General features: G+C 66.7%; 27 protein-coding genes and 1 pseudogene (1 of these 28 running past the window's edge). 6 read left to right on the plus strand and 22 right to left on the minus strand.

The window, feature by feature from the left end:
* Positions 1-44 precede the first annotated feature (44 nt).
* The 7 genes and pseudogenes from CP958_RS02410 to CP958_RS02440 form a co-directional block, all read right to left on the minus strand.
* A pseudogene (locus CP958_RS02410) lies at positions 45-798 on the minus strand (IS5 family transposase).
* Positions 799-1199: 401 nt separating this feature from the next.
* Positions 1200-2009 carry a universal stress protein gene (locus CP958_RS02415; RefSeq protein WP_096700424.1) on the minus strand — a complete coding sequence of 270 codons (810 nt, stop codon included), beginning with the start codon at positions 2007-2009 and terminating at the stop codon, positions 1200-1202.
* 108 nt (positions 2010-2117) lie between these two features.
* The gene (locus tag CP958_RS02420) at positions 2118-2801 is read right to left on the minus strand and encodes an RNA pseudouridine synthase (RefSeq protein WP_096700425.1); all 684 of its coding nucleotides are present in this window, start codon (positions 2799-2801) and stop codon (positions 2118-2120) included.
* Complete coding sequence (locus CP958_RS02425; protein ID WP_096700426.1) at positions 2798-5860, minus strand: efflux RND transporter permease subunit; 3063 nt, start codon at positions 5858-5860, stop codon at positions 2798-2800. The genes CP958_RS02420 and CP958_RS02425 overlap by 4 nt, the downstream gene beginning before the upstream one ends.
* Positions 5860-6984 carry an efflux RND transporter periplasmic adaptor subunit gene (locus CP958_RS02430; protein WP_096700427.1) on the minus strand — a complete coding sequence of 375 codons (1125 nt, stop codon included), beginning with the start codon at positions 6982-6984 and terminating at the stop codon, positions 5860-5862. The genes CP958_RS02425 and CP958_RS02430 overlap by 1 nt, the downstream gene beginning before the upstream one ends.
* A gap of 13 nt (positions 6985-6997) precedes the next feature.
* The gene (locus tag CP958_RS02435; protein WP_096700428.1) at positions 6998-7525 is read right to left on the minus strand and encodes a TetR/AcrR family transcriptional regulator; all 528 of its coding nucleotides are present in this window, start codon (positions 7523-7525) and stop codon (positions 6998-7000) included.
* A gap of 132 nt (positions 7526-7657) precedes the next feature.
* Positions 7658-10021 (minus strand): Tex family protein, encoded by a 2364-nt coding sequence (locus CP958_RS02440; protein ID WP_096700429.1) that lies wholly within the window; start codon positions 10019-10021, stop codon positions 7658-7660.
* A gap of 259 nt (positions 10022-10280) precedes the next feature.
* Between CP958_RS02440 and CP958_RS02445 the strand changes: the two genes are divergently transcribed.
* Positions 10281-10709, plus strand: a complete 429-nt coding sequence (locus tag CP958_RS02445) for a hypothetical protein (protein WP_096700501.1) — start codon at positions 10281-10283, stop codon at positions 10707-10709.
* Here the strand turns inward: CP958_RS02445 and CP958_RS02450 are convergent.
* The 5 genes from CP958_RS02450 to CP958_RS02470 form a co-directional block, all read right to left on the minus strand.
* Positions 10693-11253 (minus strand): PilZ domain-containing protein, encoded by a 561-nt coding sequence (locus CP958_RS02450; protein WP_096700502.1) that lies wholly within the window; start codon positions 11251-11253, stop codon positions 10693-10695. The genes CP958_RS02445 and CP958_RS02450 overlap by 17 nt on opposite strands.
* A gap of 159 nt (positions 11254-11412) precedes the next feature.
* A complete protein-coding gene (locus tag CP958_RS02455; RefSeq protein ID WP_096700430.1) occupies positions 11413-11790 on the minus strand; it encodes a PilZ domain-containing protein in 378 nt (125 codons plus the stop codon).
* Positions 11791-11919: 129 nt separating this feature from the next.
* A complete protein-coding gene (locus CP958_RS02460; RefSeq protein WP_096700431.1) occupies positions 11920-13479 on the minus strand; it encodes an alginate export family protein in 1560 nt (519 codons plus the stop codon).
* Positions 13480-13781: 302 nt separating this feature from the next.
* Complete coding sequence (locus CP958_RS02465; RefSeq protein WP_170958806.1) at positions 13782-32300, minus strand: LamG-like jellyroll fold domain-containing protein; 18519 nt, start codon at positions 32298-32300, stop codon at positions 13782-13784.
* A gap of 439 nt (positions 32301-32739) precedes the next feature.
* Positions 32740-35193: a PAS domain S-box protein gene (locus tag CP958_RS02470; RefSeq protein WP_096700433.1), complete on the minus strand. Its 2454-nt coding sequence runs from the start codon at positions 35191-35193 to the stop codon at positions 32740-32742.
* A 172-nt stretch (positions 35194-35365) separates the two neighbouring features.
* Between CP958_RS02470 and CP958_RS02475 the strand changes: the two genes are divergently transcribed.
* Both CP958_RS02475 and CP958_RS02480 read left to right on the plus strand, forming a co-directional pair.
* Positions 35366-36526 carry an efflux RND transporter periplasmic adaptor subunit gene (locus CP958_RS02475; RefSeq protein ID WP_096700434.1) on the plus strand — a complete coding sequence of 387 codons (1161 nt, stop codon included), beginning with the start codon at positions 35366-35368 and terminating at the stop codon, positions 36524-36526.
* Between the two features lie 10 nt (positions 36527-36536).
* Complete coding sequence (locus tag CP958_RS02480; RefSeq protein ID WP_096700435.1) at positions 36537-39716, plus strand: multidrug efflux RND transporter permease subunit; 3180 nt, start codon at positions 36537-36539, stop codon at positions 39714-39716.
* A gap of 51 nt (positions 39717-39767) precedes the next feature.
* On the opposite strand, the gene CP958_RS02485 is transcribed toward CP958_RS02480, so the two are convergent.
* From CP958_RS02485 to CP958_RS02510, 6 genes are all read right to left on the minus strand, one after another.
* Positions 39768-40124: a c-type cytochrome gene (locus CP958_RS02485; RefSeq protein WP_096700436.1), complete on the minus strand. Its 357-nt coding sequence runs from the start codon at positions 40122-40124 to the stop codon at positions 39768-39770.
* A gap of 96 nt (positions 40125-40220) precedes the next feature.
* Positions 40221-41384 carry an FAD-dependent oxidoreductase gene (locus CP958_RS02490; protein WP_096700437.1) on the minus strand — a complete coding sequence of 388 codons (1164 nt, stop codon included), beginning with the start codon at positions 41382-41384 and terminating at the stop codon, positions 40221-40223.
* A gap of 2 nt (positions 41385-41386) precedes the next feature.
* Positions 41387-41551, minus strand: a complete 165-nt coding sequence (rd, locus tag CP958_RS02495) for a rubredoxin (protein WP_096700438.1) — start codon at positions 41549-41551, stop codon at positions 41387-41389.
* Between the two features lie 28 nt (positions 41552-41579).
* A complete protein-coding gene (locus tag CP958_RS02500) occupies positions 41580-41783 on the minus strand; it encodes a rubredoxin (protein WP_096700439.1) in 204 nt (67 codons plus the stop codon).
* 24 nt (positions 41784-41807) lie between these two features.
* Complete coding sequence (locus CP958_RS02505) at positions 41808-42284, minus strand: rubrerythrin family protein (RefSeq protein WP_096700440.1); 477 nt, start codon at positions 42282-42284, stop codon at positions 41808-41810.
* A 99-nt stretch (positions 42285-42383) separates the two neighbouring features.
* Entirely contained in the window at positions 42384-43775 is a 1392-nt protein-coding gene (locus CP958_RS02510; protein WP_096700441.1) for an efflux transporter outer membrane subunit, read from the minus strand.
* A gap of 549 nt (positions 43776-44324) precedes the next feature.
* Here CP958_RS02510 and CP958_RS02515 point away from each other — a divergent pair.
* Positions 44325-44873, plus strand: coding sequence for a recombinase family protein (locus CP958_RS02515; protein WP_096700442.1), 549 nt, complete (start codon positions 44325-44327; stop codon positions 44871-44873).
* A gap of 11 nt (positions 44874-44884) precedes the next feature.
* On the opposite strand, the gene CP958_RS02520 is transcribed toward CP958_RS02515, so the two are convergent.
* The 3 genes from CP958_RS02520 to CP958_RS02530 are packed head-to-tail and all read right to left on the minus strand — an operon-like array spanning position 44885 to position 52297.
* Positions 44885-47980, minus strand: a complete 3096-nt coding sequence (locus CP958_RS02520) for an efflux RND transporter permease subunit (protein WP_096700443.1) — start codon at positions 47978-47980, stop codon at positions 44885-44887.
* 5 nt (positions 47981-47985) lie between these two features.
* Positions 47986-51054 carry a multidrug efflux RND transporter permease subunit gene (locus tag CP958_RS02525; RefSeq protein WP_096700444.1) on the minus strand — a complete coding sequence of 1023 codons (3069 nt, stop codon included), beginning with the start codon at positions 51052-51054 and terminating at the stop codon, positions 47986-47988.
* Between the two features lie 25 nt (positions 51055-51079).
* Complete coding sequence (locus CP958_RS02530; RefSeq protein ID WP_096700445.1) at positions 51080-52297, minus strand: efflux RND transporter periplasmic adaptor subunit; 1218 nt, start codon at positions 52295-52297, stop codon at positions 51080-51082.
* A gap of 188 nt (positions 52298-52485) precedes the next feature.
* Between CP958_RS02530 and CP958_RS02535 the strand changes: the two genes are divergently transcribed.
* The gene (locus tag CP958_RS02535) at positions 52486-53616 is read left to right on the plus strand and encodes an FIST N-terminal domain-containing protein (protein WP_096700446.1); all 1131 of its coding nucleotides are present in this window, start codon (positions 52486-52488) and stop codon (positions 53614-53616) included.
* Complete coding sequence (locus tag CP958_RS02540) at positions 53617-56922, plus strand: PAS domain S-box protein (RefSeq protein ID WP_197706336.1); 3306 nt, start codon at positions 53617-53619, stop codon at positions 56920-56922. It abuts the gene before it with no gap.
* An 18-nt stretch (positions 56923-56940) separates the two neighbouring features.
* On the opposite strand, the gene CP958_RS02545 is transcribed toward CP958_RS02540, so the two are convergent.
* Positions 56941-57671, minus strand: the final stretch of a protein-coding gene (locus tag CP958_RS02545; RefSeq protein WP_197706337.1) for an HD-GYP domain-containing protein. Its footprint extends 853 nt past the window's final position; 731 of the gene's 1584 nt are visible here — the last part of the coding sequence; its start codon lies off the right edge, out of view — the gene reads right to left on this strand; the stop codon is at positions 56941-56943.

The following is a 57671-nucleotide window of genomic DNA, read 5'->3' on the forward strand; positions in this document are numbered from 1 at the left end:
GTATCTTTATTCTACGGCTTCGTTAGGTTGGACAAATTTAAACCTTATCTGAGCCAGAACATGATGCTGGCGAGCTTGATGAAGCCCAAGAAGTTGGCGGCGATCTTGTCGTAGCGAGTTGCGATGCGCTTTTGATGCNCGTATTGTGNGCTTGCCCGCTCGGGTGGGCGATGGCGAGATCTTCCCGAGCGGTTCGGGCCGTATGNACACGGTTGCGATGGCGGCGGGGTGGAATAACCGGCTCGCCACCTTGGTCGAGGATGAGGTCATGGAGGCTGTCCGCGTCATAGGCGCGGTCGGCGAGGACTTGGCCCGCCTTCAATCCTCGGATCAGGTCGCAGGCAGGGGCCATGTCGTTTTGCTGGCCGGGGCCAAGCTCGAAGCGCACAGGCAGTCCGAGCGCATCGACTACGGCGTGGAGCTTTGTTCCGAATCCGCCTCGGGAGCGCCCGAGAGCCTGGGCCCCCTTTTTTGCCGCGCCCCGGCTGCTTGCGCGTTGGCTCGGATGACCGTCGCATCGATCATCAGCCATTCAAGGTCCGGATTGACCGAAACAGCCTCAAATATCCGGTCGAACACCCCTTGCTCGATCCAACGGTAATAGCGCCGCTTTACCGTGTCATACGGCCCGAACCGCTCGGGAAGATCTCGCCATCGCCCACCCGAGCGGGCAAGCCACAATACGGCATCAAAAAAGCGCCGACCGTCGCTACGAGGGCCACGCTTGCCCTTGCGCCCGCCGGGGACAAAGGGCTTCAGACGCTCCCACTGGTCGTCTCGCAGAATCTCGCCTTCCAAAGCTGACCTCCAAAATCAGCTTTGAATCACAATTCCGGATTCAGGGAAATCCTAAATTGTCACTACAGCCTAGAGCATCAAGCCATAAATCTGCGCCACCTCCGCTCTCGTCATGCCCGGACTTGTTCCGGGCATCCACGTGGCTCCGTCTAGGATAGTGCCGAACGCCCCCACGTGGATGGCCGGGTCGAGCCCGGCCATGACGCAGAGAGGTGGTTCTGATTTGAGGCGCGCCGCTCTAAGAAAACCACAAGACACGGATGTGCCTATCCATCCGCCCGAAGCGGCAATATGGAATTCCTACTGTCCCTGTTGATCCGTGACCGCGAAGCGGCATCGGCGTCCATCCGTGTCCATGAACGACCGGAGGACGCGCGACATGGATATCCGCCCCGGCAATCTCAGCAGCTGAACAGCACCGGGATGCTGGAATGGGCCAGGATGTGGCGGGTGCCGGCGCCAGCCTTGCCGGAAAACGACAGGCTGCGGCCGGGGTGGCCGCCGATGACCAGCAGGTCGGCGTCGATGTCGTAGGCGCGCGACAGCAGGGAATCCATGACCCCCAGGCCTTCGGTGTTGACCCGCTCGCCGGTGACCGGCAGGCCGTGGGTGCGCAGGTGGTCGATGATGTCCACCTGGGGCAGGGTCTTGTCCATGGGGGAGAAGCCGCGTACCGAGGCGACCAGCACCTGTTCGGCGCCTTCCACCAGGGGCAGGCAGTCGTGCAGGGCGCGGGCCGCCTGCTTGGCGGAACGCCAGCCGATCACCACGTGCTTGCCCACCGGGCGGTCCTTGTAATCGACGGGCACCACCAGGACGGGGCGACCGGAATTGAGGATGATCTGCTCGACCATGGTCTCGGGGACATGGTTGCCGTAGGCGGCGGGCTGGGAAACGATCACCAGATCCACATAATGGCTGCAGAACACCGTCTCGCTCAGCAGATCGGTTTCGGCGCCGTGGACGACCTGCCACCAGCGGGTCTGGAGACCGGCGGTGGCGGTCTCGAACGCCTTGCGGGCAGCCTCGGCCTGGGCCAGCAGGGTGTTGCTGGGCTGGCGGGCGACCATGGCGGTGGGGCTGATCTCCTTGCGGGCGAACAGGCCGGTCAGCCGGGCGCCGAAGCGCTTGGCCTGGGCCACCGCCAGGGTCAGAGTGCCGCTATCGACGCTGTCGCCGTCCAAATGGACGAGAATGTCCTTGATGTTCATAGCCCCCACCCTGTTTGTCCGGTCCGTTGATGTTGCCGGTCAGAGTAGTTCACCCTCAGCCGGGGCGCGCGTCAAGCGAAATGAGTAAATCGGTATTGGTTTGCGTCTTTACGGTGAGACCCATCCGCACCCCTCCAGGGCGGTCCGCATATGCTCGGGCACCGGGGCTTCGGCGCCGATAGGCGGCTTTCCGGGATCGAGCGGCAGGACGATGCTCCGCGAATGCAGCATCAGCCGGTCGCCGGCCAGGGTGCCGGTGCCGCGCCCATAGATGGCGTCGCCCACCAGGGGATGGCCGATGGCGGCGCAGTGGGCGCGAATCTGGTGGGTGCGGCCGGTCAGCGGCCGGCATTCCAGCCAGGACAGCCGCCCGTCACTGCCCAACAGCCGCCACTCGGTGACCGAGGCCAGCCCGGTGCGGTCCACCTCCATGCGCCAGCCGAACTTCTTTTCCCGCTTCTTCAGGGCGTAGTCGATGACGCCCTGCGCCTCGCGCGGCTTGCCCACCACCACCGCCCAATAGGTCTTGCCGGCGAGGCCCTTGGCGAACAGTTCGCCCAGCGCCGCCAGAGCCTTGCGGTCGCGACCCAGCACCAGACAGCCCGAGGTCTCGCGGTCCAGACGGTGGGCCAGTTCCGGCCGCCGGTTCAGGCCGAAGCGCAGGGCGTCGAGATAGAGCATCAGATGCTCGCCCCCCTTCGGCCCGGCATGCACGGCCAACCCGGCCGGCTTGTCGATAATCAGCACGGCCGGGTCGCGGTACAGAACACGGGAGACGAGATCGGGGCTCACTCGGCCGGCGCCCCTTCCGCCACCGCCCCGACCGTCGCCCGGCGCTCGGCGGCGACGAAGGTATAGATCACCGGCAACACGAACAGGGTGAACAGCGTGCCGATGGTCATGCCGGCGACGATCACCACGGCGATGGAGAAGCGCGACGCCGCTCCCGCCCCGTGGGCGAACAGCAGGGGGATCAGGCCGGCGACCATGGCCGCCGTGGTCATCAGGATGGGACGCAGGCGCAGGCCGGCCGCCACCATCACCGCCTGGGCGCGGCTGAGGCCCTCGGCTTCCTGGCGCTCGCGCGCCACCTCGCAGATCAGGATGCCGTGCTTGGTGATCAGGCCGATCAGGGTGACGAGGCCCACCTGAGTATAGATGTTCATGCTGGCCACGCCCAGCGCCAGCGGGATCAGGGCGCCGCAGATGGACAGCGGCACCGAGACCAGGATCACCAGCGGATCGCGGAAGCTTTCGAACTGGGCTGACAGCACCAGGAAGATGATCACCAGGGCGAAGACGAAGGTCATTGCCAGGGCGTTGCCCTCCTGCACGTACTGCCGCGACTGGCCGGCATAGTCCACCGTGGTGCCCTGGGGCAGCAGCTCGGTGGCGAGATTGCGCAGCAATTCCAGCGCCTGTCCCAGGGTCACCCCGGGCATGGGGAAGGCCTGGATGGTCACCGAGTTGAGCTGGTTGAACTGGTTGAGCGACACCGGGCGCACCGACGAGCCCAGGCTGACCAGCGACGACAGCGGCACCGCCGCCCCCGACGAGGCGCGCACGTGATAGCGGCCCAACTGGGCGGGGTCGAGGCGGAACTCGCGCGGCACCTGGGGAATCACCTGATAGGAGCGGCCCTGCAGATTAACCAGATTGACGTAATTGCCGCCGGTCATGGTGCCCAGCGCGTCGCCGATCTGCTGCATGGAGATGCCGTAGGCCGCCGCCTTGTCGCGGTCGATGACCACCTGGGTCTGCGGGCTTTCGATCTTCAGGTCGGCGTCGATGAAGGCGAACATGCCCGATCCCTGCGCCCGCTTCATCAACTCGCCCTGAATCTCGTTGAGCTGCGGGTAATCGGCGATGGAGGACAGCACGAACTGCACCGGCAGACCGTCGACGCCGGGCAGGGGCGGCGGCGGGAACACCGAGGCCTTGACCCCCGACACTTCGTTGAGGGCCTGCTGGATGGCGGCGGTCAGCGTCTTGGCCGAGCGCTTGCGGTCCTCCCAGGGCGTCAGCACCGCACCGCCGAAACCCTGGCTGATGGCGCCCATACCGTTGATCAGGAAGGTTTCGTTGGTCTCGGGGAACGCCTTCAGCTTGGCGGCGATCTGGTGCGAGAAAGCCTCCATGAAGTCGGTATTGGCCGAGGCCGGGCCGTTGAAGGCGGTGAACACCACGCCCTGGTCCTCTTCCGGCGCCAGCTCGGTGGGCACCGCCAGGAACAGGAAAGGCAGCGAGCCCAGGACGATCATGGCGAAGATCAGGGTGGTGGGACGGTCGGCCAGCGAGGCGCCCAGCCATGTCTCGTACTTGGCGCGCACCCGGTCGAAGGTACGGTCGATCAGGGCGGTCAGGCCCTTCTTGTCGTCCTCGTGCCGGAGAATCTTCGAGCACATCATGGGCGACAGCGTCAGGGCGATGACCCCCGAGACCACCACCGAACCGGCGAGCGTCAGGGCGAACTCCTTGAACAGCGATCCGGTCAGCCCGCCCATGAAGGCGATGGGGGCGTAGACGGCGGCGAGCGTGATGGTCATGGAGATGACCGGCCCGCTGATCTCGCGCGTGCCCACCAGGGCGGCGCGGAACGGCGGCAGCCCCTCCTCGATGTGGCGATGCACGTTCTCCACCACCACGATGGCGTCGTCGACCACCAGTCCGATGGCCAGCACCATGGCCAGCAGGGTCAGCAGATTGATGGAGAAGCCGAGGGAGAGCAGCAGCACCGCCACGCCGATCAGCGACAGCGGCACGGTGACCACCGGAATGACCACCGAACGCACCGATCCCATGAAGAAGAAGATCACCACCATGACGATGATCGCCGCCTCGGCGATGGTCTTGGCCACCTCGGTGACGGCGGCATCGATGAACAGGGTGGAATCATAGGCGATCTTGGCGGTCAGGCCGGGGGGCAACTGGGCCTGCAGGGCCGGCAGCGCCTCTTCGCGCACCTCGCGGATCACCGACAGCGGGTTGGCTTCCGGCGTGGTGTAGATGCCGACGAAGATGGCCCGCTCGTTGCCGGCGAACACGCTCATGTCGTCGTTTTCCGGCCCCAGTTCCACATTGGCCACGTCGCCCAGGCGCACCAGCCGCGAACCGTCGTGCTTGATCACCAGCTGGCGGAATTCCTCGACACTCTTCAGATCGGTGGAGGCCTGGGTGTTGACCACGTCATAGGCGCCCTTGGTGGACCCCGAGGCCGAGGTGAAGTTGTTGCTGGTCAGAGCGTTCTTCAGATCGTCGGGCCCCATATCGTGCTGGGCCAGCTTTTCCGGGTCCAGCCAGACGCGCATGGAGAACTTCTGGCCGCCGTAAAGCTCGGGGTTGGCGACGCCGGGCACGGCGGCCAGCTTGGGCTGCACCACCCGCATGACGTAATCGGTGATCTGCTGCTGGCTTAGGCGGTCGGACGAAAAGGCGAGATAGGCCGAGGCGAAGCTTTGCCCCGTCTCCTTCTTGATCACGGAATCGTTGATGCCCTTGGGCAACAGGCTCTTGACCTCGGCCACCTTGCTCATCACCCCGGTCATGGCGGTTTCCGGGTCGTCGTTGAGGCGGATGAAGGCCTTGATCTCGCTTAAGCCCTGGATGGAGCGCGATGTCAGGTAGTTGATGCCCTCGGACGTCGCCACCGCCTTCTGGATCGGCTGGGTGACGAAGCCCTGGATCATGTCGGCATCGGCGCCGGGAAAGGTGGTGGTGATGGTGATGACCGTGTTGGTCATCTCGGGATACTGGCGCACCGGCAGGCTCATCAGGGCCCGGAGGCCGATGAACAGGATCAGCAGGCTGACCACCGCGGCCAGTACCGGCCGCTTGATGAAGATGTCGAACATCACTGCACCGTCCCGTTGGACGCCGTCTTCAGCGGATCACTGGCCGCCACCTGGACCAGCGAGCCGTGTTCCAGCTTGACCTGGCCCGAGGTCACCACCACGTCGCCGGGCGCAACGCCCGACTTGACGACCACCATGCCGTCCTTGCGCTCGCCCAATTGGACCACCGCCCGTTCGGCCTTGGATACCGTCTTGCCGTCGGCGCCGGCCTCCTCCTTGACCACGAACACCGCGTCGCCGTGCAGGTTGTAGGCCACCGCCGAGGCGGGCACCGTCACCACCGGGGCACCGGAGGGGCGCTCGATCTCGATGCGGGCGAACATGCCGGGACGCAGACGGCCCTCGGCATTGGAGAAGCTGGCGCGCACCGAAACCATGCCGGTCTTGACGTCGACCAGCGGCTCGATGGCGGCCACGGCGCCCTCGAACACCACGCCGGGCCAGGCATCGGTGGTCATGGAGACCTTCTGGCCGACGCCCAGCAGGGCGAGGTCCTTCTGCGACACGGTGAAGTCGCACAGCATCAGCGACAGGTCCTGCATGTTGACCACCATCTGGCCCGGCTGGACGTACTGGCCCAGATCGACCTTGCGCACGCCGAGACGCCCGTCGAAGGGTGCCGTGATGGTCTTCTTGGCGATCTGGGCCTGCAGCCCGGCCACCTTGGCCTGCTTGACCTTCAGTTCCGCATCGGTCTTTTCCAGGGCCGCGACGCTGACCGTATCGGACCGCACCAGCTTGACGTTGCGGTCGTGGTTGGTCCTGGCCAGGGCCAGCTCGGCCTGGGCGCTGCGCAGGTCGCCCATCTCGACATCGGTGTCGAGTTGCACCAGCACGCTGCCCTTCCTCACCTCCTGGCCGGATTCGAAGGCGATGGACTTGACCAGCCCGGCCATGGAGCCGGAAATGTCGACGCCGTTGACCGCCTGCAGCGTTCCCACCGCCGGCACCACGGTGCGCCAGTCGGTCAGCACCGCCTTGGCGGTGGTCACCGCGATCACCGGCTTGGGCATGGTGGCGAAGAACTGCTTGATCATGTGATTGCGGAAGGCGACGAAACCGAACACCCCGCCGAACACGATGGCGCTGCCCGCCAGCATGATGATCATCCGTTTGGCTTTCATGGCGCAGGCTCCGTTACTTCAGAAGGTCGAGGGCGTGCCGCTTGAGGCGCTCGGCCCCCTCGGCATCGCTGAGGTTGATACCCATCAGGCGCTGGAAATAGACGCCGTCCATGGCGGTGCAGATCAGTCCGGCCCGCTCCAGGTCGGGGCTGTCGCTCTTGATGCGCTCCATCCAGCGGTCGTACATGGACTGGATGGGGGCGACCAGATCGGGATTGACGGTGACGGCGGCCAGCAAGGCGCCTCCCACCGGATCGAAGGCCGGACCGTTGGGGTCGAAGCAGGCGTGCACCAGGGTCCTGGCCCAGCGATAGGGGCCTTCCGGCTGATGCTCGTAATGTTCGCGGTTGAGCTGGTCGCACTGTTCGATCAGCCGCTGGACCATGCCGCGGATCAGGTCGTCCTTGCTCTTGAAGTGATAGAGCACGCCGCCCTTGCTGACGCCCGCCTCCTTGGCGGCCGCGTCCAGGGTCAGCCTGGTCACGCCCTGGTCACGAACGATGGTCATGGCGGAATCGATGATGCGCTCGCGCGTACTCATACCGTACCGGTCCCTTTTACTGTACCGGCTGGACGGTATAGGAAACTGAACCGACGAGTCTAGTCAGACGGACGCATAGGGGAAATGCGCTACGACTATTCCGTTTGGGAAGTGGGGAATTGGAGACGCCCCCTACCGCTTCTGCTTGGCCTTGGCGAAGGCGGCGGCGAAGGCTCCCCCCCCCTCGTCCGCCTTGGGAGCGGCCTGCCGCTGGGGCTGGGGCGCCGGGCGGCGATCATCGCGGCGGGGCGCGGGACCGTCGTCCTTGCGGGCCGGGACCGGCTGGGCGTCCATGCGCATGGACAGCGCGATGCGGTTCCGCTTCATGTCCACTTCCAGCACCTTGACCTTGACCAGATCGCCGGGCTTGACCACCTCGTGGGGGTCCTTGACGAAGCGGTCGGCCAGCACCGAGATGTGGACCAGGCCATCCTGGTGGACGCCGATATCCACGAAGGCGCCGAAATTGGTGACGTTGGTCACCACGCCTTCGAGGATCATGCCGGGGGTCAGGTCCTTCAGGGTCTCGACCCCCTCCTTGAAGGCGGCGGTCTTGAACTCGGGGCGCGGGTCGCGGCCGGGCTTTTCCAGTTCCTTCAGGATGTCCTTGACCGTCGGCTCGCCGAAGCGCTCGTCGGTGAACTCCTTGGGATCGAGGCTGCGGACGAAGGCGGAATCGCCGATCAGCGCCTTCACCGGGCGGCCGGTGGCCTTGACGATGCGCTCGACCACCGGATAGGCCTCGGGGTGCACGGCGGAGGCGTCCAGCGGATTGACGCCGCCCACCACCCGCAGGAAGCCCGCCGCCTGCTCGAAGGCCTTGGCGCCCAGGCGCTCCACCTGCTTCAGCGCATCGCGGGACGCGAAGGGGCCGAAGCGGTCGCGGAACTCCACCACATTGCGGGCCACGGTGGGGCTCAAGCCCGCGACACGGGACAGCAGCGGGGCGGAAGCGGTGTTGACCTCGACGCCCACGGCGTTCACGCAGTCTTCCACCACCGCGTCCAGCGAGCGGCCCAGCTTCACCTGGTCCACGTCGTGCTGGTACTGGCCGACGCCGATGGCCTTGGGGTCGATCTTGACCAATTCGGCCAGCGGGTCCTGCAGGCGGCGGGCAATGGAGACCGCGCCACGCAAGGATACGTCCAGATCGGGGAATTCCTTGGCGGCCAGTTCGGACGCCGAATAGACCGAGGCGCCGGCCTCGCTGACCACCAGCTTTTCCAGCCCCAGGTCCGGGTGGCACTTCATCAGGTCGATGACCAGCCGGTCGGTCTCACGCGATGCGGTGCCGTTGCCGATGGCCACCAGCTTGATGCCGTGCTTGCGGGCCAGATGGGCCAGGGCGGCAAGGGAACCCTGCCAGTCGTTCCTGGGCTGGTGGGGATAGATGGTGGCGCATTCCACCACCTTGCCGGTGGCGTCGGTCACCGCCACCTTGACGCCGGTGCGGATACCGGGGTCGAGACCGATGCAGTTCCTGGCTCCGGCCGGCGCCTGGAGCAGCAGGGCGCGCAGGTTGCGGGCGAAGACGCGGATGGCCTCTTCCTCCGCCGCCTCGCGCAGGCGGCTCATCAGCTCCAACTCCAAATGCAGATGAATCTTGATACGCCACGCCCAGCGCACCGTCTCGGACAGCCAGGAATCGGCGGGGCGCTTCAGGTCGCGGATGGAAAAACGCCGGGCGATGCGGGCCTCGAACTCGCCGGGGCCTTGGGAAACCGCGCCTTCCGGCCGCGCCGCCTCGTCGGGAGTCAGCAGTTTCAGGTTCAGAACGTTTTCGTTGCGCCCCCGGAACAGCGCCAGGGCGCGGTGGGACGGAATGGCCTTGATGGCCTCGCGGTAGTCGAAATAGTCGGAGAACTTGGCCCCGGCCTCGGTCTTGCCCTCGGCCACGGTGGAGATCAGCACGCCGCCGTCCCACAGGGCATCGCGCAGGTTGCCCAGCAGTTCAGCATCCTCGGCGAAGCGCTCCATCAGGATCTGCCGCGCCCCATCCAGGGCGGCCTTGACGTCGGCCACGCCCTTTTCCGCGTCCACATAGGGTTCGGCCGCCTGTTCCGGCACCTTGGCCGGATCGGCCAGCAAGGCGTCGGCCAGGGGCTCGAGGCCGGCCTCGCGGGCGATCTGGGCCTTGGTACGGCGCTTGGGCTTGTAGGGCAGGTAAAGGTCTTCCAGCCGCGCCTTGCTGTCGGCCTCGGCGATCTGGCCTGTCAGCTCCGGAGTCAGCTTGCCCTGCTCCTCGATGGAGCGAAGGATGGCGGCGCGGCGATCTTCCAGCTCGCGCAGGTAGCCCAGACGCTCCTCCAGATTGCGCAGCTGGGTATCGTCCAGTCCGCCGGTAGCCTCCTTGCGGTAGCGGGCGATGAACGGCACCGTGGCGCCTTCGTCCAGCATCTGTACCGTCGAGGCGACCTGGGAGGCCTGCACGCCCAGTTCGCGGGCGATGCGATTGGTGATGGCGGCCAGGGTAGCGACGGGAAGAGTGGAGGTCATGCTCGCTCGCGTTCAGTGACGACGGGAAGATGGGGTTTAGCCAAATTTCCGACCGCTGTCACGGCCGGAGATGGCGGGCAACCCCTACGTGACGCAAGCTACGTCGGCAGCGCATTTTAAGAGACTACGGTGACGGATCATGACGCCGGGATGACCATGTGTAAGAAGAAAAAACGAGTTGTTTCAGTCCTTTGACATAGACAGGAAGCACTACCATCTTTGAAAAGACAGCGATGTGGCGTCTTTGGTGGAGGCCCCCATGTTCCTTTGGAACATGTCCCTGGAAACCGGCATCGCCGAGGTGGACCTCGGCCGCAAGCGCATGCTTGGGGCCATGGCCGATTTCTTTCAGGGCATGGACGACCCCGGCCTCAACCAGCACACGCTGGCCGCCCATACCGGGGCGATCTTCAACGCCATGAAGGCGGCTTTCGCCACCGAGGACGCCTTCCTCAAAACCCATGACGGCGAAGCCAGCGAAAAGCACCAGATGACCCATGCCGCGCTGTCGGCAGCCTTCATCGATCTTTGCCGCAAGCTGATCCCCAAGATCAGGACCCACAAGCAGGCACAGCAATGCTGCCTGGAAATCTACCAGTTGGTGGACGACGCCCTGTTCCACCACGTCACCAAGGAAGTGGCGGGCTATCGCGAGCTGGGACGGACACCGGTCAAGAAGGTGGGATAGCCTCGACCTCGACACTCGCCGCGGCCACGATTGCGCACGCGGCCTGGGCCTCGATGTCGGCGTCGATCATGGCCTTGATCCTGGCCTCCAGCTCGGCTTCGAGCCGGAAAGCGGCTTGGGCGTCGCTATCGCGCTCGGCCGGCGATACGGCATCTCTCCGGGGTTGGGCAACGGCCTCCACCCCGAAGGTCTGGTCGCAAGACCGGGGAACCTCCAGACGGAAGTGGCCGGTCATCATCCGCGCCACCTCGTCCAACGACAGGTGCTGATGGAACTGACAGCCGGCAAACGCACCGCCCGCCCACATCACCGTCGCGGGCATGACGGAATGCTCGTCGGAGATGATGATATCGCAGGGGACGGGCAGCAGCGCCGCCATGGCGATTTCGGCCTCGTCGAACCGTAATTTGGCGCCGCCGCAGGAGGCGTCCACCAGGACGGCCCGGCTTTCCCGCCCGCCAAAGACACAGGTGCACTCGGCACCACCCCGCTGGCGGCGAAATTCGCGCCGATTGTCATGGATCACTTCGTCATCTGATGCCAAGGCTTTGCTCCGCACCGCCCCCCTGCATACAGACTATGTTATGAATTAAATATTGAATACCCTCCCAAAAGCTGTGCCCATCCCCCCTCCTGGAGGTGGGGGGTCAGGCGATGTCGGCGGGAAATTCCGTGGTGGCTTTCGCGGCCTTGGGACCGTCGATCAGGAGGCCGGCGCGGCGTCGGCCGGCTGAGCCAGGGGAGCCAGTTCCAGACGGAAATGGCCGGTCATCATCCGCACCACGTCGTCCAGCGACAGATGCTGATAGAAGCGGCAGCCGGCCAACCCGCCGCTGGCCCACATGACGGTGGCGCGCATCTTGGCGAACTGGTCGACGATGATCATGTCGCGCGGCAGTGGCGCTATGGCGGCCATGGCGGCCTCGGCTTGATCGAAGCGCAGCTTGAAGCCGCCGCGCGATGCGTCCAGCAGAGTGGCACGGCTTTCCATGCGATCGAGGACGAAGGTGCATTCAGCACCGGCACGCTGCCTGGGAAACGCGCGCTTGTTGTCGCTGGCTATGCCATTGTCCAGTGCCATGGCTGTCCTCCCACACCATATCTCATAGAGATATAATATGGCCCAAGGATTAAGAAGTTTCCATAGCCCGGAATGGAAAAGGCCCCCGCCCCTTCCTGAGAAGGAGGCGGAGGCCTCTTGCCTGAAGTCCTAGAACTTGACGACCAGCGATGTCTCGCCCAACAGCCAGGTCTTGTCCATGGGCAGACCGGCCGGGTTGGAGTTGGCATTGATGTTCTGCTTGTAGCCACTGCCGGCCTTGGCGGCACCGAAGGCGGCCGACAGGGCGACGTTGTCGCTGATGGCCCATTCGGCGGCGAAGTCGATTTCGCGGGCCAGATCGTCGGAGGTGACGTTGGCGAGCTGGCTCTTGGCGTCATACTTGTAGTTGAAGGCCAGGACGCTCAGCTTGAGGTCGTCGCGCGGATTCACGCTGAAGGTCAGCTGGTGAATGTTCACGTTGGAGTTGGAGATCACGTAATTGCCGACGATCTCGCCGATGAACCAGGTGCCGAAGCCACGGGTGATGGCGTTGTAGAAGAAGGGATCATAGGCCTCCTTCTTGTCGTCGTTGGGGTTCTTGTCGCCCGAGAAGTGGGCGTAGCGGTAAGACAGCTTGGGCGTCCACAGCACGTCGGACAGTTGGTAGCCCGGCTCGATGTAGTAGGCGTTGGCGTCCACCTTGGCGCTGTGGCTGTTGTTGTTTTCCTTCACCGCGTTGCCGTACAGGGAGAAGTCCGGCAGGAACGGCAGCGGATTGCCGCCGATGTGGAAGGAGAACACGGTCATGCCGTCGCGGGCCGACGACAGGGTGTTGGTGACCGTCGAGTTGGCGATGCCGTTGTTGAAGCCGTAGACACCACGGCTGTCGGCCGACGCCACCCGGAAGACGGTCATGCCGCCGTACCACTTGCGGTCGGCGTAGTTGGAAGCGCCGTCCGGAGCCGGCTTGCCCTCGACCTGATCGGCATTGCCGAACAGTTCGATATTGCCGCCGACGACCGAGGTCTGGGCATTCTCGTACAGGCCGGGCAGCATGACCGAGTTGGAGGCGTTGTTCTTCAGGTAGAACACGTCGCCGCGCACGTTGCCCGACGACACCTTGGCGACACCGGTCTGGGCGAAGGCGGTCCGGGACTGGGTCCAGAACATGCCGCGCTTGCCGATGTTGTTGGTGCCGTTGCTGATCAGGAAGCCGTCGGCGACGCGGAAGCTCTGGCGACCGCCCGACAGGTCCAGGCCGTTCTCGTCCAGGCCCAGGCCGACCAGGGTCTTGCCCGACTTCCAGCCGCCATACAGGTTCTCCAGCTCGACCAGCCAGGGATGGCCGTAGGTGGTGGAGATCAGCGAGGGCTCGCCCGAACCGCCGGTCATGGTGAACTGGCCGCTGACGTCGCCGTAGAAGCTGCCGTAATTCTCGGTCTCGTAGGAGGCCTTCAGCTCGGGATGCAGGAAGGTCTCGGACCAGTTGCCGCGGCCGGTGATCCGCTTGCCGGGAGCGCCGCCGTTATTGGTCCACGAGCCGGCGCCGAACTGGGCACCCGGGCTGGTGAACAGGGTGACGCCGCCGGTAGCGGCGCCGTCAATCTTCAGGCCGCCCTGCTCATACAGCGAAAAATCGGCGGAGGCCGGCGTCGCCGCCAGACCCAGAACCGCCGAGAGAATCGCGCCCGAAATCAGGGAACGGCTGCGAAGATCGTGTCCAAACATCTTTGACCCCCTTGATGAACTGTCAGGTTGCCGGGAACAAAGCAACCCTCGTGCCAAATTGGTTTTGCCCGAACCGTCCAGCCTTCGCGCCTATCCGCGCCGACCGAGTGCCAAATTCATAAGCAACCCCGTCATACATGAGTGATTATTAGGCAGGCAACCCAGATTCGAACCATTGCAGCCTGGGGAATGTGCAATGCGCGCCACCGTTGCCAAAAAGCAACGCTTGTCAGCTTTGCGACAGGCAAAAGAAAACCGCCGCCCGGTCAGGCCGGGCGGCGGTGTGACGGAGGGCCCAAGGCTCAGCCCACGTGGGTGTGGTTCTCCACGTAGACGTGGGTGTCGCCGTTGGAATACTGGGTATAGCTGTCGTGCTGGCCGTTCACCGTCAGTTCGGCGGCGCCGGTAGCCTGCCACCCGCTATCGGCCAGGGTGACGTTGCTGCCGCCGATCACCACCAGGGCGTTGGTGGTGCCGGTGACGGCATTGGTGCCGTTCAGCATGGAATGCAGGTGGGCCAGATCCAGAACGGCGTTGTTGTTGCTGGCATGGCTGAGGTCCAGGACGTCGAAGTTCTGGATAGCGTTCTTCCACAGGGCCGACAGGTCGAAGGACTGGCCGCAGGCGTTCTCCCACTGCAGGGTGTTGCCGCCGCCCGAGCCGCCATCCAGGAAGTGGAAGGCGAGGTCGGAAACGCCGATGGTGTTGTAGCTGCCATGGCCGGCATAGACGTCGGCGCCGCCATTCAGGTGCACCACCTCGTTGCTGCCGTAGCCCACCACGTAATCGGTGCCGCCCGATCCGCTGTAATAGCCGTTGCCGTTCACGTAGCTGGCGGAATGAGAGGTCACCGACAGGCTGTTGCCGCTGACGGTGGGGTCCCAGATCCAGCCGGTGCCGCTGTCGATGCCGTGAATGACGTCGAACGAGCCGGCCTGGCTGGTCCAGGTCAGCAGGGTCGCCGACATCTGTGTGTTGATGGTGCCGTGGGTATAGAGGTCCAGGGTGCCATCCAGGGTCAGGACGCCGTTGACGTTCAGGCGGTCGAAGCTGCTGCCCCAGAAATCCATCACCACATGGGAATCGTTGGCCAAGGTCAGGCCGCCCGTAACGTTCAGCGTTCCGGCCGAAGTGGAATCGCCGGGATTGATGTAGCCGTGGTTGACGAAATCGGCATCGACGACGTCGATGCCGCCGCTGCCGCCGATCTTGCCGTGATTGTCGAAGTGGGCGTGGGTCATGGCGCCACTGTCACCGACCGTCAGCGAGTTGCCCCCGCTCAGCGACAGCGTGGCGTGGTTGTCGAAGGTGCCCACCGTCAGGTTCAGGGCGTGGCTGACACCGACCACTCCGTAATTATCGAAGCTAGTGGCGGTGATGGTGTCGGCGTCATTGGAACCACCGATCACCATGCTGCCGTGATTGGTCAGCACGCCGTCAACGATCAGCGAGGTCCCGCCGAAATCGCCGCCGCCGCTCATCTCGATACGGCCGAGATTATCGAGGGCATGGGCCAGGGTCAGGGTGGAACTGATCAGATCATTGCCACCGGACACCAGACTGGAATCAATACACAATATGGCGGCGGCGGCAACCTCCAGATAGGAGCCGATATAATTCGCCCCCATCATGACGAGGCCGCCGCCCTGGGCCTGAAGGGTTCCGGAACCGCTGAGCGACGTCGACGTGATCGTGCCGCCATTGCCGATAGAGACGGTGTTGCCGCCGATTCCCACCGTGCCGGACAGCACGGCGGCTCCGTAGATGCCCAGCGAGCCGCTGCCGCTCAGGCTGCCGCCTCCATTGAGGTGGAAGCCGCCCATATCGGTCAGCACCGAGTTGGCCGCCATGGACAGCACGCCGCCGCTGATATCGAGGCTCGACGTCCCGTCCAGGCTGGCCGCCACGCCAAGGACGACGGTGCCGCCGCTGATGTTGATGGTGGCGCCGGTCAATGACAGCCCCCCCACGGCATCGTTGCCCGACGCGTGATTGACCGTGACATTGGCAATGGCCGCCATCGTCTTGGAATCCGGAACGGCGCCGCCCGACCAGTTTCCTGCCGTGCCCCAGGCCCCGGACACCCCGACGGTCCAGATGCCGAGATGCTCGTAGACCGCCACGTGCTGGGTGCCGCTGGCGACGTTGTTGCCGGTGTCGGTCGCCGAATAGGTAAAGCTGTCCCACCCGGTGAAGCCAGCGGACGCCGTGTAGGTATAGCCGCCGCTGCCGCTCACCGTGACGAAGCCATGGGACGCGTCGCCGGTCTTGGCGAAGGTCAGGGGGCCGCTCTCGGGATCGATGGCGCCCAATTGGCCGGTCCCGATTCCGCCGGCATAATCGGCCACCGGCGAGACAAAGCCGGCCTCATAGGTGATGGGCGCCAGATTGGACCCCGAGATGGTGACGTTCATGGTCCCCGAGGAGACCAGCGAGGTCCCGTTGGAGGAATCCCAGACGTTGAGGGTAATGGCGTCGCTGCCGGTCCCCAGGGGCTGGGTCGCATAGGTCGCCCCCGACAGCGCGGCGTTGATGCGGTCCAGCGTGCCGGTGAAGATAAGATGCGAGCTCCCGTTGACCGTGCTCGACACGAAGGAGAGGCCGCCGGTGGTGCGCAGCGAAATGCTGCCATGGCCGGCCACCATGTCGACCGTGAACTGGTCGCCGCCGATGGCTCCCACATCGTCGGCCACCTGGATATTCAGGGCATGGCTGCCGTTCTCGGCGACGCTGAAGTTGGAGAGACCGGACAGGGTCGGCTCGTCGCGCACCGAGCGCACCCCGATGGCCACCGTGCCGTAGGTCAGGTTGCCGCTGCCGTCATTGATGGCGACCACGAAATAGTCGGAGCCGAAGTAATTGGCGTCCGGCTTATAGCTGTAACCGCCGGCCCCGGCGCTCAGCGAGCCGCCGGTCAGGAACACCGAATCCGCCGCCAGGGTGGTGGTGCCCAGGACCGAGGTACCGGTCAGGGACAGGGTGCCGTGCTGCGGCCCCTGGGCGATGGTGGCCCAGGTGGGCTGAGTCATGTTGACGTGATCCACGTCGAACAGCCCGGCCCGCAATTCGGTGTCCTCGCGGGTGGTGACCACGTCGTCGAACAGAGCCGCCTTGGCTCCGACCAGAGAGGTCAAGGTGGCGGTGCCGGCGCCATGGCCGGTGCTGTCGGGCGTCGTGCCGGCGGAGGTGGTTTCCAGCCGCCAGTTGCCGGCCAGATGGTCCTCCTGGCCGCTCAGCCGGATGCCCTGGTATGTGTTGATGTCGCTCGCCGACCGCGCCGTATCCCACACCCGGACGTCGGACATCAGGCCGTCGTAGAAGGCGGTGGTCCCGTTGCCGTAGCTGCCGATATCGAAGGAGCTGATGCTGCCGAGACGGCTACCGACGAAGGCCGAGGACGAGACGATGGGCTGGCCGTTGACGTAAAGGGTCGCCACGTCGTTGTGCACCGTCACCGCCACATGGCTCCAGACGCCGATGCCGACGGCCGGGCCGAGAAGGGTCAGGCCGGCGGACGGCGTATTGGACCCGCCATCCCCCACCATGAAGAAGACCAACTGGCCGTTGGCGATCTCCAGATTGAACAGGTCGACGGTGTTGCCGCCCAACTGCGAGGTGACCGACAGGATGGACTGGTCGGCGGACACCGTATCGGGCCGAATCCAGGTCTCCACGGTGAAGTCGTGGCCGAAATCCAGCTTGGAGGTATCGGCCACATGGACATGGCTGGAAGAGCCGTCGAAATCCGATACCTTGCCGCTGGTATTGACGTAGACCGCCTTCTCGACGGCGCTCATGGTCCAGTCGGCCAGCAGGTTGGAAGCCGACACCGCCGCCGCGCCCTGGGACATCACGCCCTGCAATTGGGTGCCGTCCAGGGACGTGTTCCACACCGCCACCTCGGAGAGGTGGCCGCTGAAGGGCTGGGCCGGAGTAAAGAGATTTCCGCCGACCATGGCCGTGCTGGTCCCGGTGGTCGGAAGGTTCAGGTTCACATGGGTGGCGGGCGTCATGAAATCGGTGGTATAGCCGCCGCCGGCAGCCAGTCCATCGATATAAAAGGAGATGTAACCCTGACCGCCATGGCTGGTGGTGTCGTAGGTCATCGCCACCTGATGCCAGCCGGTATCGGGCAACGCCGTGCCGGTGATCGAAGTGAGTCCCACGCCCTCGAAGCACAGACTGCCGTTCTGGATCAGGAACTGCGCGGAGCTATACATGCCGCCGACATCGCCGATGCCGACGATATCCTGACGCCCGGAGCTCGCCGCACTTACCCAGGCACTATAGGTGAAGGCACCGGTACCGGTGGCCAGAGTGGAGGCATTGGCCGCCACCAGCCCCTGGCTGCCGACCGCCAGCACCGCATGCCCGTCGAGCGTCGAGAGCGAGGTCCCCGTTCCCATGGCCAGACCATGGTTGCCGACCATGTCGGCGACGGTGGAGGCCAGCACCAGATTGGCGTTGTGGCCCGAGCTGTCCAGCACCATGCCGGTGGTGGAAGTGGATGTGGAACTGATGCGGTCCATGCTCCACTCGGCGATCAGATGATCGGTCGAGACGGATTCCGTCCGGTGCCAGTTGTTCCAGATTTCGGTCGGCGTGCGGACGTCGTCGAACAGGCGCACCTGATCCAACTGGCCCACATAGCTGCCGCCGGCGGCGGGCGTGCCGCCCACGTAGAGGTTAGTATTGGTGTTGGTGTAATCCCAACTAGTCACCACGCTTTGGACCGCCACGCCGTCGCGGTAGAGGGTCAGCGTGTTGGTGGTGGCGTCGTAGGTTCCGGCCCAGTGATGCCAGGCCCCCGCATCGGCGGCGGCATTGCAGGTCACGGCCGTTCCGCCGCTGCTGCCGTCCAGCGAGAAGCGGAGATGGCCGGCGGCATCGAAACCGACGAACAGATTCTGCCCCACGCCGCCGCTGCCCTCGCTCAGAAGCGTCTGGGCCGTGGGAGTGGCCTGGGCCGCCTTGTTGGCCCAGAACTCCCAACTGAACGACTTGTTGGTCAGGTTGACGGCATTGGCCACGGCATAGTTGTCGCCGCCGAACTGCAGCGAACCGCCCGCCGCGCCCGAACCCATGAATTCCACCGGGCTTTGGGTGTTGACGGACAGCAGCTTGGTGGTGGTGTTGCCGTCGCTGCCGGTGGCGACCACGTTGAAGCTGTCGATGCCGTGCCAGCCGGAAGCGGGCGTATAGGTGAAGGTGCCGTCGGCATTCACCACCAGGGTGCCGTGGGTGGGGGCCGTACCCAATGCCCAGGTGACGTTGCCCCCGGCGCTGGTCGGCGCGATGGCGTCCAGTGTGCCGTGATAGGGCGAGCCGGCCATGGCCGAAAGGACGTCGTCGTAGATGGGCGCATCGTTGTGAACGATGGTCACCGCGCTGCCGACCACGGTCCCGTCATGGTTGGCAGCGGTGGAATCCTGCACCACGCTGCCCACCGGAGCCTCGTCCAGGCGCCAGTAGCCGGCCAGGCCGGCTTCGGCGCCGGTCTGCTCGCTGTTCATGGCATGGTTGACCTGCAACCCCGACAGGGCGGCATTCCAGATTCGCGCCTCGGCGATGTCGCCGTGGAATCCCAGGGTGCCGGCGGCGGTGGAACCGATATTCAGCGGGCCGCTCAGGCTGAAGGTCCCGACCGTGCCGGCGACCTCGGGGGTGCCGTCCACATAGATGATGTAGGTCCCGCCGGGAGCCAACGTCACCGCCACATGGTGCCACAGCCCGTCGTTGAGCACCGAAGTGGAGATGGCGCTTCCCGCCGAATTGACCGCGTCCACATGAATCTTGCCGTCGGCCCCCACGGAGATCGACAGCCCCTGCCCGGCCGTCGCGCTGTCGGTGGAGAAAATGGTCTGGGCGGCGCTCCCATACGACGTCCGCACCCAGGCCTCGTAGGTCAGGGGGCCGCTGCCCTGGCCGACACCGGTGCCGATGCTGATGTGGCTGCCGCCGCCGAAATGGGTGGCCGTCTCGGGAACCATGGCCATGACCGGCGGATTGTCCGACGGCAGGATCAGCTGATGGCCGTTGCCCGACAGGTCCTGGAGGCCGCCCAAGCCGTTCCAATAGCCGATCAGGCCGGATTCACCGCCATCCAGCACCTGATTGTAGTTGCTTCCGATATCGGAGGCCGAACGGCCATAGCCCCACAGCCGCACATCGCTGATGGCGCCGTCGAAGCCGTTCGCCCCGGCACCGCTGACCTGCGACTGCCCGACCCACAAATCGGCGTTGGAGGACAGAGAGTTGGTGAAGGGATTGATGATCGACGAGACCGCCTCGCCATTGACATACAGGGTGAAGACATCGCCCGAGCGGGTGACCGCCACATGGGCCCAGTTGCCCGCCGTCAGGGCGGTGGGTGATTCCAGGGCGTAGGCGGAGCCGGTCCACAGGCCGTCATCGGTTCCGTCGGAGGCCATGAACGCCAACTGCCCATGATTGAGCAGCAGGCGCAACTGCACGGTGCTTGCCCCCTGGCCGAACTGCTTGGACAGGATCACCGCCTCGTTGGCCGCGATGGCGGCGGCGGTGGGGTCGATCCATGCTTCCATGGTGAAGTCGCCGCCGCCCAGCCAGGTCATCTGGCCGGCATTGGCGACCACCGCATGGTTGCTGCCGTCCAGAAGCAGTTGCCCCATGTGTTGGGTGGCGCCGACGATCTCGGTGGGGTCCTCGACACGCAGCGCCACGGTCCGGCTGGACGACAGGCCGTTGGCGGTCGCGGTCAGGGTGAAGCTGTCCAGGCCCTCATAGCCGCTGTTGGGCTTGTAGACGAAGCTGCCGTCCGCATTGAGCACCAGGGTGCCGTGGACCGGAGCGGTGCCGGTGCTGTAGCTGATGGCCGCGCCGCCGGCGTCGTGGGCAAGCAGCGCGCCGTGATACTGGCCGTCGCGCGGAATGCTGAGGCCGTCGCTGTAGACCGGCAGGTCACCGGTGCTCTGCACCACGTTGGTCACGCCGGAGGGCAGGCTCAGGGTATGGCCGTTGCCCGACAGGTCGGTCAGGCCGGTTCCTACCCAGGATGCCCTCAGCCCCTCGTCGCAGGCATCGCTGGAGACCGTCTCGTCGAAGATGTCGGCGGCGGAACGCTCGACGCTCCACACCCGCACATCGGCGATCTGCCCGTGGAAGGCGGTGGCGGCATCGTAGCCGGTACCGGCCGCATCGCTGCGCGCGCCGATGGTCAGGTTATAGGAATTGCTGATATCGGCATCGAGCGCCGAGACGCTCTTCACCGCCACGCCGTCCACGTACAGGGTGTACTGGTCGCCGCCGCGGGTCACCGCGATGTGGCTCCATTGGTTGACGGTCACCGACCCGGCCTGCAGCACATAGCCGACACCGTCCGCCCCGGTCAGGTGCAGGGTGGGCACGCCGTTGTGCAGGAACAGGCTTATCACCGGCTGGGTGCTGCCCGGAGCATCCTTGGCGATAATCATCTGATCGCCGGTCAGCGTGGTCGGCTTGACCCAGGCTTCCAGGGTGAAGTCGTGGGCTCCCGGATCGAGGATATCGCCGGCCGACAGATACTTGGTGCCATCGAAGGTGAAGGCCTGGGCCTGCTGGACGCTGGCCACCAGATCGGCATGGTTGCTGGAGGTCCAGGTGGTACCGGCATCATAGCTGCCGTTGACCGCGCCGGTCTGGCTGTAGGCGATGGTGCCCGTCCCCTCGTCCAGGCTCCAATACCCGGTCAGGCCGTATTCGTGCCCGATCAGGCCATGGGTCATCATCTCCTTGATATCGGAGGCCCCCAGCGCCCGCGACCAGATGGTGGCGTCGCCCATATCGCCGATGAACGGCTCGTTGCCGTCGGCGCGGATGCCGAGAGAGGACACGTTGCCGCTGGTGTGCAGGTTGGTGTAGCCGGACGAGGCTCCCGCCGCTACGCCGTCGACATAGTAGGTGGCCGTGCCGGCACCGTCATAGCTGACCGCCACGTGGTGCCACATGCCGTCGTTGACAACCTCTATCGACGCCGCCGCCCCGCCCTGCTGGGCTCCGTCCAGTTGGAGCGTCCCGTCGGGCGTGATGTACAAGATGATGCCGTTGCCGCTGATGTTGTCGCCGACGCTGAACAAAGTGGAAAGGGCGGTACTGGAGGTCTTCACCCACGCCCCATAGGTGAAGGCGCCGCCGCCGGTGACCGCCAGGGCCGGGGCGTTGCCCAGGCTCACGTTGTGGCTGGCGTTGAAATGGGCGGCCCGCATGGGCGGAGTGCCCACATGGCCGCCGGTCAGATTCATGTAGGCGTCGTAATTGGTGTCGTTGCCGGCTCCGTCGCCGTGATGGCTGTCGAAAGTCCAGTTGCCGATCAGGTTGTCGCCGGTCTCCGACGTCAGATTGAGGGCACTCCCGATCTGCGACACGCTCAGCGTGCTGTTCCATACCTTGACGTTGTCGAACATGCCCCTGGCGAAGGAGCCATCGCTCAGCTCCGAGGCGATGGCCATGGTGTTCAGCGAGGACAGGCAGGATGTTCCGCCGCTCGTGTCGGAGACCGTGGCCGAGAGAGAGCCGTCGAGATAGATGCGGGCGGTACCGCTGTCGTAGCTGACCGCCACGTGATGCCAGGACGACGAGGTGATGGTGGCCACCCCGGGGGAACTGGAGAAATTGCCCGTGCCGTCCTGGTTGACATAGAGTCCGAGATGGCCGGTGGCATCCACCGTCGCCTTCAGCAGCGCATTGGTGCCCGACCCCAGGCTGAACAGGGTCTGGACCAGATTGGCGTTGCCCAGATTGACGTCGAACTCGACACTGATCTGGTTGTCGCCGAAGACGTCGCCGGGCAGGTTGATGGTCGCCGCCTTGGACGTCCCGTTGGCGAACAGCACCGCGCTGCGCTCGGCGAAACCCGCCACCGTGGGTGCCTGGGGCTGGATATAGGCGCCGGAGATGTCGGACTGGGTCGGCGCGGTGACGACGCCGGCCAGCTTGATCAGAGTCCCGTCGAGGGACGAGCCCCGCACGGCAAGCCAGCCGTCGATCCCATCGGTCATGAAGCCGACGGCATTCTGGCCCAGGCCGTCGAGCAGCGCCGCCGTCGCCGAAGGCGTCCCCAGCCAGGGCAGATTCTGCACATAGGTCAGGCTGCCGGCCGCCGACAGATCGATATGGTCGGTGCCCGAGACGAAGTCCGAGATCACCGCCGGAGCGGCGCTGGTGGAAATGGTTCCGGACGCGAAGGTGAAGACGTCGCCACCGGCATTGCCGGTCAGGGTGTCGCCACCGGCTCCGGCGATGAGGGTATCGGCCCCCGTCCCGCCGATCAGGGTCTGCACCGCGGCATCGGCCCTGGCATCGAGCGTCACCGCCGCATCGCTCAGATGGGCGTCCAGGGTAGTGATGCCGGCCCCCAAGGCCAGCGACCCCATGGTAACGGAAACCGGCGAGCCCGAGGCCGCCAGGCTCAGCACCTCGACGCCCGCCACGTGGGCGAAGGCTGCATCCGCCACCACACCGCCGCCGGTGAAGGTCAGGCTCAGGGTATCGGTGCCCATGCCGCCGCTGACGGAATCGGCGCTGGAGAAATCCGATAGCCGGAAGGTATCGTTGTACATGCCGCCGATCAGGGTGTCGGCCCCCGCACCGCCGTCCAGAGTCATGCCGCCGGAGCCCATCGCCACCGAGATGGTGTCGTTGCCCAGACCTCCGACAACGCTGGCAAAGCCGGAACCCACGGTGATGACGTCATCGCCGCTGCCACCGCTCAGGACCCGCAGGTCGCCGTTCCCCCCCACCGTCAGGGTCTTGCCGTCGCTGAAGCGCAGCTCCTCGACGCTGGCGGCATAGAGCGAGGTGGTCCCCGAGATGAACAGGCCATTGCCCGAGCCGAAGATGGTCCCCGAGCCTTCGGCCATCTGCAGGCTGACCACGTCGTGTCCATTGCCGCCGATCATGTTGGTGGCGCCGGTGCCGGCCGCCAGGGTCACGCCGGAGCCGACCTGCGAGGCATCCAGCGACATCGTGCCGGAGGTCGCGCTGGCATCGATGGTGACCAGACCGCCCCCCTCCGCCAGGGACAGGGCCAGAGACCCCGAGCCGCCGAGCACCAGATTCTCGATGCCGCCCAGCTTGGCCAGGGTCGCCGCCGAAAGGGAGCCGCTGCCCGACAGGATTACCTGATCGGTGCCCGCGCCACCCACCACCGTACTGGCCTGCAGCAAGGTGGAGACGCTCATCTTGATGATATCGTTGCCGTCACCGGCATTGATGGTGGCGAAACCGCCGCCCACGTCCAGGGTATCGGCGCCGGCGGTGGCGGTCAGGACCGAATTGCCGTAGCCGAGGTGGAGAACCTCGCGGAAGACGTCGGTCCCCGAGGACCCCGGCTGCAGCCAGGTGACCTCCACGTCGCCGTTGGCCAGGGTGGTGACCGAGGGGTGCACCTCGTTGGTCACGGCGGCGGCGGAAACCGCGAATTCCGATCCGACCACCTGACCGGTGTCGCTGAAGCGCTGGGCGAAGACCTGATGGTTGCCCGAAGCCCCGTTGTCCCACACCGCCAGGAATCCGCCGTCCGGCAGGGCGGTAATCGCGGGATAGGCCTGCCAGCCGGTGGTGGTGGTGTTGACCAGGGTCTCGGGCGTATTCAGCGGCACGCCGGTGGGAGAGAACACGCGGCAGTAAACGTCGTAGGTATTGGGGAGCCCGGGATCACTGTGCCAGATGGCCGCGAAACCGCCATTGGCCAGGGCGACCACGTTGCCGCTGTTTTGCGTGCCCGGCGTCAGGCTGTTGAGCTGAATCAGCCCGCCCATGCCCCCCGAACTGTCGATGATGCGGGCGAACACACCATCGCTGCCGACCTCGTCGGTGGCACGCCACATGACCACCACGCTGCCATTGGACAGAGTCGTGGCGCCGCAGACCGGATCGATGGCGGCGGTCCCCACGGTGACCTCGCCATTATTGACCTTGCCTCCGGCGGAATCGAAGAACTGACCGGTGATCTGCCGCGCGCCGTTGGAACCGCCATCATCCCAGGCGACAAAGAAACCGCCATTGGCGGTCGGTGTGATCACCGGCCAGGCCTGGAATCCATCGGTTATGCTGTTGACGATGAATTGGGGGCTCACCGTGCCGTTGCCGGTGTAACCGCCGACGTAATCGGCGGGGAAGATGCGGCCGACGACACCGAAATCGTTGCCATCGGCGGTATTGTCGTGCCAGATCGCCACCAGCTTGCCGTCCAGCAACTGGACGAACTGGCCGTCCCACTGGTCGCCGGTGAAAATCTCCTCGACCACGAATTCGGTGCCGACCTCATTGCCCGCGGCATTGTAGCGCTGTGCCACCACGCTCAAAGCATTGCCGCCCTGGCTCGGACTCGTCCAACTGATGATATAGCCGCCATCAGCCAATCTGATGATGAACGGGGCACTCTGATCGCCGTCATCGATGGCATTGACCTGGCTGGCGGTGCCGAGAGTGATCGACCCCGTGCCGGTGACGCCGACCGCCAGCGTCCGGTCGCTGAAGACCAGCGACTCGACCCCGGACAAGATATCGGTGCCGTCGTTGCCGTCCTGGGTGTTGATGTCCTGCACCGTGATGGTGCCGTTGCTCTGCGAGATGCGGTAGCCGGCGGCGGAGCCGTGGAATATGGCCCGGTCGGCGCCGGAGCCGCCCACGAAGGCGTCATTGCCCGAACCGCCGGTGAAGGTGACGCCGCCGCTGGTGGCCGAAGCATCCACCCGGGTGATGCCCGCCGCGCTGCTGTAGCTGTCGAAGACCACCGACTGGCTGAGGGAACCACCCGACAGGCGCAGGGTCTCGACCCCGGTGACATGGGCCAGGGCGACGGTATTGTTCAGCAGGCCCGAGGTGAAGTCCTCGAAGGTGATGGAATCGCTGCCCGCCCCGCCGGTCACCGTGGCGTTGTCGGCGATGCCCACATGGAAACTGGTGGCGGCACTGCCGGCAACCAGCAGGTCCGCCCCGCCGCCGCCGGTCAGATCGTAGAAGCCGGTGTCGCCGCCCTTGATGACATCGGCGAAGCTGGAGCCACGCACCCCGTGGATGTTGATCAGGGTATCGGTGCCGGTGGTCAGGGTGCCGTTGACGTAATAGCGCTCGACGGCGGTGCCGGCGGCCGCGCCGGAATAGGTGCTGCCGCCGAGATTGACGGTGACCCCCGCTCCCGCATGCTTGTAGCTGGCGATGACCGAGGCGCTGTTGCTGCCCGTCAGGATATCGTTGCCGGCGCCGCCCTCCAGCGCCGACCAGCCGCTGGTGCGCCCGGTCAGGTTGTCCGCCAGGGCCGAGCCTTCCAGTTCGGTGATATTGTAAAGGGTATCGGTCCAGGTCGAGGTGCCTTCGGTAATGGAGGCGAACCCGGTGCCGTTGCCAAGCGACGCCGTCACCGGGCCGGAATTATAGGTGAAGCTGACCTTGCCGCCGACGATGCCGTAGCTGGTGGCGGTGCTGTCGCCATAGATGGCCTGATTGCCGCCGCCGACGAAGAAGGTATCCTCGCCACCGCCGCCGATCAGCGTCGCCTCGCCCAGATTGCCGAGGATGATGTCCTCGCCCGTGGTGCCGGTCAGGGTGGCCCCCGCGGCGGAAAGGCTGCCGCCGCCCGTGAAGCCCACCACGTGGACGTTGGGGTTGTTGGTGGAGCCGGTATAGATGTGGTCGATGCCGGCGCCGGTGCCGGCGAACTGGTTCTTGATCACCAGATGGCCGCCGCCGGCATTGCCGTTCAGGTCGATGACCAGATCGTTACCCACCTGACGGGCGCCCTTGAGCCCCTGGTCGGTGACCTTCGAGCCGTCCAGCACGTTGGTGCCGCCGGTATCGATGATGGTCATGGTCCCCGACGAGGTCGCTGCGGCCAAGTAGGTGTCCGAGCCGCTGCTGCCGGTCAGCGTGGCGACACCGCTGCCGGAGGCCAGGGAGACGGTGCCCGAATTGGACAGGGCGAATTCGTTGACGCCGTGGCCGACCAGCGAGGCGATGCCGCTGGCGTTGATGTTGGCCACGGTATCGACCACCTGGACGTGACCGCCGCCCGACTTGGTGAAGGTCAGGGTCAGCGCCTGCACCGCGGTTACCGGCAACGTTCCGCTATCGGTGATATCGAAGGTGTTGATGCCGTGAGCCTGCAGATTGGCGACCCCGGCCGCAATGATGTTGGCGGCGGTATCGGCGACGCGGGTATTGCCGCTGCCGACTGATACCAGCAGCGCCTGCTGCGCGGTTAGGGCGGTGACGTCCACGTGGACGCTGACCGCCTGATTGACGGTCACCGCGGCGGCGGTGCCGTTCTGGGCCGTGGCGGTGATCAGCAGGGTGCGGTCGCCGAACCAGTTGGTGGGCATGTGGACCGACAGGGTGGCATTGGCCGCCTGTGCCGCCGTCAGGGTGATCACGCCGCTGGCGTTGGGAGTGAGCGTGACGCTGCCGACGGTCAGCGAGGAACCGGCCTGGAAGCCGCTGATGCTGATGGCCGAAATAGTCTCGCCGAGGTGAGTGTCGGCGACGTTCAGCGCCAGATCGAAGGCCGTGTTCTGCAGGCCGCTGACCTTGGCGGGAACGGTGATGGTCGGCCCCTGGGTGACGGGAGCGACGGTCAGCGTCAGTTGCTTGCTGGTGTCGACCGAGATGATGGCGCCGGGATCGGCCGCGAGGTTGTGAGTGGCCGTGGCGGTGACCGTCAGAACGATCTGGCCGCTGTAATCGACGGGCGGAATGACCGTGATGACGCCGCTGGCCGCCTGACCGGCGGTCAGGGCGAAATTGTTGCCGCTGGCGGAGATGATCGTGGTTCCGACCTTGAGGATCGTCCCCGAGGGCGCCCCGGAAATAACCACGCCCGATACCGTCTCGTTGGCGTTGCCGTCGCTGACCGCCAGGCTGAACGTGGCGCTGGCGTTTTCAAGAATCGACAGCGACGACGGCACCGTGATGCCGGCGCCCTCGACCACCAGCGAGACGCTGGTATTGGCGCTGACCGTCGTATGGGTGGTGGCGTCGGTATAGCTGACCGTGTAGCTGAAACTGTCCTTGCCGGTATAGCCGGCGGTAGCCGTGTACTGAATCTGCTGATGGCCGCCGACGGTAACCACCGAGACGGTGCCGTGACTGGCGGTGCCCGCCGTCAGGGTATAGCCGCCAAGACCGCTCAGCCCGCTGTTGTCGCCGCCGCGCTTGTCGTTGGCCAGCACGTCGATGACCGTGGCGCCCGCCTGGGTGAAGACGGAATCGGCAAGCACCGTCGGGGTCGACCACTGCACGCCGAGATTATGGACGGTATTGTCCTGGGCGACGGCGGTATTGGAGGTCTGGCTGACCAGGGTGGTCAATTGCTGGACCAGGGTCGAGGCGTTGCTGGCGTTGGTGGCCTGGGCCAGGGCCGCCTGGGCGGCGGCGGCGGCGCCGGTCACATCGCCCGAGCTCAGCGCCGTCGTGAAGTTGAAGGCGATGGCGGTGGCGGCGGTATAGGCGTTGTCGGCGGCCAGCTTCTGGCCATAGACGGTGTTGGCGGTGGCCGCGTCGGCATTGCTGCCCAGCACGGTCAGGGCCTTGCCCGCCGCCACGGTACCCGCCGTCAGCGCCTTGCCGGCCGGATCGTTGGCGGTATGGGGCAGCCCCGGCAGGACGTTGTTCAGATAATTGGTCAGGTCGGCGGCGGCGGCCGCCGCCTTGGCCTGGGCGGCGACGCCAGTGGCCAGCGCGTTGGCGGCGGCGGTCTTGGCGTCCAGCACCGTCTGCAGCGCGGCGTCGTAGACGGACTTCCAGTAGGTGATCTGGGTCGTCGGATTATAGGTCTGGGCCAGGGTCCAGGCGGCGGCGGCATCGTTCTTCGACCCGATGGCCTGGAGATAGGCGTTGCCGGCGGTCACCACCGCCTGCTCGGCACGGAACACCTCGGTGGCGGCGACACCCACCGCGTTGGTGTTGGCGTTGGCGGTGTTGATGGCGGCCTGGGCGGCGGAAAGATCGGTGTTGAGCTTGGCCAGCGCGTTGGTGACCGAGGTCAGGTTGGCGGCATTCGACGTCGTGGCGTAGGTATGCAACGCCGCCTGGTAGGCCACGGCATCGGCCTTGACGGTGCCGAGAGCCGTCAGCACGGCGGCGGGGGTGCTCAGCACCGAGGACCCGGCCAGGCTCAGCCCCTCCCCCACCTGCACGATCACGTCGTCGAACTTGCCGCCGGCATCGCCCATCCGGCTGGTGGCCGTCGACAAATCGTTCTGGGTCTGGGCGCGGACGGTGGAATTGCTGTCGGTGGAATGGGTGCGGGCGTCGGCGGCCGCCGTGGCGGCGGCGGTGGCGAAGGTCTGGGCGGCGGCGGCATCGGCGGCGGCGACCAGATCGTCGGCCTTGGCGGCATTGTTGAGCGCGGTGGCGATGTTGTCCTTGGCCGCCTGGAGTTGCTGGTCGAAACTGGCCGCCTTGGTCGTCGCCGCATCGTTGGAGGCGCTCACCTGGCTCAGCGCCTTCTGGGCCGCCTGATCGGCCTGGATGGCCTGGGCCAGGGCGGTGGAGGTGGAGGTCTTGGCCGCCTGGGCGGCCAACGCGGCGGCATAGGCGGTATCCACCGCGCTGAGGGCGGTCTGGGCGCTGGTGACCTGGGTGGAAAGGCCGGAAAGAATGCCCGACAGGTCGCCCTTGTAGCCGAGCGCCAGGGTCAGCGCCCCGTCGATGGCGTTAAACGCGGTGTTGGCGGCGGTGAAGGCCGCCTGGGCGGCGGCCGTCGTCGCGGCATCGGCACTCGCGGCGTCCTTGGCCGCCTTGGCGGCGTTCCACATGCCGTAGAGGGTGCCGAGATCGGTGCTGTTGGTGCCGCCCAGCTTGACCAGCAGGGCGTCGTACTTGCCCTGGATGGTCGTCTTCAGGTCCACCAGACTGCCGCTGGTGGCCGATGTGGCCGAGTTGATGATGGCGTGGACATCGGTTTTGGCGGCCAGGGCGGCAGCCACGTCGTCGGCCCGCAATTGAGCCGCCGAGGCATCGGAGGCGGCCAGGGTCAGGGCGGCCTTGGCGTTGGTGGCCAGGGCCAGTTGGGCTGCGGCGGCACTCGCCTTGGCGTTGGCCGTGCTGGCCTGGGTACTGGCGTCGGCGGCGGCACTGGCGGCCGTGGCGGAATAGCCCTTGGCAAGGTTCACGGTGGCGGTATCGACGGCATTGACGTCGACGGCGTCAGCGTTGGCCTTGGCGACATCGGCGGTGGTCACGTCGGCGCCGGCGACGGTGCTGGCACTGACGGCGGCATCGGCGGCGGCCGCCGCCGTGGTATAGTAGCCCTGGACCGTGGCGATCAGCGCCGCCTTGGTGGCGTTGTAGGTCGCCAGGGCGTCGCCGGTGACGTTGCTGGGCGGTGTGGCGGCATTCAAGGCGTCGAGTACGACCTTGATGGCGTCACGGCTGGCGGCGGCGGCGGCGGCGGCATCGACGGCCGACTTGGCCGAGGTATGGGCGTTGGTATCGGCGGTAGTGGCGTTGCTCTTGGCGGCGGATACCGTCTGGGCATTCTGCAGATCGACCTGCAACTGCAATGCCTGGGCCTGGGTCATGGCCTGGATGGCGATGGCGTCTTCCTGCTGGGCGACGGCCACCTGCTGGTCGACCTGCGCCTTGACCGACACCGCCTGCTGATAGACGCCCAGCGCCGACTGGCGGGCGGCCGTCACCGCCGATTGATTGGAACTGAGAGCGCTGGAGAAGTTGGAGGGCAGGCCGAGGCTGACATTGGCGTCGGTGCCCGACCAACTCGCGCCGTCGGCTCCGATGCCCAGGGAATGCAGCACCGCCAGCGCGCTGGTGACGGCGTTGCCCGCCGAGGTCTGGGCGGACAGGGCGGCAGTGACCTCGGCATCGGCCTGCAACTTGGCGCTCTGGGCCGCCGAAAAATTGAAACTGTTGGTGGCAGCGTGAGCCAGGGCGCTGTTGGCGTCGGCCTCGGCCCGGCCGGCGGCGGCGGTGGCCGAGGTCAGGGCGGAATTGACGGAGGTCAGGGCGGCGGCGGCGGCGGCTTCCAGCTTGGCCTGCCAGGCCGCTTCGCCGGCGCGCTCGGCACCGATGGCGGTACCGTCCAGCCCGGCATCGGTCGCCACGTCGCTCTGCTTGTCGGCGTAATGCCCGGCGGCGATGACCGAGGCGTCCTGGGCATTCTGGTAGGCCTGACGCGCGTTGGTCAGAGCCGAACTGGCCGTGTCGTAGGTCGACTTGGCGGTGGCATAGGCGTCCTGGATATCGCTCACCGCGTCGCGCCAGATATCGACCAGGGGGTTACCGGTGACGCCGTTGGCCTGGCTGATGGCGGCCTTCAGATCCGTCACCAATTGAATCTGATCGGCGGTCAGGCCGGTGGTGGCGCCGTTGGTCAGCGCGGTATAGGCCAGATCGGCGGTCCAACCGGTGGGAATCGAGGTGATCGACGCCTTGGCGGCATTGAAATAATTGCTCAGCACGTCCATCAGGCCGCCGCCCTGCACCACGAACGCCGCCTCGGCGGCGGCGGCGTTGATCAACGGCGTCTCGATATTGAGCAATGCCTGATGCGCGTTGGTGATCGCCGCCTCTGCCGCCGCCTTCAGGCCGGGCAGCAAGGCGGTATCGGTGGCCAGATCGGTATCCTTCAGCCCACGGGTGGTGATCAGCGAGCCGTCGCTCCAGGCGGTGGCATTGGAATCGTTGAGGCCGGTCACGAAAGCTTGGGCGTCGCCATACTTGGAATTGGCGTCGGTGACGGGCGTCACGCTGCTCTTGGCATTGGCCGTGGTCAGCGCGGTGACCCAGGCCAGCGCCTCCGCCCCGTGGCCGGAACCATCGGCCGTGACCTTGGCCGCGTCGACAACCAACTGGTCCAGGGCCGTCTTGGCCAGCGCCAGTTCGTAAGTGGCGGTATAGGTGTCGCCGGTTGCCGCCAGGGCCTTGTTCACATGATCGAGCACGGAAGCATGGTCGGCAAGGACCTGGGCGAAATCGTTTTTAGCCCGCTCGGCCGCCGCCGCATCTTCAGCCTCAGTCCCATTGACGAGCTCATGAAACGTGGTCAGCGCCGTGGCGACCGCCTTCTCGCCCGCCTCCTTGGCCAAGTTGACCAGGATCTGCTTCAGCCCCTGGACCTGCCTGGAGGTTTCCTGGGCCATGGCCTCCTGCACCGCCCTCATCTGCTCGGCGCCGCTCGGTCCCTGCTGTCCGGTGGTCGGCGGCGGCACGGGCGGCGGCGGCGGGGTTTGCTGCTGTTGCTGCTGGAGCTGCTGCTGCACCGCCTGGGCGGCCTGATTGAAGGCGGCGGACAGCAGATTGGCGGCATTGGGCAGCGCCGCGCCGGCATTGCCCGCCACCTGCATGACCTGCAGCGCCGACATGGTCATCGGCGTCAGCGCGCCGCTGGCCGACAGGCTGGCGGCCTGGCCGGGGCCGTTCAGGGTAAGGCTCTGGCCGGAATTGGTGGTGATGAACACCTCGCCGGTGACATCGCCCTTTTCCTGCATCATGGCGACGGTGTTGGCATTGCCGGCCAGGCCGGTGCCGCGCACGCCCACCGTCATGGTCGGGGTCTTCAGCGACAGGGCGTCGGGGGACGCCTTGGCGATCTTGCCCGACACCAGGGCGAAGGCGCCCGATTGCAGGGTCAGGTGGCCCTCGCCGGTCTTGCTGTCCGGGTCGTAGGCCATCTTGTCGAGGACCAGCTTGCCGTTCTCGCCCAGCGACATGGAGGTGCCGTCGTTGAACACCACACCGACGGCGCCGCCGGCCTTGGTGAGGAGGGTATCGCCCTCGTGGACGGGATCGCCCTTGTTCAGGGTCGCGACCGTACCGTCGGCATGTCGCACCTCGACGGAACCATTCAAGGTCTGAATTGTGCCGATCGAGCCCGATGCTACGTCCCTTGGCGCCATGCCACCCTCTTCTCATAAATCAGCGCGCGCACCACCTTCGGCGCACGACAGCCACTCCGCACCACTGTGAACGATACAGCAATTTACGAGAAAAGGTCAACATACAGCATTTACCCGACAAAATTATACCCACTACTTAATCAGGATTAAGTGAAAGAACTTCTCAAGAATACGAGAAGAAAACAAACCAGAGCGACACAAAAATCAGTAAAAAAACTCATGATTTCCTGGCGGTTGCTCACTATATTTTCTTTCTGCTCACAAAAAAAGGCGCCCAGCATCACACAAAGTTACCAACTCCCCTCTTTCACATACCAGGGATAAGGTCATCCTTTCCTTCGCCATAGACACCCATGCCATAGGACATGCGGCACCCATTATGACGAGGAAATCAACCCTGAGTTTGATTGAGCGTGAAGCGGAAGATGCAGCCGCTGTCCGGATTGGACTCGACCCAGATATGGCCACCGTGGCGCTCGACGATCTTCTTGCAGATGGCGAGGCCGATCCCGGTGCCCTCGTAGTGATCCCGGGTGTGCAAGCGCTGGAAGACCAGGAAGATGCGATCAAAATAGGCGGAATCGATGCCGATGCCGTTGTCGGCCACCGAGAAGACCCAGCCCTGCGGTCCGGGCTCGGCCGACACGGCGACCCGCGGCTGGCGCTCGGGCGAGCGGTATTTCAGGGCGTTGCCGATCAGGTTCTGGAACAGGCGCAGCATCTGGGTACGGTCGGCGGTGACGACCGGCATGGGGCCGACCTCGAGATTGCCGCCCGCCTCGGCCAGGGCCGCCCCGAGATTGCTCCGGACGTCATCCAGCACCTCGCCCATGGGGAAGGCGGTGAACTGGCCGCCCAGCCGCTCGACGCGGGAATATTCCAGCAGATCGTGGATCATGGCCTGCATGCGCTTGGCGCCATCCACCAGAAAGGCGATGAACTCGTCCGCGTCGCTGTCGAGCCGGCCGCGATAGCGACGTTCGATCAGTTGGGCGTATCCGGCGATCATGCGCAGCGGTTCCTGCAGGTCGTGGGAGGTGACGTAGGCAAACTGCTCCAACTCCTTGTTGGACGCATCGAGCCGGGCCACCAGATCCTTGGTGCGGGCCTCCATCTCCTTGGCGAAGCTGATGTCGCGGCAGATGAACAGCAGGCAGTCCAGGTCGTCGATCACCACCTCCTGCACCGAGATCAGCACGTCGAACGCCTTGCCGTCCTTGCGCCGCAGCCGGGTCTCGAAATCCGCCACCTGCCCGTCGCGGCGCACCGCCGCCACCAGTCGGGTCCGATCCTCGGGATCGGCCCAAACCCCGAGCTCCAGGGCGGTCCGGCCGGTGAATTCATCGCGGGCATAGCCCAGCATGGCGGAAAAGGCGTCGTTCAACTCGATATAGCGGCCGTCCCGAGTGGCCGACAGGGCCATGGCGTCGGGGCTGGCGCGGAAGGCCTTGGCGAACTTCTCCTCGGAAAGCCGGAGTCGCCGCTCCGCCTCCTTGGCGGCGGTGATGTCCTCGATGGTGCCGACCAGCCCCCCGGACGGCCCGGCCTCGTCCGAAAGAGCGGCGGCATGGCCGCGTACCCAGCGGATGCTTCCGTCCCCCCTGACCAGCCGCATCTCGGCCAGGAACTCCCCTTCGCCCCGCACATGGGACCGCCACACCGCACCGACCGCCTCGCGGTCGTCGGGATGCACCACGTCGCACCACTTGCCGCCCACCATCTCGTCCCGGCGCCGCCCCGCCAGTTCCAGCCAGCGTTCGTTGACGTAGAGGCAGGTGCCGTCGGCATCGCTTTGGAATACCCCCACCGGGGAATGCTCGGTCAGCATGCGATAGCGCGCCTCGCTGGCCGCCAGGGCCTGCTGCATGCGCTGACGCTCGGCCAGACGGCGGTCCGAGATCATCGCCAGCCCCAGGGTGACCAGCGCCAGCAACAAAGTCGCCCCGCCCTGCAGGATCGTATCCCGCCGCCAGGGAGCCAGGGCCTCGGCCAGGGACATGCCCACCGCCACCACCAGCGGATGGTGCTCGAATTGGCGATAGGCGACGACCCGTTCGCCGCCGTCGGTGATGGACCGGCCGACGATGGTCCCCACCCGCCCGCCGGCCAGACGGGAAAAGACCTCGCCCTGCGCCACCGATTTGCCGCTCCACGTCGCGCTATCGGGCAGCCGCGCCAGGATGATCCCGTCGTCGCGGATCAGGGTGGCGCGCCCGCCGTCGCGGGGCAGGATGGAGCGCAACTCGTCCTCGAAGATCCGGGGGTCGAGAGAGACGGCCACCACCCCCGCCAGCCGCCCCCCGTCACGGACGGGGCGGGCGACAACGATGCTTTGGGCCGCCACCACGCGGCTTTGCAGCGGAGCGCTGATGAAGACCGAACGCGCCGGATCGCCGGCTAATTCCCTGAAGTAATCGCGGTCGTGCACGTCCGTGCCGACCATGCCGGGCAAGGTTCCCGCCGCCATGATGCCCTCGCCATCGATGAAGACGGCGCTGCGGATTTCCGGAATCAGCTTCATCCGGTTACCCAGCATGGCAAGGGCGCGTTGCGGGTCGTCGGGCCGCCCGCCGGGGGCCGCCTCCGCCATCTCGGACAGCAACTGGTCGATGCCGCGCAAAATGCCGGTGATGTGTTCCTCGGACACCCGGGCCAGGGCCTGCACCAGGTATTCCGCGTCGGCGACCTCCTTGCGGTAGGTCCCCACCGCCTGCCAGACGGTCAGCGCCGCCAGACAGGGAACCACCAACGCCGCCAGCAGCCTCGCCCGCCAGGCATTGATCGGGCGCTGCGGCGTCTCGGAGCCCGTTTCTGGCTGGCACGCATTCATAGCGAAAGAATACATGCGGATCGTATGCCCCACAACCATGACGGCCCCACTGTCCTTGGTTCCTATTGACCGGCGGCCCCACCGCTCGCTAAAACCGAACCGTTCAGTTCAGTCGGACCGTCCGCTTGTGCGGACAGCCGGCCGCGACCATTCTTTCCTGACACATTCGTCGATACGGGACCGGATCATGGATAGTTCACCGCGCCGCTCTAAGGTTCCGCTTCCCGTCCTGCTGCTGGGCGGCCTGGCGCTGCTGGGGGTGGCGGTGGGAATCGCCTCGTTCTCGTCCACGTCGTCCGGCCCGGCCGGCGCTCCGCCGGCGGGCGGCCCGCCGGTGACCGTGGCCCAGCCGCTGACCCGCCCGATCATCGACTGGAGCGAATATACCGGCCAGTTCGCGGCGGTGGATTACGTGGAGATTCGCGCCCGGGTGAACGGCTACCTCACCGAGGTGCACTTCACCGACGGGCAGATGGTCAACAAGGGCGATCTGCTGTTCGTCATCGACCCCCGCCCCTACGAGATCGCGCTGGCCTCGGCGCGGGCCAAGCTCGATCAGGCCATGGGTACCAAGGAATACACCAAGCGCCAGCTGGCCCGCGCCGGCGAACTGCACCGCAAGGATTTCGTCGCCGAGAGCACGCTGGATCAGCGCACCGAGGAATCGCGGGGCGCCGGGGCCACGGTGGAAGCGGCCCGTGCCGCGCTCCGCGATGCCGAACTGAACCTGCAGTTCACCCGCGTCACCGCCCCCATCTCGGGGCGGATCAGCGCCAAGCAGGTGAGCGTCGGCAATCTGGTCACCGGCGGCCCCAGCGTGGCGTCGCCGACCCTGCTGACCACCATCGTGTCCCAGGACCCCATCCACGTGACCTTCGACCTGACCGAGGCCGACTATCTGGCCCAGACCAAGCGCGGCAATCCGGTGGGCGCGGCGGTGCAGTTGCGGCTGATGAGCGAAAGCGGCTGGCCGCGCGAGGGCAAGCTGGACTTCGTCGACAACCAGATCGACCGGGGCAGCGGCACCATCCGGGCCCGCGCCGTGCTGGCCAATCCCGACGGGCAGGTGCCGTCCGGCGCTTTCGGCCGGGTGCGCCTCGCCACCTCCGAGCCCTATCAGGGCCTGCTGGTCCCCGACACCGCCATCGTCACCGACCAGTCGCGCAAGCTGGTGATGACCGTGAAGGACGGCACCGTGGTGCCCAAGCCGGTCACCCTCGGCCCCAAGGAGGGTGAACTGCGGGTGGTCCGCGACGGTCTGGCCGCCGACGACCAGGTGATCATCAACGGCCTGATGCGGGCCCGCCCCGGCTCCAAGGTCACGGGGCAACCCGGCAAGATCGAATAGGGACCGACCCATGCGCCTGTCCCACTTCTTCATCGACCGCCCCATCTTCGCCACCGTGGTGTCGATCCTGATCACCATCATCGGCGCCATCAGCTACTTCACCCTGCCGGTGGCGCAGTATCCCGAGATCGCGCCGCCGACCATCGTGGTCAGCGCCTCCTATCCCGGCGCCTCGGCCCAGGTGGTGGCCGACACCGTCGCCACGCCGCTGGAGCAGCAGATCAACGGCGTCGACAACATGCTGTATCTGAGCAGTCAGGCCACCGGCGACGGCAACCTGAAGCTGACGGTGACCTTCGCGCTGGGCACCAATCTCGACACCGCCCAGGTGCTGGTGCAGAACCGGGTGGCGGTCGCCACCGCCCGCCTGCCCGACGACGTCAAGCGCATCGGCATCACCGTGGCCAAGAACTCGCCCGACATGCTGATGGTGGTGCACCTGAATTCGCCCGACGGCTCGCGCGATCAGTTGTACCTGTCCAATTTCGCGACACTGCAGATGATCGACGTCCTGGCCCGCCTGGACGGCGTGGGCGACGTCCGCATCTTCGGCGCCCGCGACTATTCCATGCGGGTGTGGATCGACCCGGACAAGGCGTCGGCCCGCAACCTGACCGCCGGCGAGGTGGTCAAGGCGCTGCAGGCCCAGAACGTCCAGATCGCCGCCGGCGTGCTGGATCAGCCGCCGGTGCCCAAGCAGGGCGCCTTCCAGCTGTCGGTGCAGACCCAGGGTCGCCTGACCGACCCCGCCCAGTTCGGCGAGGTCATCGTCAAGACCGATGCCTCGGGCCGCATCGTGCGCCTGAGCGACGTGGCGCGCATCGAGCTGGGAGCGCTGGATTACAGCGTCAACGGCTATCTCGACAGCAACAACGCGGTGCCGGTCGCGGTGTTCCAGCGCCCCGGCTCCAACGCCCTGGCCACCGCCGACCGGGTCATCGCCAAGGTCGAGGAGATGTCCAAGACCTTCCCCTCGGGCGTCAGCTACGCCATCGCCTACAACCCCACCCAGTTCATCGCCCAGTCGGTGCACGAGGTGATCAAGACCATCTTCGAGGCCGTCATCCTGGTGGTCTTCGTGGTGATCCTGTTCCTGCAGACCTGGCGGGCCTCGCTGATTCCGCTGGCCGCCATTCCGGTTTCGCTGGTCGGCACCTTCGCCATTCTCGGGGCGCTGGGCTATTCGCTCAACAACCTGTCGCTGTTCGGGCTGGTGCTGGCGGTGGGCATCGTGGTCGACGACGCCATCGTGGTGGTGGAGAACGTCGAGCGCAACATGAAGGACGGCATGAACTCGCGTTCCGCCGCCCACCAGACCATGGACGAGGTGGGCAGCGCCCTGATCTCCATCGCCCTGGTGCTGTGCGCCGTGTTCATTCCCGCCGCCTTCATTCCCGGCATCTCGGGCCAGTTCTTCCGCCAGTTCGCGGTGACCATCGCCGCCTCGACGGTGATCTCGCTGGTCGTCTCGCTGACCCTGTCGCCAGCGCTCTGCGCCCTGCTGTTCCGCGGCCACGGCCCGCTGGACCACCACGAGGAGACCGGCTGGCGCCGGCAGGTGGCCCGCTTCTTCGCGTGGTTCAACCACAGCTTCGACCGGCTGGCCGGCGGCTATGGCAGCCTGACCCGCACGGTGGTGCGCAAATCGACCCTGATGCTGCTGCTCTATGCCGCGCTGATCGGCGCGGCGGGGGTCGAGTTCGTCAAGACCCCCAAGGGCTTCATCCCCGAGATGGACCAGGGCTATCTGATCACCGTGATCCAGCTGCCGCCCGGCGCCTCGCTGTCGCGGACCGACGCGGTGGTCAAGCGCGTCGAGAAGATCATGGCCGAGACGCCCGGCGTCGGCCATACGGTGGCCATCACCGGCCTGGACGGCGCCACCTTCACCAACGCCTCCAACGCGGCGGCCATCTTCACGCCCTTGAAGCCGTTCGAGGAGCGCTATGCCCAGGGCCTGTCGGCCAACGTCATCACCGCCGAGCTGAGGAAGCGCCTGAGTTCCATCCAGGAAGCCTTCATCATCACCATCCCGCCGCCGCCGGTGCGCGGCATCGGCACGGCCGGCGGCTTCAAGATGATGCTGCAGGACAAGGGCGGGCGCGGCCCCAAGGCGCTGGAGGACGCGGCCAACGACATCGCGGCGGCGGCCAACCGGATTCCCGGCCTGCAGGGCATCTTCACCCTGTTCAACACCCGCACGCCCAACGTCTACGCCGATATCGACCGGGTGCGCGCCCAGATGCTGGGCGTGCCGGTGGACCGCATCTCCGAGGCGCTGCAGATCTATCTCGGCTCGACCTTCGTCAACGAGTTCAACTACCTGGGCCGCACCTTCCGCGTCACCGCCCAGGCCGACGCCCAGTTCCGCAACGAGGTCGAGGACGTCGGCAACATCAAGGTCCGCAACGACAAGGGCCAGATGGTGCCGCTGGGCGCGGTGGCGTCGTTCCGCTTCGACACCGGGCCTTACCGCGTGCCGCGCTACAACCTGTTCCCCGCCGCCGAGGTGCAGGGCTCGGCGGCGCCGGGCTATGCCAGCGGCTATGCGCTCGAGCAGATGCGCGCCCTGGCCGCCGAGCGGCTGCCCGACGGCTTCGGCTTCGAGTGGACCGAACTGGCGTTGCAGGAATTGCTGGCCGGCAACAACGGGCTGTTCGTCTTCGCCGCCTCGGTGCTGTTCGTCTTCCTGCTGCTGGCCGCCCAGTATGAAAGCTGGTCGCTGCCCGCCGCCGTGGTGCTGATCGTACCCATGTGCCTGCTGGCCGCCGTCACCGGACTGATCATCCGCGGGCTGCCCATCAACATCCTGGCGCAGATCGGCTTCATCGTGCTGATCGGGCTGGCGGCCAAGAACGCCATTCTGATCGTCGAATTCGCCCGCCAGGGCGAGTCCGAGGGCCTGGACCGCGTCGAGGCCGCCGTGCATGCCGGCCGCACCCGCCTGCGTCCCATCCTGATGACCTCGCTGGCCTTCATCCTGGGCGTGCTGCCCCTGGTGGCCGGTGCCGGTGCGGGTGCCGAGATGCGCCAGAGCCTGGGCACCGCCGTGTTCTACGGCATGCTGGGCGTCACCGGCTTCGGGCTGGTGTTCACGCCGATCTTCTATGTGGTGATCCGCAAGATGGTGGCCGGGCATCACGCCCGCGCCGCCGCCGCCCACGCCGCCGAGCAGGCGAGGGGGCGGTAAAACCCTTAGTCTCCCTCCCCGGCCGTCCCGCCGGGGAGGGGACTCGAAGCGTTATTTCAGGGTCTTCATATAGGCGATCAGCGCCGCCACATCGTCGGGATTCTTGCTCCCGGCATAGACCATCTTGTTGCCGGGGATGGTCTCCTTGGGATTGGCGATATAGGCCGCCAGATTGGCGTCGTCCCAGCTCTTGCCCCAGCCGGCCATGGCCGGCGAGTACTTGAAGCCCGTCGCCACGGTGCCCGCCTTGGAGCCGGCCACGCCGAACAGACTTGGCCCGACGCCATTGGCTCCCGCCTCCACCTTGTGGCACGCCTTGCACGGCGTGAAGGCGGCCGGCGGATCGGCGGCCAGGGCGGTACCGGCCAGGGCCATGGCGGCGGCGAAGGCGGCAAGCTGAAGCTTCATCGGAAAAGTCCCCCTAATACGTTTGCCCATCCGCCTTTCAGCAAAGCATCATTTGATGTTTGTCACAACAGGCCCGGTGTCGCAGCGGACCAGGAGTCACAGCAGATCGGGCATCTCGCGCCCCAGAGCCTGCCGCTCGTTGACCCGCGAGCCGGAGAGCGCGAAGCCCAGGGCCTTGCCGTCGGGCGCCAGGAACAGCGCCTTGCGGTCGCGGCCCTCGCCCTCGATCACCCATTCGCCGGCCGCGCCGGGGGCCGGCGGGCAGACCACCATGGGCAGGGCCGGAGTCTTGACCACCACCGGCAGGGCGGGAAGCGTCAACACGGTCTCGGTACCGGCCAGGGTGGCGGCCAGGGCCTTGGCCTCGGCCATCAGCGGCAGGACGAAGGGCAGCGGCCCGGCGGGAGTCTCGGCGCAATCGCCGATGGCGAAGATGTCCGGGTCCGAGGTGCGCAAGGTCCGGTCGACCACGATGCCCCGCTCCACCTTCAGCCCCGCCTCGAAGGCCAGCCGGGTGCGCGGCACCAGACCGATGGCCGACAGGGCGTGGTCGTAGGCGATCATGGTGGCGTCGTCGAGGGCGGCGCGGCCCTTGTTCCAATAGGCCACCGAACGGCCGAGATGGAAGGTGACACCCGCCGCGCCCAGCGCCTTGGCCATCTCGTCGCCCAGCGCCTGCGGCAGCAGGCGGCCGAGCGGCCAGGGCGCCGGGTCGACCACGGTGACGTGATGGCCCGATCCGGCCAGATCGTTGGCGAATTCCGAGCCGATCAGCCCGGCCCCCACCAGCAGGACGCGCCCGCCCGGCTTCAGCGCCGCGCGCCAGGCGGTATAATCGTCCAGGTCGTTGACGGTGCGCACCTGGGCGTCCTCGCAGCCCTCGACCCAATAGGGCCGGGGATCGGCGCCGATAGCCAGCACCAGGCGGCCATAGGGCTGCTCGAACTCGGAACCGTCGGGACGGCGCACCACCACCGCCTTGGCATCGCGGCGGATGGCGGCGACCCGATGGCGGACCAGAACGGAGGCCTTGAGGTCGGCCGCCATCTGCTCCGGCCCCTTCTGCACCAGGGTGGACGGGTCCTTGCCCTGGGCGAAAGCGGCGGACAGCATGGGCTTGGAGTAGGACTCGCCGCCGTCGGCGGTGACGATGGTGATGGCGATTTCGGCGTCCAGCTTCCTCAGTTCGCGGGCCAGGGTATAGCCCCCCAGCCCGCTGCCGAGGATGACCACACCGTTTCGGGCGGCGGCGTTGCTCATGATCAGCCCTCCTGGGGTTCGAAATCCGACTTGGACACGCCGCAATCGGGGCAGGACCAGTCATCGGGGATATCCTCGAAGGCGGTACCGGGCGGGATGCCGTCGTCGGGCAAGCCGACAGCCGGGTCATAGACGAAGCCGCACACGACACAGACATACTTCTTCATAATCGCTTCCTCCGGGTTGGGGTGTTGGTCAGACGGCCATCTTGGGCGGAATCCAGGCGGCATCCTGGTGGGGTTCGAAGTCTTCCTTACTGACCCCGCAATCGGGGCAGGACCAGTCGTCGGGAATGTCCTCGAAGGCGGTGCCCGGGGGGATTCCGTCCTCGGGCAGGCCGAGGACGGGGTCGTAGACCAGGCCGCACACCACACAGATCCAGATCTGATCGTTGCTCATCATCAGGTCTCCTTCCTTGGCGGCTCAGCCCTTGTGGGCGTTCAGGGTGGCCTGGTAGTGGCCGGCGTGCTTCTCCTCGACCTTGGCCAGGGCGGCGAAGCGCTTGGCGGCGGTGGCGAGGATCTTGGCGAAGCGCTCGGCGTGCTCCTGGGACTCGGCGATCTGCTCGTCCATCTCGGCGACGGCGGCGGTGTTGCCTTCCTGCTCGGCCAGATGACGGAACTTCGGGTACATCTCGGTGTACTCGTAGGTCTCGCCGTCGATGGCCATCTGCAGCATCTTCTCGACGGTCAGTTCGGCCTTGGGATAGAGCAGTTCAAGGTGTCCGAAGGCGTGAGCGGTTTCCTGCTCGGCGGTGCGTTCGAAGACCTCGGCCACCTCGACGGCGCCCAGCTCACGCGCCCGGCGGGCGAAGTAGAGGTACTTGCGGTTGGCCATGGACTCGCCGGCGAAGGCCGCTTCGAGATTGGCGATGGTGGGAGAGGCGGGGTTGAAGGCCATTGGGGTCATCTCCTTGGTGTGAACCGATGAAGAGACCTTATCGAAAACGACTGATCGAATGAAACGAGTTAAACTTGTTTCAAAAATCGATTTTATCGATCAGACGCCAGCCTGCCAGCCCCCTCCCAACGCCTTGTAGAGGCCGACGATGGCCTGCATCTGGGACAACCGCGCCTGGGCCAGGGAATCCTGGGCGGTGAACAGGGTCTTCTGGGTGTTGAGCACGGTGGTGACGTCGACGATGCCGCCGGCCAACTGGGCCTGGGCGATCTCGAAGGCGCGGCGCGCCGTGGCTTCGGCGACTCGCTGGGCCTCCACCTCCTCGACGGCCTTCTCCACGGCGATCAGGGCGTTCTCCACGTCGGAGAAGGCCGAGGCCACCGCCTTGCGGTAGGTCTGGGACAGTTCCTCGAAGCGGGCCCGCTTCTGCTCGACGGTCCCGGCGATCCTGCCGCCGTCGAAGATGGTCTGGGTGGCCGACGAGGCCACCGACCACAGCAGGCTCTGGGCCGTCATCATCTTCAGGAGGTCCAGGCTTTGGAAGCCGCCCTGCCCGGTCAGCGAGATGGAGGGAAACCAGGCGGCGCGGGCCGCCGCGATGTCGGCGTTGGCGGCGCGCAGGGACGCCTCGGCCGATTGCACGTCGGGACGCCGCGCCAGCAATTCCGACGGCAGCCCCGCCCCCACCGCCGGCACGAGCAGCACTCCCAGGGTCTCGGGCACCAGGCCGAAATCCTCGGGCAGGCGGCCGGTCAGGATGGCCAGGGCGTTGTAGTCCTGGCGCATCTGGCGCTCCAGCGGCGCCAGGGTCGCCTTTTGGGTGGCCAGCACGCTTTCCTGCTGCGCCACGTCCAGCGAGGTGGCGGTTCCCGCCAGCTGGCGGTCGCGGAACACCGACAGGATGCCCTCGGAATTGGTGATGGATTCCTTGACCAGCCGGATACGCTCCTGCAGCCCCAGGATCTCGAAATAGGTGGTCGCCACCCCCGACTGGGCGGTCAGCGTCGCGGTCTGCAGGTCGAAGCGCGAGGCCTGGGCCGCCGCCTCGGCCGAATCCACCGCTGCGGCGTTCTTGCCCCAGAAGTCGATCTCGTAGCTGGCGGTGAGCGTCGCGCTGCTGGTGGTGGTGTAGCGCGCCTTGGACAGCGTGGTGGTCGAGGCGGCCCGGGATGCCCGCGCCCGCGTCTCACCGGCCGAGGCCGACAGCGACGGCAGCAGCGATGCCCCGGCGATGCTCAGTTGGGCGTCGGCCTGCCGCACCCGGGCGGTGGCGGCGGCCAGATCGAAATTGGCGGCCTGGGCGCGGGCCATCAGTTCGCCGAGGCGGGTGGAACCGAATTGCCGCCACCAATCCTGACCCGGCCAGACATTGCCCTGGGCCGCGTTCTTCCACTGGGCGGGAGGCGGCGTCACCGGCCTGACATAGGCGTCGCCCACCGAGCAGGCCGACAGCAAAGCCACCGAAAGGGCGGAAAGGGCGGTCTTCCTCACGTCGTCATCTCCTCTCCGCGCCCCGGCGCGGCACTGTTGATATTACGCAAACGAAAGCGTCGCGTCCCTGTCGCAAGGCGTTCACATCGTCCCTGCGAAATATCCATGAAAAAGGCGAAAGGACGCCATTTACCAAGATTGCGCCGCCTCCACCGCCAAAGGACGACCCTTGGCGATCCCAGCGAAATTACCGTGCGAAACCTGTGGACAGACCGCGAATCGGAAGACGGCGAGCCGGAGGTATCCGACGCTTCCGCCAGGGTGGAAGCCATCGGGGCGGACAGCCCCCCCGCTCCTCACCGCGTTCAACCAAAAGAGCCTGTTGACAGCCTTGGAGCAAACTGCGCCGCCGATCTTTACACCCGGTTCACAGGGCCATGGTAAAAATAGGCTGCGTAATTTCAAGAGGCGCGCATTTCCTGGCCGCCACATGATGGCACAAGTTCCCACGCCGCACGGCGCCCCCCGTAAAAATACCGTGCATAACATGTGGACAGACTGGGGAAAGACGCTACCATCCGCCCATCGCGACAAGGGAACCGGAAAACGATGATTGTCGGCTATTTCCGCAGGATCGACGGCGGCGAGGAGGCGGCGCCCACCGCCGTACTGCGCGCCGAGCGCTGCCTGCGCATCGAATCGGACGGGGTCGGCCGCCAGACGGCCCGGACCCAACTGATCGCCGGCCTGAGCAACGGCGACGTACTGGTGTCGCCGTCCATCGCCCATCTGGCGCCGTCCATCGTCGAAGTGCTGCGGGTATCCCGCCACGTCCATGGTCGCGGCGCCACCCTGCGGCTGGTGCTGGAAAAGATCGACACCTCGGTTCCGGCGGCGCGCAACGTGCTGGCCGCCTTCGCCGAATTCGAAAGCCGGCTTCAGGCCGACCGCCGCAACGCCGGCCTCTATGAAGCGGCCCTGTCGGGGGTGAGACCCGGCCGTCCGCGCAAGCTGGACCCGGCCCGCATCGGGCTGATCGCCGGCGAGCTGGCCGCCGGGCGCACCGCCGCCTCCATCGCCCGCGAACTGGGGGTGCACCCGACCACCGTGACGCGTCTGGCGCGTCTCGCCCCGACCGGGGACGACGGGCTGGACTGAGGCCGTCGCGGTCATGCGGCCGCCCCCGTCCTCGAACCCTTGCGCCATGCCTTGAGGCGCGCCAGCCACAGATAGACCACCGGCGTGGTGTAAAGGGTGAGCAGTTGCGACAGCAGCAGCCCGCCGACGATGGCGATGCCCAACGGCCGGCGCAGCGCCCCGCCCGGTCCCGAGGCCAGGGCCAGGGGCACGGCGCCCAGCAGGGCGGTCAGCGTGGTCATGATGATGGGACGGAAGCGGGTGCGGCAGGCGTCCAGGATGGCGTCCAGCGGCGCGGCGCCCTTGCGCTCGGCCTCGATGGCGAAATCCACCATCAGGATGCCGTTCTTCTTGACGATGCCCATCAGCAGGAACACGCCGATGACGCTGATCAGCGTCAGTTCGGTGTTGGTGCCCATCAGGGCCAGCAGCGCTCCGATTCCCGCCGAGGGCAGGGTCGAGATGATGGTGATGGGGTGCAGCAGGCTTTCGTACAGCACGCCCAGCACGATGTAGATGGCCAGCAGGGCGGCGAGGATCAGCACCGGCTGATCCCTGAGGGATTCGGTGAACACCTTGGCGTTGCCGGCGAATTCCCAGCGCACGCCGGCCGGCAGGTGAATCTCGCGCGCCGCCGATTGCAGGCGGAGCGCCGCCTCGCCCAGCGGAACGCCGGGGGCGAGGTTGAAGGTCAGCGTCGCCGCCGGGAACTGGCCCTGGTGGGCCACCGAAACCGGGGCGGTGGAGGACTCGAAATGGGCCAGGGCGTCCAGCGGTACCTGGCGGCCGTCCTTGGACTTGACCCACAGCAGATGCAGGGACGACGGGTCCTCCTGGAAGCGCGGGTCCACCTCGAGCACCACCTTGTACTGGTTGCGCTGGGTATAGATGGTCGACACCTGCCGCTGGGCGAAGGCGTCCTGCAGCACCTGATCCACATCGGTCATGGACACGCCCAGCCGGGCGGCGGCATCGCGGTCCACCACCACCTGGGCCTGGGGAATGGCGGCGTCCTGGTCCGAGGAAACATCGACGAGGCCCGGCTCGGCCTTGAGGCGCTCCACCAGCTTGGGCGTCCATTCCCGCAGCTCATCCAGCGATTCGCTGAACAGCACGAACTGGAACTGGGCCTTGCCCATGCGCCCGCCGATACGGATGTCCTGGCCCGCCATCAGGAACACCGAGACGCCCTCGACCCGGGCCAGCTTGGGCCGCAGGCGGTTGATGACGTCCTGGGCGGATTCCTTGCGCTCGCCCAGGGGCTTCAGGCTGATGAACATGCGCCCGGTATTGCCGCCGCCGCCGGGACCGCCGCCCGAGCCGACGAACGAGCCCAGGCCTTCCACCGCCGGGTCGGACAGCACCACCTCGGCCGCCTTCTGCTGGCGCTCGACGATGGTGCGGAACGAGATGTCGACCCGGCCCTCGACGCTGGCGAACACCAGACCGGTATCCTGGGGCGGAAAGAAGCCCTTGGCCACCTGACCATAGAGGAACACGGTAAGCGCCACCGTCCCCAGGGTCACCGCCAGCATCAGGCGGCGATGGGCCAGGGCCCGCGCCAGGGTGCGTTCATAGGCCCGCTCCAGCCACACCATGGCCGCATCCCCCAGCTTGGCGGGGCCGGACAGCGGACGCGGCTTGGCGCGCACCATCAGGTGGCCGAACAGGGTGGGAGTGACGGTCAGCGATACCACCGCCGAGACGACGATGGCCACCGAGAGCGTCACGGCGAATTCACGGAACAGACGCCCCAGGACGCCGCCCATGAACAGCAGCGGAATGAACACCGCCACCAGCGAGAGCGTGATGGAGACCACGGTGAAGACGATCTCCTTGGCCCCCTTGACCGCCGCTTCCAGCGGTCCCTCGCCCTTCTCCATGTGCCGGGTGATGTTCTCGATCATCACGATGGCGTCGTCGACCACGAAGCCCACCGAAATGGTCACCGCCATCAGCGAGATGTTGTTGAGCGAATAGCCCACCAGCCACATGAAGGCGAAGGTGGCGGCCAGCGACAGCGGCACCGTCACCGAGGCGGCCAGGGTCGGGGTCATCCGTCCCAGGGTCATGTAGACCACCAGCACCACCAGCCCGATGGAGATGGCCAGCGTGGTCTCCACGTCCTCGAGATTGCCCCGGATGTTGATGGTGCGGTCGGAGACCACCGAGACCGTGGTGCCGGCCGGCATCCAGCGGCGCAACTGCGGCAGGATCTCCTTGATGCGCTCCACCGTCTCGACCACGTTGGCGCCCGGCTGCTTGCTGATAATGATCAGCACGCCCTTGTCGCGGTTGAACCAGCCGCCCAGGCGGGTGTTCTCCACCGAATCCACCACCGAGGCCACCGCCGACAGCCGCACGATGGCGCCGTTGGCCGCCTTGACGATCAGCGGGGCATAGGCGCTGGCGGTGAACAACTGGTCGTTGGCGTTGATGCTCATGGCCTCGTCGGCGCCGTCCAGGAAGCCCTTGGGCATGTTGACGTTGGCGTTGGCCAGGGCGGTGCGCACGTCCTCGAGCCCCACCCCCATGGCCGCCAGCTGGCCGGGATTGACCCGAACCCGCACGGCGGGCTTCTCGGCGCCCGACAGCGACACCTGGGCCACGCCGTCCACCTGGGAGATGCGGCTGGCCAGGATGGCGTCGGCGGCGTCGAACACCTTGGCCGAGGGGAGCGAATCCGAGGTCACCGCCAGGATCAGGATGGGCGATTCCGCCGGATTGATCTTGCGGTAGGTGGGCGGCGACGGCAGGTCGACGGCCAGGTCCGAGGCGGCGGCGTTGATGGCCGCCTGCACGTCGTGGGCGGCGCCGTTGATGGAACGGTCCAGGTCGAACTGCACGGTGATGGAGGTCGAGCCCTGGCTGCTGGTCGACGTCATCTCGGATACGCCGGGAATCTCGCCCAGGCGGCGCTCCAGCGGGGCGGCCACCGTGGCGGCCATGGTGGCGGGGTCGGCGCCGGGCAGCTTGGCCGATACCGAGATGGTGGGGAAATCCACCTTGGGCAGCGGCGCCACCGGCAGCCGGTCGAAGGCCACCATGCCGGTGAGGAACAATCCCAGGGCCAGCAGCAGGGTCGCCACCGGCCGGCGGATGAAGATGGCGGAAAAGCCGCCGTCCATCCCGCCTACTCCGCCGGAGCCGGAGCGGGGGCGAAACGCCGCTTCAGCCGCTCGAAGGCCAGGTAGATCACCGGCGTGGTATAAAGCGTGATCAACTGGCTGAGCACCAGGCCGCCGACGATGGCGATGCCCAGCGGCCGCCGCAGCTCGGCGCCGGTGCCGTTGTCGATGGCCAGCGGAATGGCGCCCAGCAGCGCCGCCATGGTGGTCATCATGATGGGACGGAAACGCAGGAGGCTGGCCTGGACGATGGCGTCCCTGGGGCTCTTGCCCTCGTGCCGCTCCGCCTCGAGGGCGAAGTCGATCATCATGATGGCGTTCTTCTTGACGATACCCATCAGCAGCACGATGCCGATCAGGCCGACCAGCGACAGGTCATGGCCGGTGCCCAGCAGCGCCAGCAGCGCCCCGATGCCCGCCGACGGCAGGGTGGACATGATGGTCACCGGGTGGATGGTGCTCTCGTACAGCACGCCCAGCACGATGTAGATCACCACCATGGCCGCCAGGATCAGCCAGGGCTGGCTTTCCAGCGAGCGGCGGAACTCGGCGGCATCGCCGGAATAATCGCCGGTGATGGTCTCGGGCATGCCCATGTCGCGCTGGATGGAATCGATGGCGTCGGTGGCGGCGCCGAGCGCCACGCCGGGGGCCAGGTTGAAGCTGATGGTCACCGCCGGGAACTGGCCCTGATGGGTGATGAGCAGCGGCACCCGCGCCCGGGTCACCGAGGCCACCGCCGACAGCGGCACCAGGGCATTGGTGGAGGAGCGGACATACAGCGCGCCCAGCGCCTCCGGCCCGCTCTGATACTCGGGCGTCACCTCGAGGACCACCTTGTACTGGTTGACCTGGGAATAGATGGTGGAAATCTGCCGCTGGCCGTAGGCGTCATAAAGGGTATCGTCGATGGCCTGGGGCAGCACGCCGAGGCGGGCCGCCTTGTCGCGGTCGATGCGGATATCGGCCTGCAGCCCGCCTTCCTGGGAATCGGTGGCGACGTCCGTCAGCAGCGGCGAGGCCTTGAGCCGCTCCAGCACCTGCGGCACCCAATAGGCCAGCTCGACGGCGTCGATGTCGGTCAGGGTGTACTGGTACTGGGTGCGGCTGGTGCGATGGCTGATCTGGATGTCCTGGGCGGGGCGGAAATGCACCTCCATGCCCGCCACCGGCGCCACCTTCTCGGCCAGCCGGGCGATCACCGCCTCGGCCGAGGCGGAGCGCTGCTTCCTGGGCTTCAACACGATGGTCATCTGGCCGGTATTGGCGGTGGGGTTGATGGGTCCCGCCCCGATGAACGAGGCCACCGCCGTGACGTCCGGATCGGTGCGCACCGCCTCGGACACCCGGCGCTGCATGTCCATCATGGTGGAGAACGACACGTCGGCGCGGGCGTCGGTGGTGGCGACGATCAGCCCGGTATCCTGGGAAGGCAGGAAACCCTTGGGCATGAAGACATAGAGACCGACGGTCAGCACCAGGGTGGCGAAGGCCACCCACAGGGTAAGGACCTGCCGGCCCAGCACCCAGTCCAGCGTGCGGGCGTAAACGTCGCGCAGCGCCTCGAAGAAGCGCCCCGATTTGGCCTCCTCGTGCCCGCCCTTCAAGAGATGGCCGCACATCATGGGGGTCAGCGTCAGGGACACCACCGCCGACACCACCACGGCGACGGTGAGGGTCAGGGCGAATTCGCGGAACAGCCTTCCCACGATGCCGGTCATGAACAGCAGGGGAATGAACACCGCCACCAGCGAGACGGTCAGCGACACGATGGTGAAGCCGATCTCCTTGGACCCGGCCAGGGCGGCGTCCAGGGGCTTCATGCCCTTCTCGATGTAGCGGACGATGTTCTCGATCATCACGATGGCGTCGTCGACCACGAAGCCGGCCGAGATGGTCAGCGCCATCAGCGACAGATTATCCAGGCTGAAACCGGACAGCGCCATCACCCCGAAGGTGCCGATCAGCGACAGCGGCAGGGCCACCGCCGGAATCAGGGTGGCGCGGACCGAGCGCAGGAAGGCCCAGATCACCCCAATCACCAGGATGACGGTGAGCACCAGGGTGAACTCGACATCGGCCACCGAGGCGCGGATGGTCTCGGTCCGGTCGGCCAGGACCGAAACCTTGACGCCGGTGGGTACGGCGCGGGTCAGCTCGGGCAGCTTGGCCTGCAGCCGGTCGACGGTGGCGACGATATTGGCGCCCGGCTGGCGCTGGATATTGAGGATCACCGCCGGCTTGCCGTCGAACCAGCCGGCGACGCGGGAATTCTCGACACCCTCCACCACATCGCCCAGATCGGCGACGCGTACCGGGGCGCCGTTCTTCCACGCCACCACCTGGGCGGGATAGGCCATGGGATCGGAAATCTGGTCGTTGGCGCCGATGGACAGGGCCTGGGCGACACCGTCGAAGCTGCCCTTGGGCATGTCGACGTTGGCCTTGGACAGCGCCGTGCGCACATCCTCGAGCGACAGGCCGTAGGCGGCGAGGCGGGCCGGGTCCATGCGCACGCGCACCGCCGGACGCTGGCCGCCCTCGATCAGCACGCGCCCTACTCCGCTGATCTGGCTGAGCTTCTGGGCCAGCAGGGTATCGGCCACGTCGTTGAGCCGGGTGATGGGCAGGGAGTCCGAGGTCAGCGCCAGGGTCATGATCGGCGGATCGGCCGGATTGACCTTGGAATAGACCGGGGGATAGGGCAGCCCGGTGGGCAGCACGCCACGCGCCGCGTCGATGGCCGCCTGCACCTCCTCCGACGCCACGTCGATGCTCTTGCCCAGGTCGAATTGCAGGGTCAGCGCGCTGGTGCCCTGGGACGAGGTCGAGGTCATCACCGCCAGACCGGGAATCAGTCCGAACTGGCGTTCCAGCGGCGTGGTGATCAGGGTAGCCACCGTCTCGGCGCTGGCGCCGGGCAGTTGGGTGGTCACCTGGATGGTGGGGAAGTCCACCTGGGGCAGCGCCGAGACCGGCAGCATGCGGAAACCCAGGATACCGGCCAGCACCACCGCGAAGGCCAGCAGCCAGGTGGCGACGGGGCGGCGGATGAAGGGCGCCGAGACGTTCATGACCGCCAAGCCTCAACGAATTCTGTCATTGCGATTTGTCCGGGCGTCCCTTCCGCTGGCCGCCTTTGCCATCGCCGCCCTGGCCTTCGCCCCGGTTCTCACCGGTGCTGATGCGCGCGCCGGGCTGCAGCTTGGCGGTGCCTTCCACCACCACGGTATCGCCCTCGGCCAGCCCCTCGTCCAGCAGGGCCTGGCCCGCCTCGACGGTAGTGACCTTGACGGCGCGCATCTCGACCGTGCGGTCCTCCTTGACCGCGAAGACGTAGGTGCCCTGCGGACCGCGCTGTACCGCCTGGGCCGGCACCACCAGTCCGTTCTGGCGTACCGACAGCAGCAGGCGGACGTTGACGAAGCCGCCCGGCCACAGCTTGCGCTCGGCATTGGGCATCACCGCCTTCAGCTTGATGGTGCCGGTGGTCTGGTCGATCTGGTTGTCCACCAGTTCCAGTTCGCCGGTATCGGCCAGGACGCGGGTTTCGGGCTGCAGCGCCGTGACCTGCAGCTTGCCGTCCTGGCGCAGCCGGTCGTTGACGGCGGCCAGGGATTGCTGCGGCAGGGTGAAGACCACGGCGATGGGCTGCACCTGGGTCAGGGTCACCAGACCGGTGGCGTCCGAGGCCCGCACGATGTTGCCCCTATCCACCAGCCGCATGCCGGTCCGCCCCTCGATGGGCGCCGCGATCACCGTGTAGGACAGCATGGTCTTGGCGTTGGACGCCGCCGCCTCGTCGGCGCGCACCGTGGCTTCCAACTGGCGCACCAGGGCACGCTGGGTATCGACGCTCTGGCCCGAAACGCGGTCGCCCAGGCCGACATAGCGGGCGAGATCGCGCCGCGCCGCCTCCAACTGGGCGGTGTCCTTGTCACGGGTGGCCAGGGCCTGTTCGTACTGGGCGCGGTAGGTGCGCGGGTCGATCTGGGCCAGCACGTCGCCCACGTAGACGTCCTGGCCCTCCCGGAACAGCACCTCGACCAGTTCGCCGTCGACGCGCGAGCGTACCGTCACGGTGTTGTAGGCCTGCACCGTGCCGATGGCGTCGAGATAGATGGGCATGTCGCGCCGCGCCGCGCTCGCCACCACCACGGCCACCGGCCTGCCGTCGGGGCCGCCGGGGCGCCCGTTGGTCTTGGCCGGCTGGGCCTGCGGCCACAGGGCCAGCCCCAGGCCAGCCGCCACCGCCAAACCGCCGACAATCACCGCCCGCTTGCGCCACACCGGATTTTTGAGATCAAAGGAAGACAAGGCCCGCTCCCAGGAATTCCGTCGGCGGGATTATGACCGGAGCCACGCGGCCTGTCAGTAACAGAGGGTAACGGAACGCCGCGCCGCCTCGGAGACATTGTTCTCCGGTTAATCATAAAGTTATAATTCATCAATAATTCCCAGCTACTATACCTACGGTAAAATACCGATATCGGGAGGACGCGCCCATGTGGATCGAGCAGAGGCTTTGGACACCCCAGGGCGGCTGGGCCGTCAGCGGCAAGCGTGGGGGGACGGCGTCGCTGGTCCTCTATTTCGCCGCTCCCGGCAGCCTGCCGGCGGAAACCATCCTGGCCGACCTGCGGAGCGCCTACGGCACGGCGCCCATCCTCGGCTGCACCACCGGCGGCGAAATTCTCGGGGCCGACGTCGTCGATGATTCGGTGGTGGTCTCGGCGATCGGCTTCGAGCAGGCCTCGGTGCGGGTGGCGGCCCGCGACCTTTCCGACACGTCCCAATCCAAGGAAATCGGCGCCGCCCTGGCCCAGGAGCTGACCGCTCCCGGATTGCGGGCCATCTTCCTGCTGTCCGACGGCACCAGGGTCAATGGCGATTCCCTGGTAAGCGGCTGCCTGGGCGCCGTCCCTTCCGACGTGGTGGTGACCGGCGGCCTGGCCGGCGACGGCGCCCGCTTCCAGTCCACGGCGGTGGGCTGCGACGACGCCATGCGGCCCGGACGGGTGGCGGCGGTGGGCCTTTACGGCGAATCCCTGTCCATCGGCCACGGCAGCTTCGGCGGCTGGGACGAGTTCGGCCCGCCGCGCACCATCACCCGCTCGGCCGCCAACGTCCTTTACGAGTTGGACGGCGAACCGGCGCTGGACCTCTACAAGCGCTATCTGGGCGACGAGGCGCAGGGCCTGCCGAGCAGCGCCCTGCTGTTCCCGCTGTCCATCCGCCCGGTGGGCGGCGATGCCGGCGGCGAGGTGGTGCGCACCATCGTCGGCGTCGACGAGGACGCCAAGTCCATGATCTTCGCCGGCGACATGCCCACCGGCCACATGGCCCGGCTGATGCGCGGCAATTTCGACAATCTGGTGGACGGCGCCGGCCGCGCCGCCGAGGCCGCCGCCGCGGTGGCCGGCCCCTGCCTGGCGCTGCTGGTCAGCTGCATCGGCCGCAAGCTGCTGATGGGCCAGCGCATCGCCGAGGAAGTGGAGATCGTCGCCGACGTGCTGGGCAAGAACGCCAGCCTGATGGGCTTCTACTCCTATGGCGAGATTTCGCCGCACGGCTTCACCGGCAAGTGCGAACTGCACAATCAGACCATGACCATCACCACCATTTCCGAGCGCTGATTGTCCCCTCCCCCGCCTCTTCACCGGCTGCTGCAGCGTCAGTTGGCCCGCGCCTCGCGCGGGTCGGCCGACGGCACGCCGGATTTCGAGATGCTGCTGCGCCTGGTCAGCGATTGCTACGAGGAGAACGACAAGGAACGGCGCCTGTCGGACCGCTCGGCCCGGCTGATGGAAGAGGAGTTGCGCGCCGCCAACCAGGAAGCGCGCCGTCAGGCCGAAGCCCATCTCCAGGCCATTCTCGACACGGTGGGCGAGGGCATCGTCATCGCCGACCAGAATGGCGACATCGTCAGCGTCAATCCCGCCCTGCTGTCCATCTTCGGCCATGAACGGGGCGATCTGATCGGGCGGAACGTCGCCACCCTGGTTCCCCTGGCGGGACTCAAGGCCGGGCTGGCCAGCGGCATGGACCGCATCTTCGCCCTGGGCCGCGAAAGCATGGGGCGGCGCAAGACCGGCGAGTCCTTTCCCATCGAACTGGCGGCCGGCGACCTGACCCCCACCGGCTCGCCCCAGTTCGTGGTCATCATGCGCGACATCTCGGAAAGAAAACGCATCGAGCGCGAGATGGCCGAAAGCGAGGAACGCTTCCGCGACTTCGCCCAATCCACCTCGGACTGGTTCTGGGAGATGGGGCCGGACCTGCGCTTTTCCGGCTTTTCCGGACAGTTCACCGAGCATACGCGGGGCCTGCCCAACCACTATGTCGGCCATACCCGCGACGAGATGATCGCCGACGAGACCCCCGTGGAGGTCCGGCTGCAGAATCTGGCCGACATGGAAGCGCGGCGGCCGTTCCGCGACTTCGTCTACCGCACCAGGGAAATGGATGGCATGGGCCGCTTCCTCAGGGTCAACGGCAAGCCCGTGTTCGGCCCCACCGGGGATTTCCTCGGCTATCGCGGCACCGCGTCCGACATCACCGAGGAGATCGAGGCCGAGGAACGGCTGAAAGCCACCCAGGCCGAGATGGAGCATCTGGCCCAACGCAACAATTCCATCTTGGAAAGCGTCGATGACGGCATCGTCGGCATCGACCTCAACGGGCGGGCCACCTTCGTCAACCGCGCCGCCGCCGAACTGCTGGATTTCGAGCCCGCCGAACTGGTGGGCAGCGACATCCTGCCGCTCATCGCCTCGGACCTGAAGGCCGCCGGCAATCTCTACCGCATCCTGTTGCGTCTCGACGATTCCATCCGCGACGACACCGCCAGCTTCAAGCGCCGCGACGGCTCGACCCTGCCGGTGGAATACATCGCCTCGCCGGTGATGGAGAACAGCCGTCAGGTGGGCGTGGTGCTGGGTTTTCGCGACATCACCCAGCGGCGTCTGGTGGAACGGCAATTGCGCGAGGCCAAGGAGGCCGCCGAGGCCGGCAACCGCACCAAGTCCGAATTCCTCGCCACCATGAGCCACGAGATCCGCACCCCCATGAACGGGGTGATCGGCATGACCGGGCTATTGCTCGATACCAAGCTGTCCGAGGAGCAGCGCCACTTCGCCGAAACCATCCGCGATTCGGGCGAATCCCTGCTGACCGTCATCAACGACATCCTGGACTTCTCCAAGATGGAGGCGGGCAAGCTGGACCTGGACTACACCGAGTTCGAGCTGGTGCCGCTGGTGGAAAGCGTGGTCGACATCCTGGCGCCCCGCGCCCATGCCAAGGGCATCGAGATCGCCAGCCTGATCGATCCCCGCCTGCGCATGCTGGTGCGCAGCGATCCCGGCCGCCTGCGGCAGATGCTGATGAACCTGGGCGGCAACGCCGTCAAGTTCACGGAAAAAGGCGGCGTCTCCATGGAGGTCTCGCTGCTGGAGCAGCCGGGCGGCTCCCACATGGCGCGCTTCGACGTCCGCGATACCGGCATCGGCATCGCCCCCGAGGCCCAGCACCGGCTGTTCTCCATGTTCTCGCAGGTGGATGCCTCCACCGCCCGGCGCTATGGCGGCACCGGCCTGGGGCTGGCCATTTCCCGCCGGCTGGCCGAACTGATGGGCGGCGAGGTCGGCATGGAAAGCGAACCGGGCGAGGGCTCGCTGTTCTGGATCACCGTGCCGCTGGAACTGCTGGCGCCGCAATCGGCGGCACCGCCCGATCTCGGCGGCCGGCGCATCCTGGTGGTGGATGACAACCCGGTCAACCGCGACGTGATCGAGCGCCAGTTGCGGGCCTTCGGCGCCGAGGTCCGGGCCTGCGCCGACGCCGGCACCGGCATGGGGGAGTTGACCAAGGCCGCCGCCCTTGGCGTGCCGTGGGAGATGGCGATCATCGACTCCCAGATGCCGGTGGTCACCGGCGCCGAGATGGTGCGGATGATCCGGGCCATTCCCATGCTGAAGGACACCAGGGTGATCGTCACCTCGTCCCAGGGCCAGCCGACCGAGCCCGACGGCGACAGGGCCGCCGTCGACGCCTTCCTGCACAAGCCGCTGCGCCAGTCCTCGCTGCTCGACGCCATCGGGCGGATTCTGGGACTGACCGGGGCGGCCAAGCGTCCCGACGACCGCGAGGACGAGCAGACCGCCACCGAATCGGGCGGCCGGCGACTGCGCATCCTGGTGGCCGAGGACAACCCGGTCAACCAGCAGGTGGCGCTGGGCCTGCTGCGCAAGCTGGGCCATTCCGTCGACGTGGTGGGCGACGGCGCCGAGGCGCTGGAAGCGGTACGCCTGCTGCCCTACGACCTGGTGCTGATGGACGTGCAGATGCCCGAGATGGACGGACTGGAAGCCACAAGGGCCATCCGCGCCCTCGGCCAGCCCGCCGCCCGGGTGCCCATTGTCGCCATGACCGCCAACGCCATGCGCGGCGACGACCAGATGTGCTTCGACGCCGGCATGAACGGCTACATCTCCAAGCCCATCGACCGCCGCAAGCTGGCCGAGGCGCTCACCCCCTATTCCGGCGCTTCCGAACTCAAACCCGCCGCCGCCCCACCGCCGCCGCCGGCGGATTCCCCGGCGGTGGATCTGGAGGTGCTGGACGCCCTGGCCGCCGACATCGAGGCGGACACCGTGGTCGAAATCCTGGTGAAGTTCATGGAGGACGCCCGCGCCCGCCACGCGACCGCCCGCGCCGCCGCGCCGGCCGGCGACCTGGACAAGGTCCGGCGCGAGGCCCACACCATCAAGGGGGCCGCCGCCAGCCTGGGCCTGCCGGCCGTGCGCGATTGCTGTCTGGCCCTGGAGCAGGCCGCCAAGGCCGGCCAGGACGTCGCGCCCCTGCTGAGCGAACTGCACCTGCGCCTCGAGGCGCTGCCCGGCCGGTTGGCCGCCACCGCCTACGCCCTGCCGGCCGACTGAGGCCGCCCTCGGCCGATCCTACGCCCCCAGGGGCAGGCGCCCTTCTTCCACCAGCTTGCGGCAGGCATCCACCACCCGCTCATCGAACAGAGTCCCACGCTTGGCGGTGATCTCGGCCATGGCCGCGTCCAGCCCCAGGGCGGCGCGGTAGGGACGGTCCGAGGCGATGGCCTCGACCACGTCGGCCACCGCCAGGATACGGGCCTCGAACAGGATTTCGTCGCCCTTCAGCCCGTCGGGATAGCCGCTGCCGTCCATGCGCTCGTGGTGATGGCGCACCATGTCGGCCACCGGCCAGGGGAATTCCACGCCGCTCAGAATTTCGGCACCGTCGGCGGCGTGGCCCTTGATGATGTCGAATTCCAGGGGCGACAGGCGGCCGGGCCGGGTCAGCATCTCGGCGGGAATGCCGATCTTGCCGATATCGTGGATGGTGCCCGCCACCCGCAGCCCCTTCAACTGGTGCGCCGACAGGCCCAGTTCGCGGCCGATGGCCGCCGCGATCTCCGCCACCCGGCGCTGGTGACCGGCGGTATAGGGATCACGCACCTCGATGGTGGAGGCCACCGCCACGATGGTGCCCTCCAGGGCGCGCTCCAGCGCCGCCTGGGCTCGCTCGCCGTCCTTGATCTGCTGCTTCAGTTCGCCGGTATGGACCAGCATCCGTCCGGTCAGCGGCCGCAGGATCAGCACGAAGCCGGCGATGCCGAACCCCACCAGCACCAGCGCTCCGATTCCGACGCTGACCA

Origin of the sequence: Magnetospirillum sp. 15-1 (genome assembly GCF_900184795.1) — a bacterium.
Classification (GTDB): domain Bacteria; phylum Pseudomonadota; class Alphaproteobacteria; order Rhodospirillales; family Magnetospirillaceae; genus Phaeospirillum.

What these genes read in the sequence shown, in the direction of transcription:
- CP958_RS02415 (WP_096700424.1), bottom strand. Translation starts at nt 2,009, where the DNA reads ATGAACATCAAGGACATTCTCGTCCATTTGGACGGCGACAGCGTCGAT.
- CP958_RS02425 (WP_096700426.1), bottom strand. Translation starts at nt 5,860, where the DNA reads ATGTTCGACATCTTCATCAAGCGGCCGGTACTGGCCGCGGTGGTCAGC.
- CP958_RS02430 (WP_096700427.1), bottom strand. Translation starts at nt 6,984, where the DNA reads ATGAAAGCCAAACGGATGATCATCATGCTGGCGGGCAGCGCCATCGTG.
- CP958_RS02435 (WP_096700428.1), bottom strand. Translation starts at nt 7,525, where the DNA reads ATGAGTACGCGCGAGCGCATCATCGATTCCGCCATGACCATCGTTCGT.
- CP958_RS02440 (WP_096700429.1), bottom strand. Translation starts at nt 10,021, where the DNA reads ATGACCTCCACTCTTCCCGTCGCTACCCTGGCCGCCATCACCAATCGC.
- CP958_RS02445 (WP_096700501.1), top strand. Translation starts at nt 10,281, where the DNA reads ATGTTCCTTTGGAACATGTCCCTGGAAACCGGCATCGCCGAGGTGGAC.
- CP958_RS02455 (WP_096700430.1), bottom strand. Translation starts at nt 11,790, where the DNA reads ATGGCACTGGACAATGGCATAGCCAGCGACAACAAGCGCGCGTTTCCC.
- CP958_RS02460 (WP_096700431.1), bottom strand. Translation starts at nt 13,479, where the DNA reads ATGTTTGGACACGATCTTCGCAGCCGTTCCCTGATTTCGGGCGCGATT.
- CP958_RS02470 (WP_096700433.1), bottom strand. Translation starts at nt 35,193, where the DNA reads ATGTATTCTTTCGCTATGAATGCGTGCCAGCCAGAAACGGGCTCCGAG.
- CP958_RS02475 (WP_096700434.1), top strand. Translation starts at nt 35,366, where the DNA reads ATGGATAGTTCACCGCGCCGCTCTAAGGTTCCGCTTCCCGTCCTGCTG.
- CP958_RS02480 (WP_096700435.1), top strand. Translation starts at nt 36,537, where the DNA reads ATGCGCCTGTCCCACTTCTTCATCGACCGCCCCATCTTCGCCACCGTG.
- CP958_RS02485 (WP_096700436.1), bottom strand. Translation starts at nt 40,124, where the DNA reads ATGAAGCTTCAGCTTGCCGCCTTCGCCGCCGCCATGGCCCTGGCCGGT.
- CP958_RS02490 (WP_096700437.1), bottom strand. Translation starts at nt 41,384, where the DNA reads ATGAGCAACGCCGCCGCCCGAAACGGTGTGGTCATCCTCGGCAGCGGG.
- rd (WP_096700438.1), bottom strand. Translation starts at nt 41,551, where the DNA reads ATGAAGAAGTATGTCTGTGTCGTGTGCGGCTTCGTCTATGACCCGGCT.
- CP958_RS02500 (WP_096700439.1), bottom strand. Translation starts at nt 41,783, where the DNA reads ATGAGCAACGATCAGATCTGGATCTGTGTGGTGTGCGGCCTGGTCTAC.
- CP958_RS02505 (WP_096700440.1), bottom strand. Translation starts at nt 42,284, where the DNA reads ATGGCCTTCAACCCCGCCTCTCCCACCATCGCCAATCTCGAAGCGGCC.
- CP958_RS02515 (WP_096700442.1), top strand. Translation starts at nt 44,325, where the DNA reads ATGATTGTCGGCTATTTCCGCAGGATCGACGGCGGCGAGGAGGCGGCG.
- CP958_RS02520 (WP_096700443.1), bottom strand. Translation starts at nt 47,980, where the DNA reads ATGGACGGCGGCTTTTCCGCCATCTTCATCCGCCGGCCGGTGGCGACC.
- CP958_RS02525 (WP_096700444.1), bottom strand. Translation starts at nt 51,054, where the DNA reads ATGAACGTCTCGGCGCCCTTCATCCGCCGCCCCGTCGCCACCTGGCTG.
- CP958_RS02535 (WP_096700446.1), top strand. Translation starts at nt 52,486, where the DNA reads ATGTGGATCGAGCAGAGGCTTTGGACACCCCAGGGCGGCTGGGCCGTC.